Source organism: Acinetobacter sp. 1294243 (assembly GCF_000588015.1).
GTDB classification, from domain to species: Bacteria; Pseudomonadota; Gammaproteobacteria; order Pseudomonadales; family Moraxellaceae; genus Acinetobacter; species Acinetobacter pittii.
Genome location: NZ_JFXG01000004.1, coordinates 115,343 through 173,013 on the forward strand (window position 1 = coordinate 115,343; position 57,671 = coordinate 173,013).

Below are 57,671 nucleotides of genomic sequence, written 5' to 3' on the forward strand. Positions count from 1 at the left end.
ATTGTTTGTTAAGTGATAGTCCAGACTTATTATGTTCTGAGCAAGACTTGGTTGAGAAAAATCAAACAGAGGTGGTCAACCGAGGTCGAGCGCCAAACGCAACCATTACAGATTTATCTGGGTCATATCACATCGAAGATTGGGCACGTTTACATATTGCAAAAATGCAAGATTGTGCACAGCTACTCGATCAGACCTATGCAACGGACTTGTATGGTTCAGCTTTGGCGGTCATGCAAGCACGAATTGATGAAGTTGATGAAACTTTATCTGCCCATGTCATTGACGATACGTTAAAGCATGGTGGAACTTGGAGTTTTGGTAGCCACATGGCTCAGTTACATGCTGAAAGTTATGAACAGCATGAGCTTAGTGTGGAAACTTTGAAACATTTTGAACAGTTGGCTGCGCAATCTTTACAGCAGCAAGAAAAACTTGAGCAAGATACCAAGATCAGTTTTGATCAATATCTTGAACAATATCGATAATAAAACGAGGTTTTACATGCGATTAAGTTACCGTTTGGTGAGTGGACTACTTGTTTTAGCAAGTATAGTCGGCATGTCTTTTGCGTTGTATCTGGAACATGTAAAAGGTTTAGAGCCATGTCCGCTCTGTATTTTTCAACGTGTTGGCTTAATGGCGATGGGCCTTGTAGCACTCATAGCCTTTTTGCATAACCCAGTTTCCAATGCGGTTAAACGTTTTTATGCATTTTTAGCAGGCATCGCAATTTTATGGTCAGTAGGTGTGGCAGGACGTCATGTCTGGTTGCAACATTTACCACCAGATCAAGTACCAAGCTGTGGCCCGGGTTTAAATTATTTAATTGATGCTTTACCAATGAAAACGGTTTTACAAGAAGTATTGTCGGGTTCAGGTGAATGTGCAGCAATTGATTGGACCTTTTTAGGTCAATCTTTACCAGTTTGGTCATTGGTCTATTTCCTCTTACTATTACTGGTCTGTTTATGGCAGTTATTCCGTTTTTATCCAGTATTTAAGACAACCAAAAAAAGAGCTTAAAGCTCTTTAAAAAAAGCCCAACACTATGTTGGGCTTTTTATTGCTTGGGAATAGGTCAAAATATAAAAAAACGAATTAAAAAAAAGCATAATCATGTAGACAGATAGGTCTGTTTTTTTATAAAGTGCAGCCGTTTATATATCCTTATGATTATAAAAAAATGCTTTTTAATATCTTTAATGTTTTGGAAAAAATAGGGTTAAGTGCGCAGAAACGTGCCGTCCATGTGCAATTTTCTAATGAACTACTCAATAGCCAAGTTTTTTTACAGCGTATAGAAGGCCAACATCAGCTAAATGGGGGATTGGAAGCTGAGTTGATCTGCCTTTCAACGAGTGCCCAAATTGCATTAAAGCAGTTTATAGGTGTGCAAGTTGCCGTTGATCAGGTCACTGATTCTGGACAATTATTTCGAACTACTGGAATTGTGACAGAAGCGAGTTATGGCCAGAGTGACGGTGCTTTAACGCTTTATAAACTCACCTTAAAAGACGCGACAAACTTATGGCACAAACGCCGTAATAGCCGTGTTTTTATGAATAAAAGCATTATTGAAGTCACGGAAGTTTTATTTAAAGAATGGCAAGAAAAAAGTCAGCTATTTGCGACAAGTTTAAGTCTCGACCTCAGTGGGTTAAGTCAAAGTTATGATATTCGCCCATTTATCATGCAGCACAATGAGTCTGATTATGACTTTCTTACACGCTTGTGGCGAAGTGAAGGGATTAGTTGGTTAATTGATGAAGCAGAGCTTTTTGTTCCTCACTTTACTGCACCTATACAACCTCAAAAACTAAGACTCATTGATGATAATAGCCAGTACCAAGCTTTAGCACGTCGTAGTATTCGCTATCACAGAAGTAGTGCAACAGAATATCAAGATAGCATTACAGGTTTTGTTGCAGTACGGTCTTTACAGCCGACTGCTGTACATGTGCAGCGTTGGCAACCTGATGCTCTAGCACATGAAGAAGGTGTAGGTTCAGTTATCACTACACACCTACATTCAGAGCAATTTGATTCAGCGAGTTTGAGTCTTGAACAAGCATGGCATATGAGTCCAGCTTGGATGCAAGATTTGAAAGGGGAAGATCAGGCCACTGCTTCAAGTAGTAATCAGCTAGAGAAATTGAATCAGCAATTTACGGATATGTACGCGAGTCGGGCCAAATATTTTAAGGCTTATAGTAGCGTCCGTGATAGTCAAGTCGGCTATTGGTTTAATTTACAGGAGCATCCTGAAATTGATCAGCATGAAGGAGCAGATCAAGAGTTCTTAATCATTGCTAAAAATTTCTATAACCAAAATAACTTACCAAAAGATTTACATCAGCAAGTTAGCCAGTTGTTAACCAAAAGTCGTTGGAATAAACATGGTTATGATGATATTGAGCGCCAAGGTAATGAGCTGACCCTAATACGCCGTCAGATCAAGACGGCACCTGAATATAATCCAGAACAGCACCGACCAATTGCTTACGCACAAAGAGCGAAAGTTGTGGGGCCAGAGGGAGAGACTATTCATGTTGATGAATGGGGACGCATTAAGGTGCGTTTTCTATTCACCCGTAGTGATGATCATGGGCATGACGGTGGAGCAGGGAGCAATGACAATGATACCGACTCAGCTTGGGTCGATGTACTGACTCCTTGGGCAGGAGAGGGTTATGGAGCACGTTTCTTACCACGTATTGGTGAAGTGGTTGTCATTGACTTCTTTGATGGCAATATTGACCGTCCATTTGTGACTGGACGCATTCATGAAGCACAGCGCTCACCAACCAAGTTCGATGTGAAAGGGCAGCTTCCTGATATTAAAAAACTGAGCGGAATTCGCAGTCAGGAAATCAGTGGTAGTGGCTTTAACCAATTACGCTTTGATGACACAACGGGGCAAATTAGTACCCAATTACAAAGTAGCCATGCAGCGACACAGCTGAATTTGGGTAATTTAAGCCATCCGAAAGAACAAGCGACGAGCCAGGGTCGTGGTGAAGGCTTTGAGCTAAGAACAGATGCTTGGGGAGCTGTGCGTGCAGGTAAAGGCATGCTCATTAGTACCTATGCACAAGAGCAAGCTATTGCAGACCATTTAGAGGCGGCACAAGCACAATTCTTACTTTCACAAGGTTATGAAAGCATGAAAATGCTCAGTGAAGTTGCAGCAAAGCAACAGACTGATGCTTTGAACGTGATTAATCGCTTACCCAAATTCATCCAGTCACTTGAGCTAAAAACCACAGGACAGGCATTAAATAGTACGGTAAACCTATTTAAAGAAGGTATTAATAACGATCCTATTCACGCTTTAAAAGACTGTGGCGGCTTTATTCAAGACATTGGTGCACTAGGTGGAAATGCAAAAGGTGTCGTAGATGAATTTAATGCTTTCTTTACTGATGCCAAAGATGCGGTAGAAAATTTAAAAGCTTTCATCGAAAACGTTGAAGAACATGGTGCTGATATCGTTAAAGGTAAACTTGCCAGCATTAAAGATCGCATTCATAAAAATCCATTTGAAAGTATTCAAGAGGTCGGAAAAGTCTTAGCTAATGTCGAGACTAAAGACTTTGACATGATGAGTGTATGTGGAACATTTAGTAAAGGCAGTAAATTGGAAGTATCACCTTCTAAAGCATTAAGTTCTTTGCAAGGCTTTATGGAGGGCTATACCCAAGGTTTAGAAAGTAGTTCCGATACTAAACAGCAAGAACAAGGCAAAATTTTTAGACAAGCGCTTATGTTATTAGCATCGCCAAATGGCATTGCTTTGACGACACCTGAAAATATTATTTTGCAAGCTTCGCAAGATATTGCAGAAAGTGCTAGTGGCTCCATTAATTTAAGTGCACAGAAAAATATCATTGGGCATGCGCAAGACAAAATAAGCTTGTTTGCCGCGCAAAAGGGTTTCCGTGCTTATGCAGCAAAAGGAAAGCTCGAACTACAAGCACAAGACGATGCCATTGAAGCAATTGCTAAAAAGGTCATCAAGCTCATTTCTACTGAAGAAAAAATTGAGCTTACCAGTCCAAAAGAAATTGTATTAACGGCAGGGGGATCTCAGCTCAAAATTAATGCGGATGGCGGATTTTCAACAACAGGCGGCAAGTTTGAAAGTAAAGCTGGGCAGCATTTGTTTACGAGTGGAGCTAAGGTTTCTTATGAGGTTCCACAGCTTCCAAATACTGCTATGTATAGTAATAAGTTAGATGTTTATGATTTATTTTGGGAGAGCGATTTTAGTCAGTTTACTTATAAAGCTTTTATTCAAGAAACAAATTCATTTATCTCAGGAGCCTTAGATGAACATGGGCGAACTGGGAAAATTACAAAAGAAGACCCGTTTAATATAAAAGTTTTAGTTGGAAAAGAGCAAGAGCTGTGGGATGTAATTGTTGATGAATGGGATAATGAGGATTTTCTTTTAGGAGTAAAAAATAATGAAAAATAAATGTTTAGTAACCTTTATTTTATTAGACTTACTAGGGCATCCCATTAAAAATGCTAAATATCAAATAAAAAATGGTAATAATCTCATTGCTGAAGGATTAACAAATTCTAAAGGAGCGATTGTTGATATAAGTAGAGATAAAGGAGTTGTACTTGATGTTTATTTCCAAAATATTTTAAATCAGATGCAACTTATCAGCAGAGTTTGTCTTGAAAAAAGTCATGCTATCGTCAAGTTATATAGTCCATCAGTTTTAATAAAAACTCAGCTGAGAGAGAAAGGGAAGACTGGTCAATATAGTAGAAAAACATATAAAGTGAAAAAGGGTGATACTTTATTAAAAATTTCAAAAGATATGAATTGTAAAATTGAAGAGATTCAAAGAATAAATAAAATTAATGATGCAAATAAGATTTCGGAAGGACAAATACTAAAGCTACCTTTAAACAAAGGAAATAATGGAGAACCAAAGAAAATAAATAATAGTTCTAATATTAATAATGGAGTCGCTAAAAAGGATAATCATGATGATAAAGATGACCATTGGTTTGGTACATTAGCGAAAGCTCCGGATTGGATGCCAGATATTAGTGCAGATAAGATCTATAATCATATTAAAGATCAGATTCTTAATAGTACTGCACCAGAATTAAAAAATATGAATGCTGAAAGTCAAGATACTGGAAATCCAAAACAGAATATATCTAATTATAAACCCAGTATTATTTTCCCTTTTAAAGTAAAACCTATCAATGATATTGGTGGAGAACTATCAAATTATTATTGGGGAGCTAAACTCAATGATACTAATGCTTCAATGGCAATCTTTGGAAGAAATAGAAGTGGTAATAGAAAGCATGCGGGAAGAGATTTATATAGTAATTGTAAACCTGTCAGCAAAGCAGAAAGTGGCTTTGAAGTAGTTGCTATAGCACCAGGTAAAGTAATAGCTTCGCAAGGATTCTATCTACAAACTAATCAAGTAAGTATTAGGCATAAAACTGATGATGGTAGAGAGTTTGTAATTAGGTATGGTGAATTAGATCCAAAATCAATAACATTAAAAGTGGGGGATCCCGTTAAGCAAGGCCAAATATTAGGCAAAACAGGTGTAATGAAAAATAAGAATGGACCAGCTGCTATACCTATTGCTGGAAAAAGAGCACATAATGTTTCAATGCTACATTTTGAATATTTTACAGGCAATGGTTTTTCATTAGATGATGCGTCAAATCTTACAATAAAAGAACATGGACTTTATTCGAGACGTGATGATATAGCTGATCCTTTAGCAATATTGTTAGAAGGATATAGAAATAGTTTTGATTTACAGTTGCCTCAAACTACTTCTCAGAAATCAATTGGAAATAGAATACCTATAAGCAATTTAACAACAAGTGCAAATGCAAGATTATTTGTTCAAGAATGGGAAGGAAAATATTTAACTCCTGATGGGCAAGGAACATACTATTACGATGATTCTAAAGGATATTGTACAGTTGGATGGGGACATCTCGTAGGTCAATCATCATGTAAAGCTTTAGGTAAAAAAGCTTTAAAAGATTTTATCTCAATATCTCAGGCTAAAACTTACTTTGAAGAAGATGTTTTGAAACATGAAGCTTATGTCAAAAAAGCTATTAAAGTTCCTCTATATCAATATGAATTTGATGCTTTAGTATCGTTAGCATTCAATATCGGGAATATTGCTAGTAAAGCCCCAAATTTATGTAAGCTTATTAATGAAAGTAATTATAAAGATGGGCCTAAAGAAATGTTAGATATAAATAAAATAACTGTAAATGGGAAAAAAGTTCCAGATCTCGGTTTGACGAAAAGGCGTAATAGTGAATATCAATTGTTTATTAAAGGAACGTACGATGCAAGGCATTAATCTTAATTTTTTTAGTGTGCTATTAGTCTTTAGTTTGAGTGCCTGCTCAAATGCTGCAGATTATAAGCCACAACAGTTAGATGAGAAAACAGTATATAAAAATAGTGAGCATGATCTGAATAATACATATTCTGATATAAAAAGCTATATTAGTGATAATAAAAACGAAGTTAGGTATCTTATTGATACTCAACGTTCTTGGTTGAGAAATAGAAATTTAAAATGTAATTTTAATGGGAAAGAAGCAAATAATGAAAATTATAAATGTCTGAGTGATTTTAATAATTCTAAAATTAAAGATTTAAGAATATCATACCTAGACTTTGATAGTTTAGAAGGGAACTTAATAAAGCCATTTAATTATAAAGATGGTGTTATAAAAGAATTAGAAGTAGGCGGGTGTTATTGTAGTGAAAGTACAATTAAGATTTTAAAAAATAAGATTTATATATATCAAGCTTGTGATCAAAAATTAAATGAACCACGTATATATAATATTGTTGGTAAGAAAAAAGATGAATTTTCTGTAGAGTATCAAATTGATACTAATAATAATAAAGTCCCAGAGTTTAATTTGGTATTTGTAACTAATGGAAAAAATGTTTGGAATATTGTTCCTAAGGTTTTTAGAAAAGAAGACTTATTAAATTTAAATTTTAAAATTGGCTATACAACTGATACGAATTTAAAAAACAAGAAAATTGATTGTAATGATTATGAGGAATAATTCTAAATTATTAGAACTTTGATTGTATTTGATAATAGTAATATTATCTAAAAAATAATATTACTATTTTATTAAAATTCAAAATGGAACTTATCCTAAATGAAGGAAAACTTAAGTTTGTAATTTTTACTGTTTTATGATTGGTCCTGTAGGAGCTTCATATACTGACTTTGGTTTTATTCAAGATAAGGATGGATACGTTAATGTACGAGAAAGTTCAAGTTTAAATTCTAAAATTATGTTCAAATTAAATAATAATGAAATTATTTCTTGTGTGATGGATGAAGGAGCGAATAATTTTTGTTTAGTTAATGCAAGCAATGGTGTGTCTGGATTTGTTTATAAAAATAGAATAAATAATTTTACTGGTTACACTACTATGAAGTTATCTCAATATTCTATAGAAAAGGTTGTTTTTAGTGATAAAAAACTAATAGTAGAAGTATATGCAAAAAATGCTATTTTAGATCCTAAATTTTATAAAGGAGAGTATAAGTATTTTAATGGTAAGCTATTCTTTGGTACTGATGGTAGTCTACCTGACAATAATTTTTTACAACTTGATAAAATTATTGTTAGAGAAAGAGATAACAGAATAGAAATCAGTAGAACTGAGGTCGAGCAATATTTTTTCCCTAAAAATGGTATAGATGGTGATAAGAACGAGCTTGCTGATTTTAAAATATATTACTTAAATAATAATATTTTTATTTTAAATACTTTTAATAATGGTGGTGCAGCAGCTTATAATATCATTTTAAATATAAAAAATGGAAAAGTAGCTGCCAATAAAGCTTGGAAGGTTGAAATTTGACAAAATTCATATAGTAAAGTTATGAATGGTTATAAATATTAATTTCATTAATGATGCGAGAAAATAACAGTGATTTATAAAAAATTAGTTTTTGTATGTTTAGTAGGTTTTAGCTTATCTACTATTCAATATGTAATTGAAGGAGCTTATGCAAATTCTTTTGAAATAAAGAAAGTAAATAATAATCAATCCATTGAATCTACTGAAAAAATTAGAAAAATAAAGAAGAGTTTAGACAATAAAATTTATTTATTATTGGATTCTAATGAAGGTTGTATAGTTAGTGAAAAGCCTCTTAATAAAGATATCATAATTATCTATAAAGAGGACGAAAAATCTAAATATGATATTGTAAACCCAATATTGAAAAAAGATAGTAGTGATTGTGTTTCAGAATTAGCTTTTGTTACAGATGAGCCTAATTATTTTTATAATATTAATAAAAGAAGTAAGGAGTTAGTCCGTGGTTATGGTTTTGAATTAAATAAGGATCAGATTCTATATAAAAATAATAGAATTAGAGGAGTTGATTTGATAGGGGATGGAATTCCTAATATTATAATGGAATGTTTTTCAAATGAAGGGGCACATTTTAATATTTTGGGAGGGTATAATAATGAAGAAAAATTGTTACATCGTTATACTTATCTAGATATGAACTTGCAAGCCTCATGTACTGAAAATGAAAAAATATATAGTAAAGGTTTGTTGGATTTAAGAAATAAATATAGAAAAAATTAATTAAATGAATAAATTTTGTTTATTATTGCTGGCTTTTTCGGTTAACACATTTGCAAATACAGATAAGTGGAATGGTACTTATCATTATTATAGTTCAGAAGAAATACCAGGTGGAAATGTTGCGACAATAGAATTTATTTTAACACTAACACCCAAAAAGTGTGAGTATTCTATTGCTGGCTTTCAGGTTGATAAATCTTATATATGCAAAGTGAAAGAGAAAAATAACGAGCTATATTTCTTTAAAGTTCAAAGTGGTGAAAAGTTAGGAAAAGTGATCTTTAAGAAAGGAAAATACTATCTTTATTCTGATGAAGTTTTAGATAGTAAAGACAACTTATTTTTTAAAGATAAACAATAGTTATAGAGCTCTTTTTAAAATATTTTAGATTCTATAAAAAAGCCCAACATAAGTTGGGCTTTTTTTACGTCTCTACAATTCCTTCTAAATCTTCGAGCTTATAGTTCGGCATATCAATAATATGGGTTTGAATACCCTCTTGAACATAATCATTCACATGAGGATATAACCAGCGAGTAATCTGTTCGGCAACACTCGAGTGATACTGAATTTCAAAGTGATTTAAACCATAAAACACGGCTTTATGTGAGTCTGGAACTTTAAGCTGAAAACGTGGGTTAGGGTGTTCGCCTAGCGCGCTTTTTACACTCACTAAGTAGTCGCCAATTACGGTCAACGCTTTATTGCGCATCTTTTCAAATTCTAAGGCCCCTGCCACTAAAAAGGTGTTGATATGGGAAGGTAGCGGAGCAGGGGCGCGGTTATCATCCATCATACCAATACGAGCATCCATATGTTCCCAATCATCATCACGAACGCTGCCGTGGCGTAGGTCTAAAATACCATTACTCCGAATATTAACCAGTTGACCGAGTAAGCCGACAAAAGGGAAAGCCCCAAGTTTATCTTGTATGGTAAAGCCAAAGCGCTCTAAAACTGCCCCATGATGTGGAGAGCCAATACAGACTAGATTCTCGACCATATGGATCCATTGATACATATTTTGTTTGCCATAAAACAAGGCACTACGGGAAACCAGTCCGCCCATACTATGGCCAATGATATCAATGCTGGTAATTCTTGGATTACGTTGTACCAAGTCTTCTAATAAATTCGAAAAACTGCGTCCATTGGCTGAAATACGTCGACCTGTATTGTAATTTAAATACAGCATGGTGTTATGGTCACGCTGCGCTAACAGGCGCTCACCAATGCCGCCATAGTGTGCATTTGACCAAGTCAGATGGTTCATACACAAACCATGAGCTAAAATCACAATACGGCCTGCAAGTTCCCCTTGTTGTATTGCACCGTAGTGATCGTATAGCACCATGGGTAAGGCGAGGGGGCTATGCTGTTTAAGTAGATAATCCCCAAAAATCCCATTCAAAATGCCGACTAAAAAATGTAGGCTTGGGGTGAGTGGTTTTTCGTGAAGTGTAGGATATTTTTCAATAATGTGACGTAAGCTTGGCGCTAAAAAACAACTCCCATATTTTTGTAAAGCGCCATAAGAAAACTGATATGCCTTTTGCACAAATGGTCGTTTTTGAAAGTTTTTAGCATTTTGTGTACTCACACCAAAAGCATTTTTTAATACTTCAATATTAATAACTTGAATTAATTCATGTACACCATTTAAGCTGGTGCTGAACAGTTGAGCTAAACCTTCTAATACGTCTGCCTGACTAGGTGGCGTACGATCCCATTTACAATAAGTTTCATGTAGTGGTGTTAAGCTCGGCATATCTTTTCCCCATATACGTTATAACCGACGTTTTAAGCTGTACTTTTTATCAACGGCAGCTAACGTTTCCATCTTAGTAGTTTAAATAACACATGTTTTTAAAATACTGATGAATGGTTAGTTGAGTGGTTTTTCTTGTCTGACAATAGTGTTTTTATATACAAACTGAGAACAAAAATGTGAGTTTATTCTCAATTTAGAGGGAAAATATATGAATATTATCTACCTCCATGGCTTTAATAGTAGCTCTCTTTCAATTAAAGGGCTGAGCCTTAAGCAGTATTGTAGCGAATTGGGCATAAATGTGCATTTGCCAGATTTAAACAGATCTCCTGATCTAGTGGTTGAGCAAGTTTCAGCGCTTATTGAATCGTTACAAGACGTGGCTTTAGTTGGTAGTAGCCTTGGCGGATTTTTTGCGACATATTTTGTCGCGAAATATAATGTTCCAGCTGTACTGATTAACCCTGCTATGCAACCATGGAAACTGTTTGATGAGTTATTTCAAGTTGAAAGTATGCCCTATGTGGTGAATGATCAATGGTCAATTGACCATTTTCAGTTACGGCAGTTACAACAACTGGAACTGAAACAACCTGAAAATGCCGACAAAATACTCGTCTTATTGCAACAAGGCGACGAAATTTTGGATTATCGTCAAGCACAACGCTATTATAGTGCTGCAACGCCATCCTCATTGATTTTGACGGATGCTCATGGCAATCATGCTATGGAAGATTTTGAAGAAAAATTACCGTTAGTGATCGAATTCTTTGCGCACACCATCAAATAAGGAAAACGTACAACGTGACACAATATACGGCTCAATCGCTTGAAGTTCTTTCTGGTTTAGACCCTGTTCGTCGTCGTCCAGGGATGTATACCGATACGACTCGACCTAACCATTTAGCCCAAGAAGTTATTGATAATGCTGTTGATGAAGCATTAGCTGGTCATGCCGACAAAATATGTGTCACGGTTTATAAAGATGGTTCGTTGTCGGTTGAAGATAATGGCCGTGGTATGCCAGTCGATATTCATCCTGAATATGGACAAAGTGGTATCGAAATCATTCTGACCAAGCTCCATGCCGGTGGTAAATTCAGCACCGATAACTATCAGTTTTCAGGTGGTTTGCATGGTGTGGGGATTTCAGTTGTAAACGCTTTATCAACACGGGTTGAGGTCGAAGTTCAACGTCAGGGTAACCTATACCAGATGGCCTTTGAGCAAGGTGAACCAGTAGCACCTTTAGCTGTTCTTGAGGGTAAAGCACCAAAACGTGCGACAGGTACAACCGTACATTTTTGGCCAGAAGCTAAATATTTTGATAGTCCAAAATTTGCGTTAAAAGCACTCAAACACAATTTAAAAGCCAAAGCTGTTTTAGCGGCTGGGTTAAAAATTACTTATATCGATCAAATTAATGATGAAAAAATCGAATGGCAGTTTGAAAATGGCCTCGTCGATTATTTGATGGATGAATTGCAAGACCGCGAAATTTTGCCAAACCCTGCATTTGTGAGCAGCGGTCAGGCAGACCGAGCGGCATGTGAATTTGCGATTTGTTGGAATGTGGAAGGTGGTGAACAGGTTCAAGAAAGTTACGTCAACTTAATTCCGACTGCACAAGGCGGTACTCATGTGAACGGTTTGCGCTCTGGGGTTACCGAGGCATTGCGCGAGTTCTGTGAATTGCGTAATTTGCTACCACGAAACCTTAAACTTTCGGCAGAAGATGTTTGGGATGGCGTGAACTATATCTTGTCGCTCAAGTTCCAAGAACCACAGTTTTCAGGTCAAACCAAAGAGCGTCTTTCGAGTCGTGAAGCATCAAATATTGTTTTAAATATTGCTAAAGATGCTTTCGCGCTCTGGCTAAATCAACATGCTGAAATTGCCATGCAGCTGGCAGAAATGGCGATTTCTAAAGCAGGTCGTCGTTTAAAAGCAGCAAAGAAAGTCGAGCGTAAAAAAATTGTTTCCGGCCCTGCATTGCCGGGTAAGTTGGCAGACTGTGTTGGCCAAACACGTGAGGACAGTGAGTTATTTATTGTCGAGGGTGACTCAGCAGGTGGTAGTGCAAAGCAAGCGCGCGATAAAAACTTTCAGGCCATCATGCCGATTCGTGGAAAAATCTTAAATACGTGGGAAGTTTCTTCAGATGAAGTATTGGCTTCTCAAGAGGTCCACGACATTGCGATTGCGATTGGTGTAGATCCGGGCAGTGATGATTTATCTGAACTACGTTACGGTAAAATCTGTATTTTGGCCGATGCCGACTCGGACGGTTTACACATTGCGACTTTGCTTTGTGCTTTATTCGTTAAACACTTCCCAGCATTGGTTGAAGAAGGACATTTGTATGTGGCAATGCCACCATTGTTCCGTATCGACATTGGTAAAGATGTTCATTACGCGCTTGATGATGATGAACTTGAAACTATTTTGAAAAATATTAAAGGTAATCGTAATCCGCAAATTACCCGATTCAAGGGATTGGGTGAGATGAACGCGATTCAATTACGTGAAACCACGATGGATCCTAATACACGCCGCTTGGTTCAATTAGATCTTGATGATGTCCATCTAACAGCAGGTTTACTCGACAAGTTACTTGCGAAAAAACGTTCGGCAGATCGTAAGCAGTGGCTTGAGCAGAAGGGGAACTTAGCTGATATCACTGTCTAAAAAGGCGTAAAAAATCCCCGCTCAATTGGCGGGGATTTTTTTATGTAAATCTAAATTGTTGGAAATCACCACAACGATTTCTACCATTAAATTAAAATAGACAGATCTGTCTATTTTAATTTAGACAGTAATTTTTATAGCTTCTGGAAATTGAAAAATATCACAATTTGCGCCGTTACCAATTCGATCCACTACTGCAAAATCACTTGGTGCCTCGAAGGTAAGTAAAGGATGATGCCATGTGCCTGCCCGATAATTGATACTTTGCTTGCCATCCGAAACAAAAGCACATAGTTTTGAAATATCAGGAGTATTTTCGTCCAAAGCGGGTGCCACGATAATTAAAAACTTTTGTTGCTGTAGTGGAATAAATGCTTGAGAGCCTTTTGGATGGCGCTCTAACATTGAAATCTCTAAAGGCAGCACACTGGCTTTAATATTACGGAAAATACTAATTCCTGCCTTTGCTTCCCCTTCAATTTCAGTTTCAACGAGCGCATGGTAGCGCTCGGTGTGGGCATGATTAATATGAAAAAAGTCATGCCCGTCACAACAGATGACTTCTCCAAAGGGCTGAAAGTTTTCAATAGTTAAGGGCTGAATTTGAACATTCTTCATGATCATGACTTGGCAATTTTCCCCCATAAACGGACACGGCTAATACCACCATCTGGAATCATGTTAATACGAATATGCGAGATTTTTTCATGTTGTAAAATCTCATTCACATATTCATGAATATGATCCATTTGCATAGGTTGGGCTTCTAGTAAGTAAGACCAAAACATACTTTGAGGAATTAACTGTGCATCGGTTGCATTTTCGAGGTAAACCGCCTGAATAGATACTTGAGCAGGAAAGTTCCCTTTAAAATGAGCTGTATCAATTTCAAGCTTTTCAATTTTTCCGCTTTTACCCAACGCAAGAATACACCAGTCATAACCCGGTGCACGGCGGCGTTTGGTTTCCCATCCATCACCCATATTGACTCCGCGGCCTGGGTTAATCAAATTACGCGGGTGTCCAAAATGAGCATCACTATAGGCAACTATACGGCCCCCATTTTCGAGAGCCAATAAATCGAGAGTTTTTTCGCTATCAGTCACTTGAATATGAACATCACCATAGACACGTAAACGGGCAATACCACCATCTGGGAAAATATTAAGGCGTATATGAGTGAAAAGTGCATCATTATTGATCATAAAAATATGATGCTGGCTCGGGCCTAGTTCAGTATTTCCTAAAACATTCTCCCATTTTGCCCCTGTCAGGTCCCCATTTGGTGCATAACATGCTTCTAATGTTGCAGATGCAGGATAATTTCCTGTAAAAAAGCTGGTATCAATATCAAGAGCAGTGATTTTTCCGCTTACACCAAGCTTCACGATACACCAATCATAACCTGCGTGACGCTTACGGCGTGTCTCCCATCCATCCATCCATTTGCCGTTGTCATCAAATTTATCTTCAACAAAAATAGGTGCATCAAATTGCAGCATACGCTTTGCTTCTGCAAAGAAATCATCTGAACACTCAATGACTTGTGCACCAATTCGGGCATCTGCCAAATTGGTTTTAGTATTCAAAATCTCAGGAAGTTCAAAAGCTGGAGCGTGGAATGTTGCCATAATGGGGTATCCGTATTTCTTGTTAAAAACATGATTTTTCATTTAAAACTGCGCTAACACGGAGCGTGCCAAGTCGAGTTTTATACATAAATATATAAGCATGGTGCATGCCAGTTTTGTGGAAAAGCTAAATAAATTTTGAACGATGGCATGTTTTTAGCATAAGCACCCTATAGGTGAATATCTATAGGAGAGTGTTATGAATGTGGTGATTATTGGTGCAGGAATGGGAGGTCTAACCACAGGCATTGCATTAAAGAAATTTGGTCACCAAGTTCGCATTTTTGAGCAAACTGAAAAAATTCTTCCTGTCGGCGCGGCAATTTCGCTGTGGTCGAATGGTGTGAAATGTCTGAACTATCTGGGATTAACTGAAAAAATCGCCAAACTTGGTGGACAAATGGATGATTTGGCCTATGTGGATGGTCTAACTGGAGATGTGATGACACAATTCAGTTTACTGCCATTAATTGAAGAAGTGGGCCAACGACCTTATCCGGTTGCACGTGCTGATTTACAAAATATGTTGATGGATGAATTTGGTCGTAATCAGATTTATTTAGGCAAAAAAATGGTCAGCCTTGAAGACAAAGCTGATTATGTAGAAGTTCATTTTGCAGATGGTAGCTCAACGCAGGCCGATCTATTAATTGGGGCTGACGGTACTCATTCAATGACACGGACTTATGTGCTCGGTCAGCAAGTGCAGCGCCGTTATGCGGGATATGTGAACTGGAATGGCCTAGTTGAAATATCTGAAGATTTAGCGCCAGCCCAGCAATGGACGACTTATGTGGGCGAAGGCAAGCGAGCTTCTTTAATGCCAGTTGCAGATGGAAAGTTCTATTTCTTTTTAGATGTGCCTTTACCAGCAGGGTTAGATAATAATCGAGATGAATATAAAAAACTTTTAAAACAATATTTTGTTGATTGGTGCCAACCCGTACAGCAGCTTATTGAACGCTTAGACCCGCAAAAGACCAATCGGGTAGAAATACATGATATTGAACCGTTCACTCAATTTTATAAAGGTCGCGTGGTGATTTTGGGTGATGCTGCACACAGCACGACACCTGATATTGGGCAAGGCGGTTGCCAAGCCATGGAAGACGCGATTTATTTAGCGCGTTCTCTGCAAATTAATACTTTGGGGCTAGAAGATGCTTTACGTCGCTATCAAAACAAGCGCAATGAACGTGCCAATGAGTTGGTGCTTCGCGCACGCAAACGTTGTGATGTGACACATATGAAAGATGAAGCTGTTACACAAGCATGGTATGAAGAATTACGCCGTGAACAAGGTGGACATATTATGCAGGGAATTATTAGCAATATTGTGGGTAATCCACTTGATTAAAACAAAAACAGCAAGGAATTTTCCTTGCTGTTTATCTTCTAAATTTGGATTTTAGAAGTGGTATTTAACCAATGCACTAACGTTATTTTCGTCGGCACCTTTAATACCAAATTTGTTATTCCACACTGAGTGCTCGATACCTAGGTATAGGCGTGTATCAGGAGAAATGTGTTTACCCACATTCCATTTCCACTGAGTTGTCCAGTTTAGCTCACTCGCATGGTCGCCTTCAGCAGTTGACCAGTCAAGAAAACCATCTACCAAGAAATCTTCAGATGCGAGTTTAAATGGAATACCATAAACGAATGTCATTTGATAATCGTCGTCAGTGTTCTCATTGTTTGCACGGTAGAAGTTTAAATTTGCATATTGGAAATATGGGATATCTAAATCAACTGCAAAACCATAAAGGAAGTTGTCGAAGTTGTTGCCGTCTTCACTGTTACCTTCCCAAGTAGTACTAATGAGTACATCTTTGATTGGGCCATACGACAATTTTTTACCAGACACTTCGCCTAAACTTAGTCGTGGTGATAACTCAAAGTAAGTACTCTTGTGGTCATTTTCACCACGCATGCGGTCCATAAAGAAAAACACATCAGCGTATTTAACTTTTGCTGCATATTCCAAAGTAATCGTGGTTTCTTTGTCATCTACAACTTCATAGTTTTCACCATAAAGTCCAGTCACACTAAAATCTTGCCAGATTGGTTTCGCCTGAACCATGGCAGTTGCAGATAACAAGGCACAAGTCGCCGCAAGTTGCTTTAATTGCATTTAAATGATCTCCCCCCAAATAAAGCACGCTAAGGATACAGGGTCTTAAGCAAAAATGAAGCCAAATTTGATCAACGGTTAAAAAAAAGCCCACCGAAGTGGGGCGCTAAAAACTAAATCTTTAATGAGTATTTCTTGTGTTTATTGTTTGGCTTAAATGTGGGGTGCGCGAGCTACGAAATGAAGGTAAATGATTAAATAATAAATTCAACAAGATAGCAAAGATACAAGTTGAACTAATGCCCGAATGGAACAAAGTTTGTACCCAAACTGGGAAATGAGCATAAAACTCATGGTTAATAATTGGGATCATCCCAGCTGATAAAGCGGTCGCGACAATAATTAAATTTTTCTGATCGTTATAATCTATTTTTGCCAAAGTGCGAATTCCACTCGCTGCAACCGACCCAAACAAGACCAAACCTGCACCACCAAGTACGGGCATTGGAATCGCTGCAATCAAACGACCCATAATAGGTAGTAGACCTAAAATAATCAGAATGACACCACCTGCTGCGACTACAAATCGGCTTTTGATGCCCGTAATTGCAACTAACCCAACATTTTGGGCAAAAGCGCTTTGCATGAACGAACCAAAGATAGGCGCAAAAGCACTTGAGAACATATCTGCACGAACACCATTGGCGATACGTTTTGAATCGACTTCAGTTCCTACAATGTCTCCGACAGCAATAATATCGGCTGTGGTTTCCGTCATAATCACTAAGGTAACGATTAGCATCGATAAAATTGCACTTAGCTCGAAAGTCGGTAAACCAAATGCAAATAAGTGTGGAAATTGGAGCCATGCGCCTGAACTCACCTGACTAAAATCACCAAAACCCATGAAGTAGGCGAGGGTAGTCCCAGCCACAATAGCCAACAAAATTGATAAACGTCGAATGCTTGCTTGCGGCAGCATATTTAGAACAATCACAATGCCTAAGGTCAGTAGGGCCAAAGAGATATTTTCTACGCTACCCCAGTCAGGCGCTTTGTTGTTGCCGCCCATCATCCAGCGAATCGCAACGGGTAACAAAGATAGACCAATAATCGTGATAACGCATCCCGTCACAACAGGTGGGAAAAAACGAATAATTTTTGAAAAGTAAGGTGCAAGGCATAGCCCAATTAAAGAGGCTGCAATGACCGCGCCGTAGACAGCAGGTAAACCACCGCCTGTAGTGATAATGGCGACCATGGTGGCCACACCCGCAAAAGATACACCCTGTACCAGAGGTAATTTTGCGCCTAAATATTTGGTTCCGATTGTTTGGATCAGGGTTGCCAATCCACCTACAAATAGGGCCGCTGCAATTAACATTCCGATTTGTGCTGAGCTTAAGCCAGCTGCCGTTCCAATAATCAAGGGCGGGGCTACAATGCCACCATACATGGTCAGCACATGCTGTAAGCCGTAAGCAAAACTTTTGGAAATTCCTAAATATTCATGCTCTGGAGAAATCACATTTTTTTGCTGATGATTCATATTTTTCTCCTATTTATAATTGAGTTAGCTACCGCGATAAGTGGAGTAAGCAAACGGACTGATCAGTAATGGAATGTGGTAATGCTGATTGATGTCTTCTATAAAAAATTGGATACAAACACGCGGGAAAAAAGTTTTGACTTGCTGCGATGAAAAATAAGGAGCAATTTCAAATTCAAGCTGATAAGCACCTTCTGCAAAGTCTGTTATTCCAAAATCACTCACTCGACCATCTTGATTAGTGGTTGCTGTCGCTATCAGCTCATGGGTTGCTGCATGAAACAACTTCACTTCTACGTCTGCAGCTGGTTTACCTAAATTCGTATCTAAAATATGAGTGCTGATCATGCTTGTATTTCCTGAGATAGACGTAATAGAGCAATCGCTGCGAGTTGCTCATGTACAATTGTTTTTTCGATAGCCAAGTCGTTTTGTAGTCGTTCATGTAGCTTTTTTAAAATTTCATCGCTACTGAGGCCTGCCGCTTTAATTAAAAAAATAAAGCCAAATTTTTGTTCATAATCCATGTTGCCTTGTAGCAGAGCTTGTTGTGTTAGTTCATCTAAAGAAATGCCAGCTTGTTCTTTAGATGAAAAATCTTGCTCTTTTGCATTGAGTTGTTTTTTAGCTTGGCGTTCACCAATTTTTGGATGGGTTGCTAATGCTGCCAGTATCTCTTGCCATGACCACATTTGACTTAACTGTTCTGCATATTCCAAAAGAGATGCTTTTGTTGAATAGGGACGATTTGAGATGATTTTTTCGGCCCATGCTTGAATGTGGACACAGTTTTTTAACAAAGTCTTGAGTTGTTCTGGTGGGGCTTGATTAAACTCGGCTAAAAACACTGTTATTCCTAAACTCGTTGTCTTGATATAGAGTTTTAGCAATAACAGTGCCAATAGCGAGTTTTAATTCGTTTAAGGATTTTGAAAATTAAAAATCAATTATTTACTTATGTGATTTTTATACCAATGTTCAGCAATATCCTGACGACGACATATCCAGACCCGATCGTGCATTTGGATATAGTCGAGAAATTTCTGTAGTGCTTTAAAACGGCCCGGACGCCCTAAAATGCGGCAATGCATTCCAATCGACATCATTTTTGGTGCAGTTTCTCCCTCTGCATACAACACATCGAAACTATCTTTCAAATATTGAAAAAACTGTTCTGAGCTATTAAAGCCGCCTGGTGAACAGAACTTCATGTCGTTACATTCCAAAGTATAAGGAATAATCAGATGAGGGCGTGATGCACCCTCAGCATTGGTAAGCGTTGTCCAAAAAGGCAGGTCATCACCATAATAATCTGAGTCATATTGTATTTGTGGAAACTCAGCGAGTAACTGACGTGTATTGGGGCTGTCACGTCCGGTGTACCAACCTATCACTTTATTTTCAAAAAGGTTTTCTAAGACAGTTAAAGCCTGCTCCATATGCTGTTTTTCGACTTCAATTTCGGTATCTTGATAGTGAAGCCAGCGGTAGCCATGTGAAACCACATCGTAATCAGCTTGTTTGATCGCTTCTACAATATAAGGGTTGCGGGCAAGTGCCATTGCAACCCCAAAAATGGTCATTGGAAGTTTGCGCTTTTGGAATTCACTATGAATGCGCCAAAAACCAGCACGTGAACCATATTCGTACATAGAGTCCATCGACATATGTTTAGCTGGGTAACTTGCGGCACCAATAATCTCTGATAAAAACTGTTCTGAGCCATCATCGCCATGCTCTATATGTTTTTCGCCACCTTCTTCATAATTAAGAACAAATTGTACAGCAACCTTGGCATTATTAGGCCATTTAACTTGTGGAGGTTGCCCGTGATATCCGATTAAATCACGTGAATAAGGAGACTTCTGGATTTGCTCAATAAGCTCTGCTCCAGATAGATAAGATTTGGACACGATTGCTCTCCTTTTGTTCAATTTTTCATAAAAATTTAAAAAATCAGCTTGCATATTTTTATAGATGGACTGATATTGAAGGTATGAAGATCTTCAAAATAAATTAAAAGCAGTACGTTTAAGTCAGGAGATAACAAACCATTACACCATCAAAATGTACAATTGAAGTCAGTTCATGCATGCTTAAAACATGCCAACATAAAAAAGTTTTGCATAGAAAAGATCCACAGTAAGAAAGAGAGGATGGTATTTATGAATATTGAAATCCGCACAGATAAAAACATCCATAACAGCGAACGTTTAATTACTTATGTACGTGCAGAACTTACTCAAGAATTCCAACGTCATAGCGAACGTATTACGCATTTTTCGGTTCATTTTAGTGATGAAAATGGGGACAAAGGTGGTGACAAAGATATCCACTGTATGATTGAAGCGCGTCCTTCAGGTTTGAAACCAGTTGCAGTACATCATAAAGCAGGAAATATTGACGCCTCGATTCATGGCGCGATTGAAAAATTAAAACGTAGCCTTGAACATACTTTTGAGAAAAAAGAACACCCGAGAGGTGGTCAACCAGAATTCATTGATGATGAAGTTTAATTTAAAATGCTAAAAAGCCCTTCGGGGCTTTTTTTATATTTAATGAAAATAAAACTATTCACAACATTAGGTTTGCAATGCGATGCAATCAACCTCTAAAATCTTCAGAAGAGATTAGGCATAATAGCCCTAATATATTTTTGAGAGATGGTCATGTTAACCACCCAGCAGCAAGCTTTAATTAAAGCCATAGAAGAATTAGAACTCGCGCAAGTGCAAAAATTACTTGCTGAAGGACTTGATCCGAACTTTATTGATCCGGAACAAGGACCACCTGTATCAATCATTTGTGATGGAATTTTTAAATGGTGGGAAGATGTATCAGAAGCTTATGAAGCGGGTACACCACTATCAAAAGAAGAAAAACAACAATCATTACAGGTTTACCTCGATATACTCGAAGCGTTGATTCAAGCCAAAGCGAATGTACACCTTTGGGATGCAGAAGAGTTTTATGGTCCTTTATGGGATGCAGCAAGCTCGGCATGTGCGCCAGCCGTTCAACGTTTATTAAATGAAAAAGTTGATCCAAATACACGTGATGAAGAAGGACTCACTATTTTATCTTCAATCAGTCAGTTGTTCTTTGATTGTGACTTTGATGAAATAGATTGGTCAGAAGCGCTTCAAGAAGAGCGTGAAACATTAGAGTTATTGCGCCAACATGGGGCAAAAATGTCAAAAGAACTAACTACTTGATTGGATAATAGAATGAGAACATTTCAAATTTTAACTTTTGCTTTGACCACTGTTGCCGCAGGAAGTACTTTTGCTGCAGAGTTCTCTTTTGACCGTCCAGGTGCTGGCTTTGGAACAGGGATTACTCCAGTTGGTAAATTGGCTTGGGAACAAGGTTTGCCAAGTGCAACTTATACAGAGTCAACGGTTGATGGCGTCAAAGAAAAAACCGTAACTGTAAATGAAGATATGTTATTCCGTACCGGTTTAGCCGACGGCTTGGAATTACAATTAGGTTGGCAAGGTCCAGCATGGACTCAAACTAAACGTGCTGGTAAAAAACATGACACGTCAGGCTTTGGTGATGTCAGCATCGGTTTGAAAAAAGCAATTGATCTAAACGATGAAAACTTATCAATGGCTGTGTTAGCTGAAGCGATCATTGCCACTGGAAATGATGAATTTACTGCACATGACGATATTTATAGCTTAAGTTCAGCAGTCGCTTATAAATATAATGACTTAGTCGGCACATCAATTACCATGCGCTACGAAGTACAAAATAGTAACTGGGCAGTAACTGCAATCCCGACGATTGATTATAAAATCGCAGGTAAGTTGTCAGGTTATTCTGAGTTCATTTACCGTAAAGCTGAAAGCCAAGACTACGAATATGGTTTAGGGACAGGTTTAGTCTACGCCGTAAATGATCGTACCCAGCTCGATGCAAGTATCGGGGTTGATTTAGAGGGTCAAGACAAGAGCTACAACGGTGGCTTAGGCGTGGCATTCTTGTTCTAATCGAAGCAATTTAAATTTATGTTAATGAAAAAGCTTATTCATCAGGGAATTCTTTATTTTCTAGCAGTTGCTGTTTGTGTGTTTAGCCAGTTGGTTTCTGCGCAAGATAAGCTACTCTCACCCGAACAAGCTTTTTCATTTTCGGTTGAATCTTCTGAGCCGCATACTGCGAGTTTGTCTTGGCAGATTCAGCCAAATTACTATCTTTATCAGCATAAATTTTCTGTACAACAAGGTACTCAACCTTTAACTTTAAAGTTACCTAAAGCGGTTGCCCAATATGATGAAAATTATGGGCAAAGTCAGGTTTACTACCATCAAGTTAATTTCCAAATTAAGACTAAGCCTTCAGAGCACTATAGTGTGACTTGGCAGGGCTGTGCCAAAGACCGTATTTGTTATCCACCCCAGACCATTGAGTTTCAAACCGATGCAGATGGCTTGGTGGGTGTACAAAACCAAGCAGGAACAGCGCCAAAACGATTACTAGATTTAGCGAATACACAATCCGACACTTCCTCGAGTTCAGAATCTTTAGAAAAAGAGCAGAGTACAGAGACAGCAGCTGATACAACTACACCTCAAATTGCACAAGATCAGATCTGGTCAGCTAAATTAATTGAACACTCGCTTTGGTATGGAGTTTTATTATTTTTAGGTTTAGGCATGTTGCTCGCATTTACACCATGTTCTTTACCGATGCTTCCTATTTTAACTTCACTGATCATTCGCGAACATAAAGGTTTAAAGGCTTGGACCATTGCGCTTACTTTTGTATGTAGCATGGCATTAGTTTATGCAGGCTTGGGTTTAATTGCTTCTTCGGCAGGCTTAAATTTCCAACGCTGGTTACAACAGCCAGCAACTTTAATTGCTTTTAGTTTGCTGTTTATTGTTTTTGCTCTGAACTTATTTGGTTTGTTTGAGCTTCGTTTACCTCAGACATGGTTAAACCGACTTGACCGTATTCAGTCAATGCAACAAGGCGGTACTTTGGTCGGTGCTGGGGTTATGGGTGTCGTTTCTGCGCTTTTGGTGGGTCCTTGTATGACCGCACCTCTCGCTGGAACTTTATTATTTATTTCTCAAACGCAAAATCAGTGGCAAGGTGCTTTGCTTTTATTCTGCCTAGGCTTTGGAATGGGAATTCCATTGTTACTCGCAAGTATTTTAGGGGCAAAATTCTTGCCTAAAGCGGGCGACTGGATGCATCAGATTAAAGTAATTTTTGCTTTTCTGATGTTGGGATTAAGTCTTTATTTTATTCGTCCTTTGCTGCCAGATTTGGGCATGCAAGTGCTTAGCCTCGTATTAGGCCTTGCTTTTATAGGCTATGCTGTTTATCAGTTTTTCTGGAAAAAAGGGCAACTACAATGGCTCTACGCGATTTTATTATTAATCGTTACACCTTTTGTAGCCTATAACCAATATCAACATATTCAAAATCGAACCTTGCAAAGTTCTAATCATATGGCCGAGTGGCATATTGCGACTAGTGCAGCAGACTTTGAGAAAATTTTAGCGGCAGCACCTGTTGATCGAGCTATTGTGGTTGATGTCTATGCAGACTGGTGTGTTGCCTGCCAACCGATTGAACACCGTATTTTAAAAGCACCCGAGGTTCAATCTGCTCTTGCGCCATATTATTTAATTAAGCTTGATTTGAGCCATTATGACCAGTCGCATGAAGCACTACTCAAACAATGGAATATTTTAGGACCACCGACCTATTTATTCTTAAGCCCAGAGCAAAAAGAGATTCGTGCTTTACGATTAACGGGTGCTTTTAGTCAGCAAGAACTTTTGCAACAACTCGCGAGTTTGGCAAAGCTCAAAGAATCATAAGGTATTGATAGTTTCGGTCTGATGAAATGTGCGTACCTGATTACGGCCTGAAGCTTTTACCGCATAGAGAGCTTGGTCAGCCTGTCGAATAACAAGATAAGGGTCCTTTGCAAAAGCTGAACTGCTTATTCCAAAACTTGCACTAATATGAATAGGATTATTTTGGGCACTACAGACAGGTAATTCTTGTAAAGCACAGCGACAACGCTCAGCAATTTTTTCAGCTTGAATAATATCGGTGTGGGGGAGTAATAAAATAAATTCTTCTCCACCAAATCGACCAATAATGTCCTCACTGCGCAAATTATCAGAAAGGCACTGCGCAATTTCAATTAAGACCTGATCCCCTTGGTGATGTCCGTATATATCATTAATTTTTTTAAAATGATCGATATCAAGAAGTACCACTGCATAATCAAATTGTTGTTGGTGTAGCGACTCTAAATGTGTGTTTAAACTACGTCTATTTAATACATTGGTTAAAGGGTCGATTTGGCTTAGACGTTGAATATAAGTTTCTCGCTGACGCCATTGGGTGAGTAATATTTCAAATAAAATAAAACAGGCCAATAAAATAGGCATAATAAAAAAAGCCATACTTCCTAACCAAAACGGATTAGTTTGGGCTCGTTGCATAGCAATAAGATTAAATAATGGCGCATAAGGCAAAACACCTTTCATGCTTAGATACGTACATATTGTTAAAATAATCGTCGCAGGTATAAGGGCGCTATAAACAATTTTTCGCTCGAATAACACCAAACCCACACCGATGGTACCTACATAACCGACCATAGTGGCTGGACTGATACTGCCAATTAAATATCCATCGTGGCATAGCATGAGTGCAAAGAACTGTACACTAATCAAAGGAATAACTTTTTGAGCCCATTCATCATTTTTGTAGCGATAACAGGGGATTATCAAAGCGCCTAATAAAAATAAAGTAAATAAATTGAGCAAGATTTGTGATTCAACTAAAGGCAGATTTGCCCATTGCCAAACGCTTGGCGTAATTAAAATATAGCCTTTCCATAAAATCCAACTGAAGTTCATTGCACAGGCAAGTGTGAGCATCAGTGCACTTTTTTGTAATGGAGTCCAGTTGATAATGTGATTATTGTGGATGAAATCGATTATCACCTGTTTTGTTCTATGTATTGGATGAGTGATTAAACGATTTTTCATAGTAAGTAAGGGCTCCTAAATATAGATGCCTCTTTGTTAGACCATCCTAAAATTGGATTGTTTAAATAATTTATATTTTAAACATAACATGATTTTCAATTTATACATGATGTCTTTTATAAAGAAAATGATGTGAAAAGTTTTGGGACTATTCACATCATTTATCAGTAAATTAAGTTTTATCAAGCTCATGAGCAAATTCAGCAATATCTGCCAATGCTTGTTTAGCTTCATCAAACCAAGCATTAAACATCTGGAAGTTATGCCACATGCCCGTATAAAGTTTGAATTGAACGTTAACACCAGCATCTTCAGCTTTTTCTCTAAAACGCTTGGCATCGTCTAATAATATTTCTTTAGAACCCACTTGAACCAAAGTTGGTGGAAGACCATGTAAATCGTCGAAAATAGGGGAAACACGTGGGTCATCGGCTGCGATATGATTGCCTATATAGTACTGAGTACCTGTTTGTAAGGATTCAATAGATAATAAGGCATCATGCTTTTTGTTAAACCGAAGAGACTCACTCGTGAGTGTTAAATCCAAAAATGGAGACAATAAAATTAGGCCACTCGGCATGAGTTCGGGTTGTTCTTTTAAACGCAAGCAAAGTGCTAGCGCTAAATTTGCCCCGCATGAGTCACCCGATAAAATAATATCTTTCGGTTGGATGCCTTGGACCACTAAAGACTGATAGATGTCGTATAGAGCTTCGGTTGCCTCAGGGTAGGGATGCTCTGGTGCAAGAGGATAATCCACATGAATAATCTGCATTTGAGTACGGGCAGCTAAATCCGTCATAAAAGCATGATGTGTTTTGACACTACCAAGGAAAAAAGCACCGCCGTGAATGTGAAAAATTAGTTGAGTCGCAGAATCTTGCGGCTTGATTTCTTCACCTTTAACGCCTGCTAGTCGAATCGGGCGCACGGATACATTTTTTTGTCGTGGGAAAGCACGACACATCTGATCCAGCACAGGGCGTAAGGCAGTAGCCGGCAAATTTAGCTGGCTTGGCTTGCGAATTGTTGTTTTAAGAAAAGTTTTTGTAAAATAATATTTCCAAACATTTGATATATTCATATAGCATCCATTTTTATGCTAGTTTCTTGTTTTCTTGTAAATTTTATTTTGCAAGATTACAAGGTTACACGAAACAGTCACATTCAAAAATTGCAATATCTTTGCGACTTCTGAATACTGAAAATCTTGAAAGACCCAAGGATATTACAAAAATGAAAAAGATTGCTTTAGCTTTAGGACTCATTGGTATGGCTGCATTTGCCAATGCGGCTGATTCACTCAATGGAACGGTATGGAAAACGATTGATGATCAGACCAACAAGCCAAAAGCCGTAGTGAAATTTACGGAACAGAAGGACGGAACCTTAACTGCAACCATTCAGAGCATTTTGACACCAGGTGAAGAAAACACTTGTACAAAATGTGAAGGTCCTTACAAAAACAAACCGCTTAAAGGTGTCACCATTGTACATAATTTAAAAAATGTAGGTGGTAACAGTTATGAAAACGGTACGATTTTAGACCCAAAATCAGGTAAAACTTACAAACTGAAAGGTGAGTTAACCGATGGCGGCAAAAAGCTTAAATTACGTGGTTATATTGGCGTTTCTGCACTTGGTCGTAACCAAACGTGGATTCGCGCGAACTAAAAGTTTTAATAAAAAAACGAGCCAAATGGCTCGTTTTTTTAGGCTTGAATATTTTGATAGGCGGTTTCATCAAAACCCACAATAAAACCCTGTGAAGTTTTTAAAACAGGTCTTTTAATCAAACTTGGTTGAGCAATGAGTGCTTCAATCAGGTGATCTTCACTGCTTAGAGCACGATTTTGTTCTTCTTCTGAAAGCTTGCGCCAAGTCGTTCCTTTTTTGTTGAGAACGGTATCTTTTCCAATTTCTTTTAACCAGATTTTTAAAGTATCTGCATCAATGCCTTGTTTTTTATAATCATGAAAATCATAGTTAAGCCCTTTAGCCTGTAAGGCATCAAATGCTTTTTTCATTGAGTTACAGTTTTTAATTCCATAAATTTTTAACATTTTATCGGACCATGTCAAAAAGAGAGAGCACACAGCCTAACCCAAAATGCTTTTAAGCACTACTTTATACCGATACTTTTAAAACAAATGAAAATTAATGATTAATCGAAAGAGAAATGTCATGTTATTGTCATAAGATAAGGTAATAATGAGCTTAATAAGAAGAAGTTAAAACTAAAAGAACTTAGCGCAAAATAAGAGACAGAAAAGAGAAAACCCGCATTTAATCATCCTGATCATGCGGGTCTCATTTCAACGTCCAATGTCACATCCTTGCAAATAAACTTATCATAAGTTTATTTTATCTTCCTACGGCGTCCTATCCTTTTGCGTCATCCTGACTGCTTCCCTGTGCCGTGGGGCTATAATGCCGTTAAAGCTGTGTAAGAAAAATACTCAAAAACGACATATGCTGTAAGCGAAAACGACAATGTAAGTGAACGAGTGTTCACTTATTCTTGAATTTTATAGTCGATAATAACGGGTGCATGGTCGCTAAACCATTGATCTTTATAAACCCATGCGTTAATTGTACGTGCTTTCCAGTCTGGTGAGCATGCATGGTAGTCAATACGCCACCCTACATTTTTTGCACGAGCTTGACCGCGATTTGACCACCATGAATAAAGTTCTGCTTCTTCGCGAACTACACGGAAGGTATCCACATAGCCAAGTTCATCGTAAATATGGTCAAGCCATGCGCGCTCATGTGGTAAACAACCAGATGATTTCTGGTTACCTGACCAGTTTTTGATATCAATACGTTTATGAACAATGTTGTAGTCACCACAAATGATGACTGACTTGTTTTCATCACGCCATTGTTTCAAGATTTTTGCGTATTCACCTAAAAATAAATCTTTACGTGCTTGCGCTTCTTCACCACTTGAGCCCGAAGGTAAGTATAATGATGCAATATGTACCGGATGTGACAAACCTAAATCGAATTCCGCGGAAATAAAGCGGCCTTGACTGTCAGCCAGTTCAAACCCTAAACCATCTTTAACTGAGACGAAGGGTAGGCGGCTATATATTGCAGTCCCCGCGTAACCTGCACGCTCTGCTGGAAAGAGATGGGTATGCCATCCTTCGGGTCTAAATTTTTCAGTCCATTGTTCATGGGTAATGCGGCTTTCCTGCATGCATACGACATCGGCATCTGATTGTTCTAACCATTCAAGTAAGCCTTTCGTTACTGAAGAACGTAAGCCATTTACGTTAATGGAAACGACTCGAAGAATTTTTACATCACTTGGATACTGATCCTTTGGTATCATGCGAAAATTTAACCTCAATTGTGAATTTGGAGCACCTCATGACAACGCCTGTGTCATTTCACCCGCAAGCATTTATCGAACTCGCATTATCACGCGGTGTGCTTAAATTTGGTGAGTTTACTTTAAAATCTGGACGCGTGAGTCCTTATTTTTTTAATGCAGGCCTACTCAACGATGGTGAAGCTTTATCTCTTTTAGCGCAAGGCTATGCTGATAAATTAACACAATGTGAAAATGTTGATGTGATTTTTGGACCAGCTTACAAAGGTATTCCTTTTGTAGCAGCGACTGCTGTTGCTTTGTCTCAAGTCCATAACAAAAGTGTGCCATGGGGCTTTAACCGTAAAGAAGCAAAAGATCATGGTGAAGGCGGTGTATTAGTTGGTGCTGCGGTTGAAGGTAAAAAAGTCTGGATTATTGACGACGTAATTACCGCAGGTACAGCGATTCGCGAAGTGGTAACAATTTTGAAAAATGCTGGTGCAACTATTGCGGGTGTGTTGGTTGCGCTAGATCGTCAAGAACGTGGTCAAGGTGAACTTTCCGCAATTCAGGAAGTTCAAAAAGAATTAGAAATTCCTGTACACGCACTCATTACCATGAAAGATTTAATGGATTATTTGGAAGCGAAAGGTGAAAAAGAAGCGCTAGCAAATATGCAAGCGTATCGTGAAAAATATGGTATCTAAGTCTATATTGAATTGAAAAAAGGAAGCGATGGCTTCCTTTTTCATTTATTAGAGGATTAAATTTTATATATTCTATCTCAATACTAATATAACTGAATTATTTAAATATCTTTATAAAGCATTCAATTTTAGCGTTAATCTTGTAAAATCTAAACATGATAAAAAAAGAGCAGCTATCACATTGGCAAGGTCAGATGGCTATTGGTTTGGGTTACGGTTATTTTTGTGGACAAGCAGGAGATAACAGACCACATCGACATCTTGCGCATCAGATCACTTTTCCCCTCGATCCACTACAATCTATGCAGATTATTGGATACGAGCAGTTACATACGGGTATGGGTTTTTTCATTCCAGCAAATACTGTTCATCAGTTACAGAAAGGCAAGTATTGCTCGATTTATTTGGATGGAACTTATTATTTAGGGCAGGCTATACATCAATTTTTTGCCTCAACTTCTCAGATACAAATACTGCCAACAACGCTTCTGGAGCAATTGCGGCTTTATTTTTTGCATACTAATAATATTACCAAAGCCTTTGCTCAATTACAGTGCTATTTTGATTGTATGGTAGCTAGTGAACGTGCTCAATTAATGAATGGCTATATCTATCAACATCTATTATATAATTATGTTCCTTCACGTCAGGAGCTGGCGGCGTTACATCACTTATCTGAAAGTCGTCTAGCACATTGGTTCAATTCCCATTTTGGTATTTCATTACGTAGTTATCGCAAGTGGTTACGCTTGATTATTGCACTTAAAAATCTACATGAAGAAAATAATTTAACTGCAGCAGCGTATCAGAGTGGCTTTACCGATCAAGCGCATTTTTCTAGAACCTGTATGCAAATGTTTGGCATACAACCTTCGGCTGTCAAAAACATTCAAAACAAGATGATTTTGTTGCCTGAGTCTTAAGTAAATTCACTTTTTTAAATAAAATATAGCCGTTTTATTCAATTTAAACATCAAACAATCCTGCATGGTAGTGATCAATCTAAATAGAGGACATCATCATGCTAAAGTATAGTCATTTTTTAATACGTTATTTGAGTTATCCGATTTTATCTGTTACCACCTTAGCAATAGTATTATTGATGGCTTATCAAAAAATACCCTATTGGCCATCCGCACTAGTATGCATTGTATCCATTAGCGCTATGGTTGCAATGTTAGAGCGCTTTTTGCCATATCAGCAAAAATGGTTACATGATCAAGACGATACATTCACTGACATTTTTCATGCGATTTTTAATGTAGCACTTATTCTAATAACCGCAACAATTTTACAATTTATCCTTAAATTCGAGTTTTTTTCTAAATTATGGCCTATTCAATGGCCAATATGGGTACAATTTTTACTGGTGGGGATAATTATCGATTTTGGTTTATGGTATATGCATAAACTGAGTCATCGTCGGCGCTGGTTGTGGAAATTACATGCCATTCATCATCAACCTAAACGCTTATATTGGTTAAATGGTGAAAAACGTCATCCATTAAGTGCGATTGCACTAGCAACACCTAGTTTATTGGTGTTAACGATATTAGGGGCACCAACCTTGCTGATAGGTTGTTGGCTAACCTTTACTGCGGTACATTTAAGTTTTCAACACGCCAACTTAGACTATCGGGCAGGGCCATTAAAACATGTATTTGCTGTTGCTGAAGTACATCGTTGGCACCATAAACAGGGCTTTGGCAGTAAAAATTTTGCCGAGGTTTTTGTGATTTGGGATCATATTTTTGGCACTTTTCACTACGAAGAAAAAGCAGTTTCCGCAGATAGTTTGGGCATTCGTACCCCTATATCGAATCGATATTTCAAGCAGTTGTTGTGGCCATTTAAAAAATAGCTGTAATCATAATTCTTGGACTATGAAATGGTCTAATTAAATCATCAATAACTTTAGAATTATCAGGTATTGATGATTTAAATTTTCATGGATAGAAGTTGAAGTAACTAAACGACAAACTGAAGGGTTGGTGAGAAATCACAGCAAATGCCAATTGGTATATGACTTTTAATTTTAAAAAGTACCGTGCTGAGCTATCTAGAGTTTAGCCTTATTTAATAGTTCATTTAACATAATGGCGAATCTGCGAAATCTTTCTCATCACACTTTCTACACTCTAGCATCATGCCTAATTTCTCTTTGCATCCTTGTTCAGTCATCCCAAAGGTGAAAAAGAAGCGTTTGCAAACATGCAAGCTTATCGCGAAAAATACGGTATCTAAAAAGAAAAAGGCATACCTCTAAATAGGGGTATGCCTTTTTAATATTTACTTAAAACTGATAATTCAAACGCAATAACACATTACGTGGTGTGCCTGGCATACTGTCTGAACGCCAATACTCTTTATTGGTTAGATTATTCACCGCAAGTGTGACATTCCATGGGTCTGCACTATAGCCAATCGCTGCATCGACACGGTTAAAGCCTTCCATTTTTACTTGATTATTAAGATTTGGATAATAAGACCCGACATAGGTCACGCCCACCTCGGTATACCACTGCTCGGTTGGTAAATAACGAACAAATAAATTACCTGTATTCTTAGATGTGTTGGCTAAATAGTTACCTTCTTGTTCAGGCTTTTGTTTATCTTCTTTCACTTTTGCATCTGTGTAGCCATAACCACCACGGACAAAGACATTATCAAGTACGCGGCCAATAAAGCTAAATTCAAGACCACGAGATTGATGCTGACCCGCAGTTGCCCATACTTCTGGTTGCTCATTAGGATTTGGTTTATAGCGGATATTATTTTTACGAATATCAAAGATAGAAAATTGAGTATTTAAACGATTATCTAACCATTCGCTTTTTACCCCAACTTCATATTGCTCGTTATATTGAGGCTCTTTATCCATTTTTGTAACATCGGTGCTTCCAGTAACTTGGTTAACACCCATTTGTCCGCCAAATGGTGCAAAGCTTTTAGAGTACGACGCGTAAAAGCTATGTTCCGGAAGCGGTTGCCACACTAAACCAACATTTGGGCTAAAGCTGCCATCTTTTACATTACGGTGTTCTTTAGTCAGCTTGTTGGTGGTTGAAAAGTCAAAGTAATCGTAGCGCACACCCAGCATGAGTTTAAGTTGGTCATTTAGACCAATTAAATCTTGAATAAATACGCCGTAAGTTGTGCCTTCATTATAGTTGTGCTGTTTCATCACTAGTGGGCCACTGCCACGACTATACTCTCGTTCCCCTGTGATCGGATTGACGTAGCCGTAAATAGATCCATCTTTGGTAGCGTTCGCTAGACGTGGCTCTCGTTGCTCATAAGTCCAGTCTGTACCCACCATAATTTGGTGTTCAAGCGAGCCTGTTTTGAACTTGCCCTTAATATCAAAGGTATTGGTGGTGGTCTTATTGATGGTTTGTTGCCAGTAGTAAATTTGGTCGACGTAACCTTTTTTAGTACAAGACTCATTCTTTGAGTTTTTACCATCTAAACCACAATAAGTTCCAAAATAAAAGTGGTCAAAGTTTTGTTCTGCTTGTCGGTAACTTGCTGCCCAGTGAAAGTTCCAATCAGGCGCATATTGATAATTCACATCGGTGCGGACCACTTGCAAAATATCATCAACATCATCGCCGTCTTGAGCAAATCCCATTTTGATCGAAGTTTCCGCAGGCAGAATGTCACGTGATGGTCCGCGATCAGGTACACGACCTAATTTGTCATAGGTATATTGTGTGGTCCAAGTGAGTGTTCCATCGTCATTTTTATAAGTGAAACTTGGTGAAAACATTTCAATCTTATTTTCAATACTAGAGCGGAAGCTGCCTGACTCGCCATATTCTCCAGTTAAACGTACTGCTAAATTGTCATTAAGTACTTGGTTGATGTCAGCCGTTGTTCCGTAGTTATCATATGAACCAGCATACGCACCAACTGAACTTTTAGAGTTAAAATTGGCGAACTTACTCACCATATTCACAACACCGCCGCCAGCACTACGGCCATATAAAACAGAGGCGGGGCCTTTTAAAATTTCAATACGTTCGATATTTGCTGTACTACGACGTACTTGTCCGCTTTCACGTATGCCATCACGGTAAATATCACCTGTATCGGCACCAAAGCCACGAATCGTGATCCCATCACCGCGCATATCATAACTGGTTGATACCCCTGGGGTGCCTTGCAGCATAACGCTTAAATCATTTGATCCATAAATTTTATATTTCTGAACATCAATCGTATCAACGGTTTGAGGAATATCTTTTTTATCTAAACCATTACGTGTGACATTGGCTTTGTCATAGTCGATATAACTTTTAATCGGATCGAGCTCACTCATGGCCTCAATTTTTATGGTGGGCATGGTGGCCGCTACTTTTGATGAGTCAGTCACATCTTCTGCATAGGCACCTTGAATATTCAAGATCATTAAACTGAGTAAGCTCAGCGGGAAAAGACGCTTCATTTGGGGAGATGGTATAGAAATTCTTAACATAAAAATAAAATCAATTAACAAAAATAAAAGTATAAATGATAATTATAATCATTTAATTGTTTAGAATAAAAGAACTATTATCTTAAAAAATGACATATTTATTTTTTAATAACTGATTTTTAATAAGTTAATTAGCAAATTAAACGAATTGTATGAGTTGACTCATTAGTTTTTCTTGTTAATTGGGTTTTAAAGGGGGCTTTTCATCGATTAAAAGCACCCTTCTGGAATTACGCGTTATTTTTGAGAACATCTAAAATATCCATTTCTGGATCATAATTTTCATCAATTGTTTTGCAAATTGCTTGTCCCACAATGACATGCGTGCCATTAAAGGTCATAGTGGGTGCTTCATATAACTCCCAACCATGATTCAGAGCTTTAGTCACTCGTGCACAAAAAGCAGAGTCATCGGGGCCAGTTAAATAGCGATAAAGTTTCATGTTTACCCTTTAAAAATAATATTTTATGATCATAGTTTAACTGAATTTACCTTAATTCAAGATAAAGAAATAACCGATAAGGTTTTACTGAAATTAAGAAAAACCAGTGAAAAATCTCAGTTATACTCATGCTAATTTAAATTTTAAGAAGAGCTTGAGCATGCGTGTACTTGTCGTCATGGATCCGATTGAAACCGTAAACCTTAAAAAGGATTCAACCATGGCAATGTTGTGGGCGGCGAGCCGTCGTGGACATGAATTAGGTTATGCATTACAACAAGATTTATATATCGATCAAGGCAAAGCTTATGGCCTCATTTCACCGTTAAAGGTGTTCGAAGATTATAACCATTACTATGAGTTAGGCGAAAAGAAAAAAGAATCTATCGCGGCTTACGATGTCGTGCTCATGCGTAAAGACCCGCCGTTTGATATGAATTTTGTCTACACGACTTACGTGCTTGAGCAAGCTGAGCGCGAAGGTTCATGGATTATTAATAAGCCTCAATCACTGCGTGATTGCAATGAAAAACTCTTTGCAACCCAGTTTCCAGAGCTACAAGTGCCTACACTTGTAACATCTCAACAAAGTTTAATTCGTGAATTTATTAAAGAACATGGTGATGTGATTGTTAAGCCACTTGATGGTATGGGCGGTATGGGAATTTTCCGTTTATATCAAGACGGTGTAAATATTGGTTCTACCTTAGAAATGCTTACAGAGCTAGGTACTCGTCCAATTATGGCTCAGCGTTATATTCCTGAAATTGTAGAAGGGGATAAGCGTATTTTAATGGTGAATGGTGAACCTGTTCCTTACTGTCTAGCTCGTATTCCACAAAATGGTGAAGTACGCGGTAACTTGGCGGCAGGTGGTTTAGGCCAAGCGCGTCCGCTTACTGAAAATGATAAATTGATCGCAGCTAAAATTGGTCCTTTCTTGCGCGAAAAAGGTTTAGTTTTTGTAGGCTTAGATGTGATTGGTAATTATGTCACTGAAATTAATGTCACTAGCCCGACCTGTATTCGTGAAATTGATGCTCAATTTGGTACATCAATTGCCGATGATCTATTTGATGTATTAGAAGCTGGTCGTATAGCTTAATTATTTATTTCAGGTGATTTTCAGCGGTATTTATTGGAAATCACCTGAAAATATATGAATTAATAAAATAACAATACTAAATACACCACAGCTTTGTAGGCATATTTTCAAAAAAGCACATCTTTCTGTTATAAACGAGTGAAATTAGCTTTTCGTTAATGAAGCTTTAGGATTAAAATAAACGGCTACAAAAATAGATGACAATTTCCATTGTTTTTTGAGTTGAAGAATTAGACCGTGACCGATTCACAGCAAAGCAAACCTAAACATGTCATGATGATGGCTGCCGGTACAGGTGGACATGTTTTTCCAGCCCTCGCCGTAGCCAAAAAACTTCAACAACAAGGTTGTCAGGTTTCATGGTTAGCCACGCCAACAGGTATGGAAAATCGGTTGTTAAAAGATCAAAATATTCCAATATATCAAATTGATATCCAAGGTGTTCGTGGCAATGGATTAGTCCGTAAAGTTGCTGCACCTTTTAAAATTTTAAAAGCCACTTTTAGTGCAATGCGCTATATGAAACAACTTAAAGTTGATGCGGTTGCAGGCTTTGGTGGTTATGTAGCTGGTCCAGGTGGTTTAGCCGCACGTTTGTTAGGCATTCCTGTACTGATTCACGAGCAAAATGCAGTTGCAGGTTTTACCAATGCACAGTTATCTCGTGTTGCTAAAGTCGTATGTGAAGCATTTCCAAATACCTTTCCTGCTGGTGGTAAAGTTGTAACCACAGGAAACCCTGTGCGTCGTGAAATCACAGATATTTTAAGCCCAAAGTGGCGCTATGATGAGCGTGAGCAAGCGGGCAAGCCTTTAAACATTTTAATTGTGGGCGGGTCTTTAGGTGCCAAAGCACTCAATGAACGCTTACCTCCAGCATTAAAACAATTACAAGTTCCGCTCAATATTTTTCACCAGTGTGGTCAGCAACAAGTTGAGGCAACTCAAGCACTTTATGCAGATGCACCAGCTAATTTAACTGTACGCGTTTTGCCATTTATTGAAGATATGGCAAAAGCTTATAGTGAGGCAGATTTAATTATTTGCCGGGCTGGAGCGCTCACAGTAACAGAAGTTGCAACAGCAGGCGTGGCTGCAGTTTTTGTACCACTTCCTATAGCAGTTGATGACCATCAAACTGCAAATGCCAAATTTCTGGCGGATGTCGGTGCTGCGAAAATTTGCCAGCAATCGACCATGACACCAGATGTTTTAAATGAATTGTTCACTTCGCTGATGAACCGCCAATTACTTACTGAAATGGCAGTGAAAGCGCGTCAACATGCCCAACCAAATGCGACTCAGCATGTGGTTGATCTTATCCAAAAAATGTAATCGGATTTACTATGTCTCCATCAACAGCTGCGAACCAAGCAAAAAAACTGATTAAAGTGCCTGAAATGCGCCGTATTAAACACATTCATTTTGTGGGGATCGGTGGCGCTGGGATGTGTGGCATTGCAGAGGTTTTGGGTAACCAAGGCTATAAAATTTCCGGTTCGGACATTAAGGCGTCTAAAACTACAGAACAATTAGAAAAAAATGGCATCAAAGTTTATATTGGCCATCAACCGGAAAATATTAAAAATGCCAATGTGCTTGTAGTTTCTACAGCAATTGATCCAGAAAATCCGGAAATTAAAGCTGCAATTGAACAGCGTGTTCCAATTGTGCGTCGTGCAGAGATGCTAGGTGAGCTTATGCGTTACCGTCACGGTATTGCTGTGGCTGGTACACATGGTAAAACTACAACCACAAGTCTTTTGACGACGATGTTGGCGGAAGAAAACCTTGATCCAACTTATGTTATTGGTGGCTTACTTAACAGTACAGGCGTAAATGCGGCGTTAGGTGAAAGCCGTTTCATCGTGGCTGAAGCTGATGAATCAGATGCATCTTTCCTTTATTTGCAACCAATGGCAGCGATTGTAACCAATATCGATGCTGACCATATGGATACCTATGAAGGTAGCTTTGATAAATTAAAAGATACTTTTGTACAGTTCCTTCATAACTTACCATTTTATGGCTTGGCTGTAGTTTGTGGTGATGATGCAAACATTCGTGAAATTCTGCCGCGTGTAGGCCGTCCGGTCATTACTTATGGTTTTAATGAAGATAATGACATTCGTGCAGTTGATATTGAACAAGATGGTATGCAATCTCACTTCACTGTGTTGCGTAAAGGCCGTGAACCATTGCGTTTAACAATTAATCAACCAGGTTTACATAATATTTTAAATGCCTTGGCAGCAATTGGTGTTGCAACAGATGAAGGTGTTTCTGATGATGCAATTAGCCGTGCATTAGAAGGGTTTAGTGGTGTTGGCCGTCGCTTCCAGGTGCAAGGTGAATTTGAACTTGCTGATGGCAACGTTAAGTTAGTTGATGACTATGGGCACCATCCGAAAGAAGTAGAAGCAACTATTAAAGCTGCTCGCCAAAGCCATCCGGACCGTCGTTTGGTTATGTTGTTCCAGCCACACCGTTACTCTCGTACTCGCGATTGTTTTGATGACTTCATTGAAGTGCTCTCTCAAGTCGATCAATTATTATTGTTGGAAGTTTACCCTGCCGGTGAAAAACCTATTGTGGGTGCAGATAGCCGCACTTTAGCGCGTAGTATTCGTTTACGCGGACAAGTAGAACCGATTTTGGTCGATCCGGTTGAAGGTAATTTGCAAAACATCATGCAAAATGTGTTACAACCAAATGACTTGTTATTAACACAAGGTGCGGGTAACGTGGGAGCAATTTCAGTAGAACTTGCACAACACCATTTGTATGTGAAATAAACAAAAAGTATTGAATAATCGGGTTAAGGATTTAAACGTGTCAAATGCTACAAAATTCGGCAAAGTTGCCGTGTTGTTTGGTGGGAAATCGGCTGAGCGTGCTGTGTCTTTGGATAGTGGTCAGGCAGTTTTGGACGCTTTGTTACGTTCAGGTGTTCAGGCTGAAGCATTTGATCCACAAGACCGCAGTGTGACTGAACTTGTAAATTATGATCGTGCATTTATTGTATTGCATGGTCGCGGCGGTGAAGATGGCCAGATTCAAGGTGTGCTTGAATGGTTAAATCTGCCTTATACAGGAACAGGCGTGCAAGGTTCTGCGATTGGCATGGATAAAGTTAAAACCAAGCAAATCTGGCAGGGTAGCAATTTACCTACAGCGCCATATCGCATTATTACTAAAGAAACAGATTTAGATGCGGTGATTGCTGAGTTAGGTTTGCCTGTCATTATCAAACCTGTACATGAAGGCTCGAGTGTCGGCATGAGTAAGGTGGAGAAAGCAGAAGACTTTGCTGCTGCAATTGAAAAGGCGACTCAGCACGATGCTGTGGTGATGGCAGAAAAATGGATCACTGGTCGTGAATTCACAATTTCATTCCTCAATGGACAGCCTTTGCCGGTTATTCGTTTGCAACCACCAGCAGATGTTGCTTTCTACGACTATGAAGCGAAGTATCAACGTAATGATGTAGAGTATGGTATCCCTTGTGGTCTGAGTGAGACTGAAGAGAAAAACCTACAAGCATTGTGTTTACGTGCTTTTCAGGCAGTGGGTGCAGAAGGCTGGGGTCGTATTGATGCGATGCAGGATGAGCAAGGCAATTTCTGGCTTTTAGAAGTAAACACTGTTCCAGGTATGACAAGTCACTCTTTAGTTCCTAAAGCTGCTAAAGCTGTGGGTTATAGCTTTGATGAATTGTGTGTTGCGATTCTTGAGCAAACATTGGAAGGTACGGCTTAAATATGGCACAACTTCCGGCTTCCATGCGCCGTAAACGTGCGGCCATCACCTCTATTCATGATAAACCGCCTACGCGTAAGCAGAAGCTTGCGAATGCTGGTGGATGGGTGCTGTTGGTTATTGCTTTTGTAGTGCTGGCAGTCGGAATTTATGGGTTATATAAAGTTATTACAGATGCAACAGTTGCAAAACTAGAAGTTGTAGGTTCAGCATCTTCTGTTGAAACCCAACAAGTGATGCAACATGTTGCTCCAATTATAAAAGCGAATTATTTCACATCTGATTTAGAACAGATTCGTGACAAAACATTAGAAATTTCATGGGTAGACCGAGTTGTTGTATCTCGTGCTTGGCCCAATGGTATTCGTGTTCGTGTCATGCCTCGACATGCTATCGCCCGTTGGGGGACAGGTCGCTTGTTAAGCGATGGAGGCGATGTATTTAGTGAGGCGGAGCCGACAATTCATCCTGAACTTCCGTTGCTTCATGGGCCGGTAAGTCAGTCAAAAATGATGATGCGACGCTATAATGAAATTAATCAATTATTCCATCCTGTTAATTTACGCTTAAAAGAGTTATATCTGACTGAGCGAATGACTTGGTTTATGCAATTTGATTCTGGTTTGCGTATTATTGTTGACCAAGATCAAACAATGAATAAGTTGCAACGTTTAAGTCATCTGGCACAATCTGACTTAAAACCGGTGTGGTCGAAAATCTCAGCCATTGATTTGCGATATCGTAATGGATTATCTATTCAATGGAAGAACGCAACACCACCTAAAATTGTGAATGGTCAGTTTGTTGTAACGAGTGATGACACAAGCATTGCAGGTGGAACAAAAGCAAAGCCATAATACGTGGCTTTAAAATAGGCAATTTGCCTGGTATTAAACAACAAAGAAATGGTATGAGTGATGAGTGAAGCTGTTCCCTCAGTTGTTGCGATTGACATTGGGACGCATAAAGTTTCAGTTTTGATTGGAAAAATTCATGCGCCGGATAACATCCAAGTTATCGGTATGGCAACTGCTCGCAATCGAGGCATGAATAAAGGAAAAATTGTAAGCCTCGATAAAGTCATTGCTGCGATTAAAAATGCTGTTGCTGAAGCGGAAAATATGGCCGAATGTCGCATTCATAGCGCATGGGTATCTATTCCGAGTACCGAGTTGCAAAGTTTTTATGCCTCTGGTCGCACACCAGTATCTAATCCAGCACATGTGATTACAACAAATGAAGTCGTGCGCGCGTTAGAATTGGCAAAAGCAAGTCATGTGACTTCTGATTACTATTTAGCAAGTGCAGTGCCATTAGGCTTTGAGTTGGGTGATTCTGCTGAATGGGTGCAGAATCCAATTAATATGACTGCCCATAGTATGACTGGACATTATCAGTTAATGATGATGCCTATAGCGACTATGCAAAACCTTGATCGTGCCATGAAAGGTGCAAATATCGGGGTTGAAAAAATGGTGGTGTCTTGTCTGGCAACCGCTGAGGCAAGCTTGCTTAAAGATGAAAAAGAGTATGGTGTTTGTCTGGTTGATATTGGCGCAGGCATTACCAATCTTGCTGTTTATCTAGATGGTCGTTTAGCTCTAGCACGTACATTGCAGCGCGGTGGTGAGCACGTTACACGTGATATTGCTGCTGTATTGCAAACCACGACAGAAGAAGCTGAACGAATTAAAATTCTGCATGGTTGTGTCGATTTAAGTGCTGTTAAGCCAGATCACATGATTCAGGTAGAAGGAATTGATGGCCCTCAAACGATTAGCCGAATTGAGTTGTCAGAAATTATTATTGCCCGTTATGAAGAGATCTTTAGCCAGATTCGCGATGAACTCGAACAAAGTGGTGCAATTCATGGTTTATACCATGGGGTAGTATTGACAGGGGATGCTTGTCAAATAGAAGGTATGGTGAGTTTAGCTCGTCGTATGTTGGGTGTATCTGCACATTTGGGTAATCCGCCGTTACAGGTTTATGCTGATGATCAACATCAAGCAGCCTTACGTCGTTCTATGTATGCAACAGCAGCTGGTTTGCTCATGTTTAGCCAAAGTGAGTTGCAAGATGCTGTTGAAGAGCCTGAAGAGGCAAATGACCGTTCGGTATGGGAACGAATGGTAAATGGCTGGAATGCGTTTAATAGCAAATTAAAAGCCATTTTTTAGGATGTATGTATTTATTGGTAGAATTGTTAGGAAGTTGTAAGAGAAAACCGCTGTACTTGACAAGGTTGGTATTGCACAGCATTCTTAAAATTAGTTATTTTTGAAAATCAAGGCAGTATACGGGCTGAAGTGACTGCCATAATGTATTAGGAACCCTAAAGGTCATGGCCTCATTTGAATTTATAGAAGATGAACTAAACGATGGCAACGGTCAAGCCCGTTTCACTGTATTTGGTGTAGGTGGTGGTGGCGGTAATGCCGTTCAACATATGGTGCAGTCTGATATTCAAGGTGTTAAATTCGTTTGTGCCAATACAGACAAACAAGCACTGGACTGTATGAATGCACCTTTCAAAATTCAGTTAGGCGAGCAAAGTACACGTGGTCTAGGTGCTGGTGCTAACCCTGAAGTAGGGCAAGTTGCAGCAGAAGAAAGCCGTGAAATCATCCGTCACCACCTTGAAGGTACGGATATGGTTTTCGTTACCGCTGGTATGGGTGGTGGTACGGGTACTGGTGCAGCGCCTGTTGTGGCTGAAGTTGCCAAAGAAATGGGCATTTTGACCGTTGGCGTAGTTACAACTCCATTTAACTTTGAAGGCCGTCGTCGTTTAAAGTCTGCTGAACGTGGTATTGAAGCACTTGAAGCACATGTTGACTCATTGATTATTATCCCTAACCAACGCTTATTAAGCGTATATGGCGATATTTCAATGAAAGATGCTTATAAAAAAGCTGATGATGTATTGTTAAACGCTGTACGTAGTATCTTTGACTTGGTTGTTAACCGTGGTCACATTAACCTTGACTTCGCCGATTTGAAAACTGCAATGAGTACTCGCGGTTACGCAATGATGGGTGCTGGTTTAGGTCGTGGTGAAGATCGTGCGCGTCAAGCTGCTGAACAAGCGATCCGTAGTCCATTACTTGATAACGTAAATATTATTAATGCCAAAGGCGTGTTAATTAATATTACGGGTGGTGATGATATTACGCTACGTGAGACTGAAATCATTACTGACGTTGTGAACCAGATTGTTGACCTTGATGAAGGTGAAATCTTCTACGGTACAGTATTTGATCCAGATGCACGTGATGAATTACGTGTAACAGTGATTGCAACTGGTTTAACTCGTAATGCAGCAGACGCTGAACCAAGAAAACGTAATACGGTAAGCCATGCATCGTCTCAATCAGCTCAATCTGTTGATGAAGATGACGTTCCTGCAATTAATAAGCGTCAAAACGCCGATAATGAAGTCAGTAGCACAGCAAGTTCTACTCCGCGTTCTTCTCCAATGAGTATTCAAGATTACTTGAAAAATCAGCAACGTAAGTAAATTATCGTTAGATAGAATGAAGGGCAGTGTTTAAACACTGCCTTTTTTTATTTTTGATCAATGACTAAATATGCTAACGTATAGCGGTTTTAAAAAAGAAGTTACAAAGCATGGTGAAACAGCGTACTCTCAATCGTGTGGTAAAAGCGAGTGGAATAGGTCTTCATAGCGGTCAAAAAGTGATGATCAATTTCATTCCACATACCGTGGATGGAGGTATTGTATTTCGCCGTATCGATTTGGATCCGCCAGTCGATATCCCTGCTAATGCATTGCTCATTCAAGAAGCTTTTATGTGCTCCAACTTGGTAACTGGAGATATAAAAGTAGGAACAATTGAGCATGTAATGAGTGCGATTGCAGGTTTAGGAATTGATAACCTGATTGTTGAGGTATCTGCTTCTGAAGTTCCAATTATGGATGGTAGTGCCGGTCCATTTATTTACCTCTTAATGCAAGGTGGATTGCGTGAACTGGATGCGCCGAAAAAATTCATAAGAATATTAAAACCAGTTGAAGCACTCATCGATGATAAGAAAGCAATTTTTAGCCCTCACAATGGTTTTCAATTAAATTTCACGATTGATTTTGACCATCCGGCATTTGCTAAAGAATATCAATCTGCGACTATCGATTTTTCGACCGAAACTTTTGTTTATGAAGTCAGTGAGGCACGTACTTTTGGTTTCATGAAAGATCTGGATTACCTGAAGGCAAATAATTTAGCACTAGGCGCAAGTTTAGATAATGCAATTGGTGTAGATGATACAGGGGTCGTCAACGAAGAAGGTTTACGTTTCGCTGATGAATTTGTTAGACATAAGATTTTAGATGCAGTAGGTGATTTGTATTTGCTTGGTCATCAAATTATTGCCAAGTTTGATGGCTATAAATCAGGACATGCTTTAAATAATCAGTTGTTACGCAATGTTCAAAGTGATCCGAGTAATTATGAAATTGTAACATTTGATGACGAGAGTCAATGTCCAATTCCATATGTGAGCGTGACATAAGTCCTTGTCTTTACTTGGCTATGTTATAATGTAACATTAAAAAGTGTGATTATAATCACATAATAATAATGATTCTAATTAAGAAATAGAAAGCTCGTCATTTTTTATTGCTTGCCAAACGTAGTAAAGCTTGGCTAAGCTTAGGGTCGCTCACGAAGTCGGCTGCACTACGTAACATTTCTTGTGTTTCCGGGGGAATGGGTTTAGATGGCTCAGATGAGGGTACATTTGGAATATTTTTATTTCTCAATCGGACCTGAATTCGTTGTAAGTCTTTTAACCCTTCAAGCTGAGATAATTTAGATACATATTGGTTCTGTAAATAGCTGAGTTGACTAATCATCGCTTGATTTTCACCAGTAATGATTAAAGAGCCATTTTGATAACACACGACCTGCCATTGTTCCGGTTGGGGCAATAAGGGTTGGATAATTTTCGTAAGTCTTTGCCATTGCGCGACTTGCGTTGTTAGAAACGTAAGGTTTCCTGTTTTTATGTGTTTTCCGGTTTGTTGAAAAACGTTATCGGGTTTAGACATGGTCATTCTCGGATGGATTCTTGTCTTAATCTTAAGCGTTCATTTCAATCGATATCAAGGAAGAGATCATAAGGAACTTGAGTAAGAACAGTTTCAAGAGGTTTTTATGCACACGCGTCGTATTTTATTAGCGTTTTCACTTGCCGCTTCGGCAGCATCGGTTGCTTTTGCAGATTATCAAACAATTAACCAATCTACTGACTCAGATCGATTGGAACAGCTATCAAAAACATTATCTCAAGGTTCATATACTCATCCTGACGATTTAGATCTTCCGGCGAGTGCGAAAGTTTCAGTGACCTTACGCCAAAAAACAGTTGAACTCAACAATGAGTCGCTTGCAAAGAAGTACGGTAATGCGACCGCAAAGAATTCTTTTAATGCCTCTTCTTCAAATTCTTACTCTTGGTTAGTTTCTCACCCTCTTCCTGATACTGTACGAGTTTCTTCAAACTTTGGTGGCCGCACTATGGGTGGCCGTGCAGAACATCATGGCGGATTAGATATGGCTGCTCCGAGTGGCACGCCAATCTATGCTACAGGCCCAGGTATTGTAACTAAATCTGGCTGGGGCACTGGCTATGGTCAATATGTTGAAATTAACCACGGCAATGGTTATTTAACGCGTTATGCTCATGCTTCACGTCTAATGGTACGTGTAGGCGACCAAGTCTCTGCCGGTGAACATATTGCTAATGTAGGGTGTACAGGTCGCTGTACTGGTCCACATTTGCATTATGAAGTAGTAAAAGACGGTCAACGTAAGAACCCAACTACTTACTTAGCGATGCTTCCATAAAAGCATAGTTAAAAAGGTAAGGTTATTAAATTTATGAATCTAAAACTAAGCTAAACCTTTTTTAACGCAAAGATTGTATAAAAAAACGCCATTATTGGCGTTTTTTTGTTATTTTGTTTACTGCTCGGTCAATGACTATTCATTCAGAAAATAATAGGGCCCCCTCACATTCACCCGAGGCAATAACTTGAAAGGGGTAAAACGTGGTAAAAATACAAAGTAGATTAGAGAACAAGGAACAGGTGAATTATGGCGTTTTACGGTGACTCCGACGCACAAGAAACCCAAGAATGGCAAGATGCATTCGATTCAGTTTTACAACATATGGGAACTGAACGAGCGGCATTCTTGTTGGAAAAACTTTACCAACAAGCAATTGCTAAGCATGTTCCAATTCAACGTCTCAATACACCTTACTTAAATACAATTTCTGTTGAAGAACAACCTGCAATGCCAGGCGACCAAGATATGGAACGCCGTATTCGTGCATTGATTCGTTGGAATGCCTTAGCAATGGTACTTCGCGCGAATAAAACAGGTGATGATTTAGGTGGACACTTGGCGAGCTTCGCATCAAGTGCAACATTATATGACGTAGGTTTTAACCATTTCTTCCGCGCAAACAGCAATAGCTTTGGCGGAGATATGATTTATTACCAAGGGCACTGTGCTCCTGGTATTTATGCACGTTCATTCCTTGAAGGACGTTTAACTGAAGAACAGTTAAGTAATTTCCGCCGTGAAGTTGGCGGTAACGGTTTACCAAGCTATCCGCATCCATATTTAATGCCTGACTATTGGCAATTCCCAACTGTATCAATGGGTCTTGGTCCAATCATGTCGATTTATCAAGCACATATTCAAAAATATTTGATGAACCGTGGCTTGATCAAAGAAGAAGATCGTAAAGTTTGGGCTTATCTTGGCGATGGTGAGATGGATGAGCCAGAAAGTACTGGTGCTATTTCACTTGCTGGTCGTGAAAAGCTTGATAACCTTATCTGGGTTGTTAACTGTAACTTACAGCGTCTAGATGGTCCTGTACGTGGTAACGGTAAAATCATTCAAGAGTTAGAATCTTTATTCCGTGGTGCAGGCTGGCGCGTAATTAAAGTGGTATGGGGCCGTCATTGGGACCCACTTCTTGCAAAAGACACCTCAGGCGCTTTGAAAGCGGTAATGGAAGAGACAGTTGATGGTGAATACCAACGCTATCAAGTGAAAGGTGGTGCATACACGCGTGAAAAATTCTTTGGTAAGTACCCAGAAGCTGCGGAACTTGTAAAAGATTTAAGCGATGAAGATATCGATAATCTTAACCGTGGTGGTCATGACCCTTACAAAGTGTTTGCTGCCTATGCAGAAGCAATGAAAGCTAAAGGTCAACCAACAGTTATTCTTGCGAAAACTGTTAAAGGTTACGGTTTGTCTGAAGAAATTGAAGCGGTGAACAAAACTCACCAAATCAAAAAAATGCAGATCGATTCATTAAAATATGTACGTGATCGTTTTAACCTGCCATTTACAGACGATAAGTTAGAAGAGCTTCCATTCTATCGCCCAAGTGAAAACTCTCCAGAAATGAAGTACATGAAGGCGCGTCGTGAAGCGTTAGGTGGTTACCTACCTGCACGTCGTAAAGAGAGTGAAATTTTAGCGATTCCTGAATTATCTGTATTTGATGCTGTATTAAATGGTTCAGGTGGTAAAGAACAATCTACCACTATGGTGATGGTTCGTTTAATTGCTTCTTTACTCAAAGAAAAAGCGATTAAAGACCGCGTAGTACCAATCGTTCCAGATGAAGCACGTACTTTTGGTCTAGAAGGTATGTTCCGTCAGCTTGGTATTTATGCTGCTCACGGTCAAAAATATACTCCAGAAGACCAAGAACAGTTAATGCATTACCGTGAAGCAAGTGATGGTCACATGCTTCAAGAAGGGATTAACGAAGCTGGTGCGATGAGTGCATGGGCTGCGTTGGCAACAAGTTATTCAACGAATAACTTGCCAATGATTCCAATGTATATGTACTACTCAATGTTTGGTTTCCAACGTATTGGTGACATTGCATGGGCAGCAGGTGATGCGCAAGCTCAAGGTTTCTTGTTGGGTGCAACTGCTGGTCGTACAACGTTGAACGGTGAAGGTCTACAGCACCAAGATGGTCATTCACATATCTTGGCGAACACTATTCCAAACTGTGTATCTTATGATCCATGTTTTGGTTATGAGTTAGCTGTAATCGTGCATGACGGTTTAAAACGTATGTATGTGAACCAAGAGCGTGTGTTCTACTACTTAACTGTAATGAATGAAAACTACGAGCATCCTGCAATGCCTGAAGGCGCTGAGGAAGGCATTAAACGTGGTATGTACTTGTTCGAAAAAGATGAAAAAGCAACTGTCCAATTACTTGGTTCAGGTGTAATTCTTCGTGAAGTAATCAAAGCTGCGAAAATCTTACGTGATGAATACCAAATCCATTCAAACGTTTGGAGCGTAACAAGCTTCAATGAGTTGTCACGTGATGGTATGGCATGTGAAGAATACAACCGTTTACACCCACTTTCTGAAGAAGTGAAAGAGTCTTGGGTATCTAAACAGTTACGTGGCACAGAAGGTATCGTTGTTTCAGCAACAGACCATATGCGTGCTTACAGCGAACAAATCCGTGCGTATCTTCCAGATGGTCGCCCATTTGTTGCATTAGGTACAGATGGATACGGTCGTTCAGATACACGTGCTAATTTACGTAGTTTCTTTGGTGTTGATGCTGCACATATCGTTGTTGCTACTTTGAAAAAATTAGCTGACGAAGGTGAAGTGGACGCACGTTTAGTTAAAGACGCAATTTCTAACTTTGAGTTAGATACTGACCGTCCAGTGGCATGGGCTCCTCAAGCGCATCCAGAAGTTCAGGCAGTTGCTGAATATAATGAAACGCAAACAGGTGAGGGGAACTAAGCATGCAAATTAAGACCCCTGATATTGGTGTAGATAAAGCAGTTGTTGCTGAAATTTTAGTAAAAGTTGGCGACAGCATTGCAGAAAATGACAGCCTTGTTTTGCTTGAGTCAGATAAAGCCTCTGTTGAAGTGCCTAGCACTTCAGCAGGTGTGGTAAAAAGCATCTTAATCAAAGAAGGTGATAGCGTAGCTGAAGGTACGGTATTGCTTGAACTTGAAGCTGAGGGTGCTGCACCAGCAGCTCAAGCAGAAGAAGCTCCAAAAGCTGCACCAGCAGCTGAACAAACAGCAGCACCGGCAGCGGCTCAACAGCCTTCAACTGCTGCTCAACCAGCAACGGCAACCACTAGCCAAGTGGTTGAAGTTCAAGTTCCCGATATTGGTGTTGAAAAAGCACTAGTTGGTGAAATTTTAGTAAAAGTTGGCGAACAGATTGATGTTGAACAAAGCATCGTTGTGGTTGAGTCTGACAAAGCAACTGTAGAAGTACCAAGCAGTGTTGCAGGTACTGTAGAAAGCATTCAAGTTAAAGAAGGCGATACAGTTAAAGAAGGTGTTGTGCTCATTAAAGTAAAAACAACATCTGCATCAAGTGCGCAAGCAGAAGCTCCTGCTTCTACAACAGCAGCTCCGGCGGCAGCACCTGCACCAACTCAGCAAGAAACTGTAGCATCGACTGCTACTCAATCTGGACCAGTTGACATTAACGTTCCTGATTTGGGTGTAGATAAAGCAGTTGTTGCTGAAATCTTGGTTCAGGTTGGTGACAAAGTTGATGTAGACCAAAGCCTTGTTGTTGTTGAGTCAGATAAAGCAACTGTGGAAGTTCCAAGTACTGTTGCTGGTGTTGTGAAAGCAATTCACTTGCAAGCAGGCCAACAAGTTTCACAAGGTGTATTGCTGGCAACAATTGAAGCTGAAGGCCAAGCACCTGCTGCTGCACCAGCGGCGAAAGCAGAATCAGCTCCAGCTCCACAGGCAGCAGCACCTAAAGCGGCAACGCCTGCTCCGACTCAAGCAGTATCTGCTCCTGTTTCTTCTGGTAATGATAAATTAACCAAAGAACAAGAAGCCGAAAACGCTAAAGTTTATGCAGGACCAGCTGTGCGTAAGCTTGCTCGTGAACTTGGTGTAGTTTTATCTCAAGTTAAAACTTCTGGTGAACATGGCCGTGTTGTTAAAGAAGATATCTTTGCGTATGTGAAGACTCGTTTAACTGCCCCGCAATCGGCACCAGTTGCTTCGGCGGCACCAGCGGTTTCGGGTTTGCCAAAGCTTCCTGACTTCACTGCGTTTGGTGGCGTAGAAGAAAAAGTACTGACACGTTTGCAGCAAGTATCAATTCCGCAATTGTCGTTGAACAACTTTATTCCGCAAGTCACTCAATTTGATTTAGCTGACATTACTGAGTTGGAAGATTGGCGTAATGAGTTAAAAGGTAACTTCAAAAAAGAAGGTATCAGCCTGACGATTATGGCATTCATTATCAAAGCGGTTGCGTACTTGTTAAAAGAAGAGCGTGAGTTTGCAGGTCATCTATCTGATGACGGTAAATCAGTGCTCTTGCGCAATGAAATCCATATGGGAATTGCGGTAGCAACACCTGATGGTTTAACTGTGCCAGTACTTCGTAACCCAGACCAAAAATCAATTAAGCAAATTGCAGTTGAATTGGGTGTGTTGGGTCAAAAAGCACGTGATAAGAAATTAACACCAAAAGACTTACAAGGTGCGAATTTCACCATTTCAAGTTTGGGCGCAATTGGTGGTACAGCATTTACACCACTAGTGAACTGGCCGCAAGTTGCAATTTTGGGTATTTCACCTGCAACGATGCAGCCTGTTTGGAATGGTAAGGACTTTGATCCACGCTTGATGTTGCCATTGTCATTATCTTATGACCACCGTGTAATTAATGGTGCAGATGCGGCTCGCTTTACTAATAAGCTTACGAAACTTCTTAAAGATATTCGTACTTTATTAATCTAATATTTTTAAATGAATCATTAAAACCTCGCTTCGGCGGGGGTTTATTTTGATATTTAATTTAATTGGTTTTAAGTTAATCTAAAGACGAAAAATGAAGTGTCGAGAGAGGAGAAATTTCTCGTTAGTCGGTAAAGGAGAAAGAATAAATGGTAGGATTTTTAAAAATCATGGTGCCGATTCTATTAATTGTATTTTTATTAATGGGATTGTGGGTGAGTGTTTTACACTTTCCTTGGGAATGGATGACCTACGTTACAATGGGCTTGGAAGTATTTGTAGCAATGCTTATTTTGCCATTTGAATTTCAGTCTCAGCACGTAACTGGCATTAATCATTTTGGATTTATTAACTTAAGTATTTGTTTAGCTTTACTATTGGGTCTAGGACGATTATTGGTTTGGGCGTGGATAAAATTTTTTGCCTGAATGTTTGAAAAATAGAACTACTCGAATATAATAAACGCATACTTCATTGGGGAGTAGCCGCTATTCATTTCTAAATGAATAGGTGATGATCAACATAATTGTTCAACAGAACATGGTCATCATAGCTTAAACGTCTCATCGTTTCCGAGTTGGCAAGACCTTTGATTTACCACTCTGCAGATATTTGGCTAGCAGGAGGGGTAGGTCATAGGCATTTATGCTAGCCAGAGAAACGACATGCAAGAATTTCTGATTTCTACTTCAATTGTTGCCCTCGCTGAAATGGGCGATAAAACCCAATTATTGGCCCTTTTACTGTCTGCACGTTTCCGTAAGCCAATCCCTATTCTTATTGCGATTCTTTTAGCTACTCTAATTAATCATGGTATTTCTGCTGTACTTGGACAGTGGATTACAACCGTGCTGAGCCCCGAAATTTTAGTCTGGGTCCTTGCCGCTGGCTTCATTGGTATGGCGTTCTGGATGCTTATTCCAGATAAGCTCGATGATGAAACAGATAGTATTAATAAATGGCAAAAATTTGGTGTTTTTGGTGCAACCTTTATCTTGTTTTTCTTAGCAGAAATTGGTGATAAGACTCAAATTGCAACAGTGGCTTTAGCGGCACGTTATGACAGCATTTTCTGGGTTATGCTTGGTACAACAATAGGTATGATGATTGCCAATGCACCCGCTGTATTTATTGGTAATAAACTGGCTGAACGTTTACCCATCTCGCTCATTCATAAAATTGGTGCCGCTATTTTCTTAATTGTAGGTATCTCTACTTTAATACAGTATTACTTCTTCTAAGGCATTTAAAGCTGCTATAAAAAACGCACTCGAATAGAGTGCGTTTTTTTATAGGTAATTTTAATAGTTAAATTTCATAGTAAAGTTAATTTGACGTGGATTACCTAAAGTCACCAAATTTTCATTTAAGGCACCTGCATAATAATCTTTATCGAATAGATTACGGATCGCAAGTTGAGCACCCCAATGTCCTGCATCATAGCCAGCTTCTGTATCAAATACGGTATAGCCTGGAATATGGACATCTAACTTATCCATAGTTTTATAGGTTTCACCTCGGAATCCACCGCCGACATACCAACCAAGTTTTGAGGCAGGGTCAAATTTATAACGAGCCGACAGGCTGTAAGCATGCTCAGGAATATTGTCGAGTGCTTTTCCTACATTGCTCGCGTTTGCATCTTTACTAATTTCAGCATCAATTGTGTAGGTATAGGCAGCTGTTAATTTTAAACCTTCTAAAATTTCTGCGCTTAGCTCAGTTTCAATACCGCGAGTTAACTGTTCGCCACGTTGTACTTTATAGCCACTATTCGCAGTATCAGTGACTAAAACATTTTGACGTTTTAAATCGTACCAAGCGATAGCACCTTGAACTCGTTGATCTGGGCTTTGTAATTTCATTCCGACTTCAACCTGTTTCCCTTCTTCAGGTTTGAACGGATTATTATTTACATCAGTACCGCTATTTGGGGTAAATGAAGTGGCATAGCTGACATAAGGAGCCACAATGTCATTAAGGGTATACATGACAGAGGCACTGCCCGTAAATGCATTGTCTGATTGTTTACTTGTACTGCCAGTCACCAAACTTGTGGTTTGAGTTTGTGCCCAGTCTTGACGACCAGATAAGCTTAAAAGTAATTGGTCATTAAGCTGAATGCGGTCACGTAAATAAAGCCCTAAATATTTGAGACGATTGATATCACGAACATTTTGAGTCAATTTTACATTTTGACCGTAAACGGGGTTATAGATATTTAAATCGCCAATATCGTATTTATCATTGGTGTAGTCACTTTTTTCCTGAAAAGCATCTACCCCAATATTAAGGTCGTGTTGCATGCCATATAAATCAAACTGTTTATTGAAACGGTTATCGATGGCAAAGCTTAAATTATCAATAATTTGGTGGCGGCTATTATTTTTACGGCTAATGGTTGTGTAGTCGATTTCACCTTGTTTGTTTTTTGCCCAAAAGTTGTTACCCGTGCGAGCAAAGACAGCGGTACCATCCATTTCAGTTTTTTGTACGGCAAAGTTCTGATTAAAGTTCCAACCGTTATCAAAAGCGTATTTAAAGGTATAACCTGTACGGTAAACATCGGCCTCATATTTACCAAAATTAGGATCGCCAATATATAAACTTCGGTCTATAGCGCCGTTAGGGTTATCTTTTAATGTACCAATGACAGGTAACCCTTGTTGACGGATGTATTCGCGATGCTGATAGCTTGCGATGACAGATAGATCAGTGTTATCCCCTAATTCAAAGTTATAAGAGGGAGAGATGTAGTAATTTTTAAAATACACATAATCTGTTGGGTCATCTTGGTCAGAGATACGACCATTTAAACGGAAAGCACCTTTTTCACTATTATTAGGACTATAGTTTAAATCGAACGTTCCTTCTTTAAGGTTGTAGCTGCCATAAGTCATAGTGGCCCGAGCAAAGCTTTCAGCTTGAGGGCGTTTAGTCACTAAGTTGACCATACCTCCTGGAGCAACCAAACCAAAATTAATAGAGGCAGGCCCTTTTAAAACTTGTACCTGATCCATGCCTGATAACTCAGTAGCAACATACGTATTTTGGCCTACTCTTAAACCATCTACATAAACTGAATCAGAAGAAGTTTGTCCTCGAATAATGAAATCATCCCAACCACGACGACCAAGTTTCCCAGCTCCAACACCTGCAACGCCTTCAAGGGCATCTGCTAAAGTTTTTGCTTGTTTTTGGTCAAGTTGCTCGCGGGTTACTACCGAAACCGACTGAGCAGTTTTAAATAAGGGTGCATCTGATTTTAAGGCAGAGTTTGCTTTCGTTGCGACATAAGGTGAAGTGCTTTCTTTTTGCGCTTTAACAGAAATCGTGGGGAGAACACTGGTCGAATTTTGTTGTTCTGTTATTTCTTCAGCGTGACTTGCTGTCATCGAAGTAAAAATAGCAACTGCTAACAATGTTTTTGATGTTGAAAAACGGAAGGGTTGATTCATGGGAGGCCTAAGCAGCACAAAAAGTAAATTTGATAATGAGAATTATTTTAATTTATTGTGGGGTAATTTTAAATAACATTATGATTCATTTATAAAATAAGAAAAGCAAAATCAATTTTAAAATATTATTAGAAAAATAAAGTAGTTTATTGCAAGAGTTACTGAATCCCTTTATTTTAGTATGGATATAAAAATATCTAATATTTAAAGTTTTTTTGGGGAATTGTATGGGGTTTGAAAAAACAACATCGCAGATATTATTTGATAATGGCGTACATAAATGTATTAGTTTTACCAGCTTGGTTAAAGGGGAAGGCATCCAAGCCAATCAATTTTTAATTATTGACCATGAACGTGCTGCTGTAATTGATCCGGGTGGCGATTTGACCTACGTTCCATTAACGATGGAATTAAATAAATATACACGTTTGAAAAATCTAGACTATGTGATGGCCTCGCATCAAGATCCGGACATTATTACTTCAATGCCACGCTGGCTGGTTTATACCGATGCTAAAGTCGTTGCATCAAAATTATGGGCACGTTTTTTACCACACCTAAATTCCTCATTTATGAGTGAGCGAATGAAAGGGAATTGGGAAGACCGTCTTATTGAGCTGCCAGATCGTGGTCAAGTGATTCAATTAGGTGAATCAAAGCTTGTGGTAGTTCCCGCTCACTTCTTACATTCGGTGGGTAATTTTCAGTTTTATGATCCAGTTGCTAAGATTCTGTTTTCTGGCGATATGGGTGCCTCGATTGTTGAAGATGCTAATCAGCCTTTAAAAGATTTCGATACGCACGTCATGAAAATGAAGGCTTTTCACCAACGCTATATGTGTTCTAATAAAGTTATCCGTTTGTGGGTAAACATGGTGCGCCAGATGGATATTGAAATGATTGTGCCTCAGCATGGTAGTCCATTTATGGGTAAAGAAATGGTCAATCAGTTTTTAGACTGGATTGAGACCTTGCCATGCGGCGTAGATTTAATGAATGAGCAAATTTTTAGTTGTCCTACCTAAATATTATGTCTAATGATCAACCCAGATAAAATTCTGGGTTGCAAAAACCTCGATTAAAAAATAACGTTAAAACTATAATAAGTGGGAATTATTTGGAGAAGCTCTATATCTATTGCTGAAAAAGGCAAAGATAATATGAAAATTGCATTGAAATTTGTTTATAATAGCTCACGGAATTTACCAGTGAGATTGTTATGCTGACCATCGTTCAAGAAGCGCTAACCTTCGATGATGTCTTATTACTTCCTGCCTACTCTACTGTTCTCCCAAAAGATGTCTCTTTAAAGACACGTTTAACTCGCGGCATTCATTTAAATATTCCATTAGTTTCAGCTGCAATGGATACAGTGACTGAGTCACGTATGGCGATTGCTATGTCACAAAATGGTGGTATCGGGATTTTGCACAAAAACATGGATATTGCTGCTCAAGCTGCAGAAGTACGCCGTGTGAAAAAATTCGAAGCGGGTATGGTGAAAGATCCAATCACTGTAACGCCTGAAACTACAGTACGTGAACTGATTGCAATTACCAGCGCTAATAACATTAGCGGTGTACCTGTTGTTAAAGACGGCAAGGTTGTTGGTATTGTGACAGGCCGTGATACGCGTTTTGAAACCAATTTAGAACAACCTGTTAGCAACATCATGACAGGCCAAGATCGTTTAGTAACTGTACGTGAAGGCGAGTCTAAAGAAAATATTCAAGCATTATTGCAAAAACACCGTATTGAAAAAGTCTTGGTCGTTGGTGAGAGCAACGAACTTAAAGGCTTAATTACAGTAACGGACTTCCGCAAAGCTGAGAGCTATCCAAACAGTTGTAAAGATGATCTTGGTCGTTTACGTGTGGGTGCTGCGGTAGGTACAGGTGCTGATACACCAAGTCGTGTGGAAGCATTGGTTGAAGCCGGTGTTGACGTAATTGTTGTTGATACAGCACATGGTCACTCTGCTGGTGTAATTGAACGTGTACGTTGGGTGAAACAAAACTTCCCTCAAGTACAAGTGATTGGTGGCAACATCGCAACTGGTGATGCTGCATTAGCATTATTAGATGCAGGTGCAGATGCTGTAAAAGTAGGTATTGGCCCTGGTTCTATCTGTACAACACGTATTGTGGCAGGTATTGGTATGCCACAAATTTCTGCGATTGACAGCGTTGCTAGCGCACTAAAAGATCAAATTCCTTTAATTGCAGATGGTGGTATCCGCTTCTCTGGTGATATGGCAAAAGCGATCGGTGCGGGTGCAAGTACGATCATGGTTGGTTCATTACTTGCAGGTACTGAAGAAGCGCCGGGCGAAGTTGAGTTTTTCCAAGGTCGTTACTACAAAGCATATCGTGGTATGGGTTCATTAGGTGCAATGGCGGGAGCAACTGGTTCTGCTGACCGTTATTTCCAAGATTCAAAAGCAGGTGCTGAGAAGTTAGTACCAGAAGGAATCGAAGGCCGTGTTCCTTATAAAGGCCCAATGGGTAACATCGTTCATCAAATGATGGGTGGTTTACGTTCTTCGATGGGTTATACAGGTTCAGCTGTGATTGAAGATCTTCGCCAAAATGCGAAATTTGTGAAAATTACTTCAGCAGGCATGTCTGAGTCACATGTTCATGATGTAACGATTACTAAAGAAGCTCCGAACTATCGTGTTGGTTAGATTTTCGTAACCAAAACAATGAAGAAAGCCGTCATTACACTGACGGCTTTTTGTTTTTGGTGTAAAGTGAATCTGACGAAAAGAGATATGGCGGAATTGCCATATATGCAGTAAGCCACGGCTGAAGTGGCGTAAAAATGAGATAAGCTATGAGTTATTTTGGAACGGATGGTATTCGTGGAAAATTTGGGCAAATGCCTATTACTCCAGAGTTTGCTTTAAAACTCGGTTTTGCTGCAGGGAAGGTATTAAAACGAACGAGTCCAAAAAATAAGCCACTTGTTGTATTAGGAAAAGACACTCGTTTATCTGGTTATATTTTAGAGTCTGCTTTGCAGGCGGGGTTAAACGCTGCTGGCGTATATGTTCATTTGCTTGGCCCATTACCAACCCCAGCAATTGCGCACCTTACTCGTGCTTTACATGCGCATGCAGGTATCGTGATTTCTGCATCACATAACCCATATTTTGATAATGGTATTAAATTTTTCTCAAGCGAAGGTAAAAAACTACCAGATGCGCTACAAGAAGAAATTAACCTCGAATTAGAAAAAGATTTATATATTGATGACACAGCAAACTTAGGTAAAAGTGTTCGTGTAAAAGATGCAAATGGTCGTTACATTGAATTCTGTAAATCTACTTTTCCTTACCATTTTGATTTAAGTAATTTAACAATTGTGGTGGATTGTGCTCATGGTGCAGCGTATAGCGTTGGTCCTTCGGTTTTCCGTGAGTTAGGTGCAAAAGTTGTTGCTTTATATAATGAGCCGGATGGTTTAAATATTAATGAAGGTTGTGGTTCAACACATCCTGAGAACCTACAAAAAGCTGTAGTTGAGCACGAAGCAGATTTAGGGATTGCCTTTGATGGTGATGCTGACCGTGTCGTGATGGTCGATAAGTTTGGTAACTTGATTGATGGCGATCATATTTTATATATCTTGGCGACTCAGGCTCAGAAAAAACCAGCAGGCGTTGTTGGTACTGTCATGAGTAACATGGCACTCGAAATTGCACTTGAAAAAGCGAATGTTGGTTTTGTTCGTGCTAAGGTTGGCGACCGATATGTATTACAAGCTTTAGAAGAAAATGGTTGGGTTACTGGTGGGGAACCATCTGGTCATATTCTAACTTTAGACAAGAGTACGACAGGTGATGCGATTATTGCAGCACTTCAAGTTTTAACCGTGATGGTCGAGCAAAATAAAGCTCTTCATGAGTTGGTTCAAGACTTTAAATTATTCCCGCAAATTCTTGTGAATGTACGTTTAGAACAAATGCTTGATCCGTATTCTATTCCTACATTGGTTGCCGAGTTTGATAAAGCAGAAGCACAGCTCAAAGGACATGGACGAATCTTAATTCGTAAGTCAGGAACAGAGCCTGTAATTCGTGTTATGGTCGAAGGTGATGATGAGCAAGAAGTGAATGCTTTAGCTCAGCATTTAGCAGATTCAGTTCGTTCACAAGCACAAGTCGCATAAGGTG

At 39.0% G+C, this 57,671-nt stretch carries 50 protein-coding genes, 1 pseudogene and 1 riboswitch (1 of these 52 cut by a window edge); of the genes and pseudogenes, 35 read left to right on the forward strand and 16 right to left on the reverse strand.

Annotated features, from left to right (window positions below):
* From gshA to J655_RS11305, 8 genes and pseudogenes are all read left to right on the forward strand, one after another.
* Window positions 1-488 carry the final stretch of a glutamate--cysteine ligase gene (gshA, locus tag J655_RS11275; protein ID WP_019767358.1) on the forward strand. Its footprint begins 1,090 nt before the window's first position, so only the last 488 of its 1,578 coding nucleotides appear in the window; its start codon lies beyond the left edge, outside the window; its stop codon occupies window positions 486-488.
* A gap of 16 nt (window positions 489-504) precedes the next feature.
* On the forward strand, window positions 505-1,026 hold the full coding sequence (locus J655_RS11280; RefSeq protein ID WP_002121896.1) for a disulfide bond formation protein B: 522 nt from the start codon (window positions 505-507) through the stop codon (window positions 1,024-1,026).
* A 160-nt stretch (window positions 1,027-1,186) separates the two neighbouring features.
* Complete coding sequence (locus J655_RS11285) at window positions 1,187-4,480, forward strand: type VI secretion system Vgr family protein (protein WP_032052380.1); 3,294 nt, start codon at window positions 1,187-1,189, stop codon at window positions 4,478-4,480.
* Entirely contained in the window at window positions 4,470-6,374 is a 1,905-nt protein-coding gene (locus J655_RS11290) for a glycoside hydrolase family protein (RefSeq protein WP_031946243.1), read from the forward strand. The genes J655_RS11285 and J655_RS11290 overlap by 11 nt, the downstream gene beginning before the upstream one ends.
* The gene (locus tag J655_RS11295; RefSeq protein WP_019767361.1) at window positions 6,361-7,101 is read left to right on the forward strand and encodes a lysozyme inhibitor LprI family protein; all 741 of its coding nucleotides are present in this window, start codon (window positions 6,361-6,363) and stop codon (window positions 7,099-7,101) included. The genes J655_RS11290 and J655_RS11295 overlap by 14 nt, the downstream gene beginning before the upstream one ends.
* A gap of 83 nt (window positions 7,102-7,184) precedes the next feature.
* Window positions 7,185-7,915: pseudogene (locus J655_RS11300) on the forward strand (SH3 domain-containing protein).
* A 69-nt stretch (window positions 7,916-7,984) separates the two neighbouring features.
* A complete protein-coding gene (locus tag J655_RS24515) occupies window positions 7,985-8,656 on the forward strand; it encodes a hypothetical protein (RefSeq protein WP_081311957.1) in 672 nt (223 codons plus the stop codon).
* 4 nt (window positions 8,657-8,660) lie between these two features.
* A complete protein-coding gene (locus J655_RS11305) occupies window positions 8,661-9,017 on the forward strand; it encodes a DUF5991 domain-containing protein (RefSeq protein WP_019767364.1) in 357 nt (118 codons plus the stop codon).
* A 64-nt stretch (window positions 9,018-9,081) separates the two neighbouring features.
* Here J655_RS11305 and J655_RS11310 read toward each other — a convergent pair whose 3' ends face one another.
* Window positions 9,082-10,425 (reverse strand): hypothetical protein, encoded by a 1,344-nt coding sequence (locus J655_RS11310; RefSeq protein ID WP_032052381.1) that lies wholly within the window; start codon window positions 10,423-10,425, stop codon window positions 9,082-9,084.
* 211 nt (window positions 10,426-10,636) lie between these two features.
* Here J655_RS11310 and J655_RS11315 point away from each other — a divergent pair, with 211 nt between their 5' ends.
* Both J655_RS11315 and parE read left to right on the forward strand, forming a co-directional pair.
* Window positions 10,637-11,218 carry a YqiA/YcfP family alpha/beta fold hydrolase gene (locus J655_RS11315; protein WP_019767366.1) on the forward strand — a complete coding sequence of 194 codons (582 nt, stop codon included), beginning with the start codon at window positions 10,637-10,639 and terminating at the stop codon, window positions 11,216-11,218.
* A 14-nt stretch (window positions 11,219-11,232) separates the two neighbouring features.
* Window positions 11,233-13,116 carry a DNA topoisomerase IV subunit B gene (gene parE, locus J655_RS11320; RefSeq protein WP_005804402.1) on the forward strand — a complete coding sequence of 628 codons (1,884 nt, stop codon included), beginning with the start codon at window positions 11,233-11,235 and terminating at the stop codon, window positions 13,114-13,116.
* 120 nt (window positions 13,117-13,236) lie between these two features.
* Here parE and J655_RS11325 read toward each other — a convergent pair whose 3' ends face one another.
* Window positions 13,237-13,740, reverse strand: coding sequence for an ureidoglycolate lyase (locus J655_RS11325; protein WP_019767367.1), 504 nt, complete (start codon window positions 13,738-13,740; stop codon window positions 13,237-13,239).
* The gene (gene alc / locus J655_RS11330) at window positions 13,737-14,747 is read right to left on the reverse strand and encodes an allantoicase (RefSeq protein WP_019767368.1); all 1,011 of its coding nucleotides are present in this window, start codon (window positions 14,745-14,747) and stop codon (window positions 13,737-13,739) included. Before alc ends, J655_RS11325 begins: the two co-directional genes overlap by 4 nt.
* Window positions 14,748-14,946: 199 nt before the next feature.
* Here alc and hpxO point away from each other — a divergent pair, with 199 nt between their 5' ends.
* A complete protein-coding gene (gene hpxO / locus J655_RS11335; RefSeq protein WP_032006669.1) occupies window positions 14,947-16,104 on the forward strand; it encodes an FAD-dependent urate hydroxylase HpxO in 1,158 nt (385 codons plus the stop codon).
* Window positions 16,105-16,155: 51 nt separating this feature from the next.
* Here hpxO and J655_RS11340 read toward each other — a convergent pair whose 3' ends face one another.
* The 5 genes from J655_RS11340 to puuE all read right to left on the reverse strand — a co-directional run bounded on the left by J655_RS11340 (window position 16,156) and on the right by puuE (window position 20,283).
* Complete coding sequence (locus J655_RS11340; RefSeq protein WP_014207944.1) at window positions 16,156-16,881, reverse strand: outer membrane protein OmpK; 726 nt, start codon at window positions 16,879-16,881, stop codon at window positions 16,156-16,158.
* A 121-nt stretch (window positions 16,882-17,002) separates the two neighbouring features.
* Window positions 17,003-18,370: a nucleobase:cation symporter-2 family protein gene (locus J655_RS11345; RefSeq protein WP_019767370.1), complete on the reverse strand. Its 1,368-nt coding sequence runs from the start codon at window positions 18,368-18,370 to the stop codon at window positions 17,003-17,005.
* A gap of 24 nt (window positions 18,371-18,394) precedes the next feature.
* Window positions 18,395-18,718 (reverse strand): hydroxyisourate hydrolase, encoded by a 324-nt coding sequence (uraH, locus tag J655_RS11350; RefSeq protein ID WP_005066767.1) that lies wholly within the window; start codon window positions 18,716-18,718, stop codon window positions 18,395-18,397.
* The gene (gene uraD / locus J655_RS11355) at window positions 18,715-19,218 is read right to left on the reverse strand and encodes a 2-oxo-4-hydroxy-4-carboxy-5-ureidoimidazoline decarboxylase (protein ID WP_014207943.1); all 504 of its coding nucleotides are present in this window, start codon (window positions 19,216-19,218) and stop codon (window positions 18,715-18,717) included. The genes uraH and uraD overlap by 4 nt, the downstream gene beginning before the upstream one ends.
* A gap of 99 nt (window positions 19,219-19,317) precedes the next feature.
* On the reverse strand, window positions 19,318-20,283 hold the full coding sequence (gene puuE / locus J655_RS11360) for an allantoinase PuuE (RefSeq protein ID WP_019767371.1): 966 nt from the start codon (window positions 20,281-20,283) through the stop codon (window positions 19,318-19,320).
* A 252-nt stretch (window positions 20,284-20,535) separates the two neighbouring features.
* Here puuE and J655_RS11365 point away from each other — a divergent pair, with 252 nt between their 5' ends.
* The 4 genes from J655_RS11365 to dsbD all read left to right on the forward strand — a co-directional run bounded on the left by J655_RS11365 (window position 20,536) and on the right by dsbD (window position 24,210).
* A complete protein-coding gene (locus tag J655_RS11365; RefSeq protein ID WP_001019316.1) occupies window positions 20,536-20,886 on the forward strand; it encodes an HPF/RaiA family ribosome-associated protein in 351 nt (116 codons plus the stop codon).
* Window positions 20,887-21,039: 153 nt separating this feature from the next.
* Window positions 21,040-21,585 carry an ankyrin repeat domain-containing protein gene (locus tag J655_RS11370; protein WP_005066773.1) on the forward strand — a complete coding sequence of 182 codons (546 nt, stop codon included), beginning with the start codon at window positions 21,040-21,042 and terminating at the stop codon, window positions 21,583-21,585.
* Between the two features lie 12 nt (window positions 21,586-21,597).
* Entirely contained in the window at window positions 21,598-22,365 is a 768-nt protein-coding gene (locus J655_RS11375; protein WP_014207941.1) for a transporter, read from the forward strand.
* Between the two features lie 18 nt (window positions 22,366-22,383).
* On the forward strand, window positions 22,384-24,210 hold the full coding sequence (dsbD, locus tag J655_RS11380) for a protein-disulfide reductase DsbD (RefSeq protein WP_032052382.1): 1,827 nt from the start codon (window positions 22,384-22,386) through the stop codon (window positions 24,208-24,210).
* Here the strand turns inward: dsbD and J655_RS11385 are convergent.
* Together J655_RS11385 and J655_RS11390 are read right to left on the reverse strand one after the other, a co-directional pair.
* Window positions 24,205-25,398, reverse strand: coding sequence for a GGDEF domain-containing protein (locus J655_RS11385; protein ID WP_032052383.1), 1,194 nt, complete (start codon window positions 25,396-25,398; stop codon window positions 24,205-24,207). The genes dsbD and J655_RS11385 overlap by 6 nt on opposite strands.
* Before the next feature lie 172 nt (window positions 25,399-25,570).
* Window positions 25,571-26,482 carry an alpha/beta hydrolase gene (locus J655_RS11390; protein ID WP_032052384.1) on the reverse strand — a complete coding sequence of 304 codons (912 nt, stop codon included), beginning with the start codon at window positions 26,480-26,482 and terminating at the stop codon, window positions 25,571-25,573.
* A gap of 152 nt (window positions 26,483-26,634) precedes the next feature.
* Between J655_RS11390 and J655_RS11395 the strand changes: the two genes are divergently transcribed.
* Complete coding sequence (locus tag J655_RS11395) at window positions 26,635-27,072, forward strand: DUF2147 domain-containing protein (RefSeq protein ID WP_032052385.1); 438 nt, start codon at window positions 26,635-26,637, stop codon at window positions 27,070-27,072.
* 38 nt (window positions 27,073-27,110) lie between these two features.
* On the opposite strand, the gene J655_RS11400 is transcribed toward J655_RS11395, so the two are convergent.
* Window positions 27,111-27,461, reverse strand: a complete 351-nt coding sequence (locus J655_RS11400) for an arsenate reductase (RefSeq protein ID WP_002121996.1) — start codon at window positions 27,459-27,461, stop codon at window positions 27,111-27,113.
* A 452-nt stretch (window positions 27,462-27,913) separates the two neighbouring features.
* On the reverse strand, window positions 27,914-28,738 hold the full coding sequence (locus tag J655_RS11405; RefSeq protein ID WP_017481819.1) for an exodeoxyribonuclease III: 825 nt from the start codon (window positions 28,736-28,738) through the stop codon (window positions 27,914-27,916).
* Between the two features lie 38 nt (window positions 28,739-28,776).
* On the opposite strand from J655_RS11405, the gene pyrE reads away from it, so the two are divergent.
* The 3 genes from pyrE to J655_RS11420 all read left to right on the forward strand — a co-directional run bounded on the left by pyrE (window position 28,777) and on the right by J655_RS11420 (window position 31,288).
* On the forward strand, window positions 28,777-29,427 hold the full coding sequence (pyrE, locus tag J655_RS11410) for an orotate phosphoribosyltransferase (RefSeq protein WP_000211305.1): 651 nt from the start codon (window positions 28,777-28,779) through the stop codon (window positions 29,425-29,427).
* A 155-nt stretch (window positions 29,428-29,582) separates the two neighbouring features.
* Window positions 29,583-30,350, forward strand: a complete 768-nt coding sequence (locus J655_RS11415; RefSeq protein WP_017481818.1) for a helix-turn-helix domain-containing protein — start codon at window positions 29,583-29,585, stop codon at window positions 30,348-30,350.
* A gap of 98 nt (window positions 30,351-30,448) precedes the next feature.
* Window positions 30,449-31,288, forward strand: coding sequence for a sterol desaturase family protein (locus J655_RS11420; protein ID WP_017481817.1), 840 nt, complete (start codon window positions 30,449-30,451; stop codon window positions 31,286-31,288).
* A 432-nt stretch (window positions 31,289-31,720) separates the two neighbouring features.
* Here J655_RS11420 and J655_RS11425 read toward each other — a convergent pair whose 3' ends face one another.
* Window positions 31,721-33,904, reverse strand: coding sequence for a TonB-dependent receptor (locus J655_RS11425; protein ID WP_032006598.1), 2,184 nt, complete (start codon window positions 33,902-33,904; stop codon window positions 31,721-31,723).
* Window positions 33,905-34,134: 230 nt separating this feature from the next.
* On the reverse strand, window positions 34,135-34,347 hold the full coding sequence (locus tag J655_RS11430; RefSeq protein WP_002122004.1) for a DUF1737 domain-containing protein: 213 nt from the start codon (window positions 34,345-34,347) through the stop codon (window positions 34,135-34,137).
* Window positions 34,348-34,507: 160 nt separating this feature from the next.
* Between J655_RS11430 and gshB the strand changes: the two genes are divergently transcribed.
* From gshB to lpxC, 8 genes are all read left to right on the forward strand, one after another.
* A complete protein-coding gene (gshB, locus tag J655_RS11435) occupies window positions 34,508-35,452 on the forward strand; it encodes a glutathione synthase (protein ID WP_032052386.1) in 945 nt (314 codons plus the stop codon).
* A 237-nt stretch (window positions 35,453-35,689) separates the two neighbouring features.
* On the forward strand, window positions 35,690-36,787 hold the full coding sequence (murG, locus tag J655_RS11440; RefSeq protein WP_019767378.1) for an undecaprenyldiphospho-muramoylpentapeptide beta-N-acetylglucosaminyltransferase: 1,098 nt from the start codon (window positions 35,690-35,692) through the stop codon (window positions 36,785-36,787).
* Window positions 36,788-36,798: 11 nt separating this feature from the next.
* Window positions 36,799-38,247, forward strand: a complete 1,449-nt coding sequence (murC, locus tag J655_RS11445; protein WP_019767379.1) for a UDP-N-acetylmuramate--L-alanine ligase — start codon at window positions 36,799-36,801, stop codon at window positions 38,245-38,247.
* Between the two features lie 37 nt (window positions 38,248-38,284).
* Window positions 38,285-39,211 (forward strand): D-alanine--D-alanine ligase, encoded by a 927-nt coding sequence (locus J655_RS11450; protein ID WP_019767380.1) that lies wholly within the window; start codon window positions 38,285-38,287, stop codon window positions 39,209-39,211.
* A 2-nt stretch (window positions 39,212-39,213) separates the two neighbouring features.
* Window positions 39,214-40,068 carry a cell division protein FtsQ/DivIB gene (locus tag J655_RS11455; protein ID WP_014207933.1) on the forward strand — a complete coding sequence of 285 codons (855 nt, stop codon included), beginning with the start codon at window positions 39,214-39,216 and terminating at the stop codon, window positions 40,066-40,068.
* Between the two features lie 60 nt (window positions 40,069-40,128).
* Window positions 40,129-41,391 (forward strand): cell division protein FtsA, encoded by a 1,263-nt coding sequence (gene ftsA, locus J655_RS11460; protein ID WP_002122057.1) that lies wholly within the window; start codon window positions 40,129-40,131, stop codon window positions 41,389-41,391.
* Window positions 41,392-41,555: 164 nt separating this feature from the next.
* Window positions 41,556-42,731 carry a cell division protein FtsZ gene (ftsZ, locus tag J655_RS11465; protein WP_002121912.1) on the forward strand — a complete coding sequence of 392 codons (1,176 nt, stop codon included), beginning with the start codon at window positions 41,556-41,558 and terminating at the stop codon, window positions 42,729-42,731.
* A gap of 110 nt (window positions 42,732-42,841) precedes the next feature.
* Window positions 42,842-43,744, forward strand: a complete 903-nt coding sequence (gene lpxC / locus J655_RS11470) for a UDP-3-O-acyl-N-acetylglucosamine deacetylase (protein WP_002121967.1) — start codon at window positions 42,842-42,844, stop codon at window positions 43,742-43,744.
* Window positions 43,745-43,841: 97 nt separating this feature from the next.
* Here the strand turns inward: lpxC and J655_RS11475 are convergent, their stop codons facing one another.
* A complete protein-coding gene (locus J655_RS11475; protein WP_017387570.1) occupies window positions 43,842-44,288 on the reverse strand; it encodes a DciA family protein in 447 nt (148 codons plus the stop codon).
* 100 nt (window positions 44,289-44,388) lie between these two features.
* On the opposite strand from J655_RS11475, the gene J655_RS11480 reads away from it, so the two are divergent.
* The 5 genes from J655_RS11480 (at window position 44,389) to J655_RS11500 (ending at window position 51,277) form a co-directional block, all read left to right on the forward strand.
* On the forward strand, window positions 44,389-45,081 hold the full coding sequence (locus J655_RS11480; protein ID WP_016142757.1) for a M23 family metallopeptidase: 693 nt from the start codon (window positions 44,389-44,391) through the stop codon (window positions 45,079-45,081).
* 249 nt (window positions 45,082-45,330) lie between these two features.
* Window positions 45,331-48,048, forward strand: a complete 2,718-nt coding sequence (aceE, locus tag J655_RS11485) for a pyruvate dehydrogenase (acetyl-transferring), homodimeric type (protein ID WP_014207931.1) — start codon at window positions 45,331-45,333, stop codon at window positions 48,046-48,048.
* A gap of 2 nt (window positions 48,049-48,050) precedes the next feature.
* The gene (locus tag J655_RS11490) at window positions 48,051-50,039 is read left to right on the forward strand and encodes a 2-oxo acid dehydrogenase subunit E2 (protein ID WP_032052387.1); all 1,989 of its coding nucleotides are present in this window, start codon (window positions 48,051-48,053) and stop codon (window positions 50,037-50,039) included.
* Between the two features lie 146 nt (window positions 50,040-50,185).
* A complete protein-coding gene (locus tag J655_RS11495; protein WP_005066815.1) occupies window positions 50,186-50,464 on the forward strand; it encodes a hypothetical protein in 279 nt (92 codons plus the stop codon).
* Window positions 50,465-50,500: 36 nt separating this feature from the next.
* Window positions 50,501-50,686: riboswitch (yybP-ykoY riboswitch) on the forward strand.
* A gap of 15 nt (window positions 50,687-50,701) precedes the next feature.
* Window positions 50,702-51,277: a TMEM165/GDT1 family protein gene (locus tag J655_RS11500; RefSeq protein ID WP_005066819.1), complete on the forward strand. Its 576-nt coding sequence runs from the start codon at window positions 50,702-50,704 to the stop codon at window positions 51,275-51,277.
* A gap of 60 nt (window positions 51,278-51,337) precedes the next feature.
* Here J655_RS11500 and J655_RS11505 read toward each other — a convergent pair whose 3' ends face one another.
* Window positions 51,338-53,494, reverse strand: a complete 2,157-nt coding sequence (locus J655_RS11505; RefSeq protein WP_019767382.1) for a TonB-dependent siderophore receptor — start codon at window positions 53,492-53,494, stop codon at window positions 51,338-51,340.
* A gap of 227 nt (window positions 53,495-53,721) precedes the next feature.
* Here J655_RS11505 and J655_RS11510 point away from each other — a divergent pair, with 227 nt between their 5' ends.
* From J655_RS11510 to glmM, 3 genes are all read left to right on the forward strand, one after another.
* Window positions 53,722-54,519 (forward strand): MBL fold metallo-hydrolase, encoded by a 798-nt coding sequence (locus tag J655_RS11510; protein ID WP_002121869.1) that lies wholly within the window; start codon window positions 53,722-53,724, stop codon window positions 54,517-54,519.
* Window positions 54,520-54,713: 194 nt separating this feature from the next.
* Complete coding sequence (guaB, locus tag J655_RS11515; RefSeq protein ID WP_002121951.1) at window positions 54,714-56,180, forward strand: IMP dehydrogenase; 1,467 nt, start codon at window positions 54,714-54,716, stop codon at window positions 56,178-56,180.
* A 149-nt stretch (window positions 56,181-56,329) separates the two neighbouring features.
* Window positions 56,330-57,667 (forward strand): phosphoglucosamine mutase, encoded by a 1,338-nt coding sequence (gene glmM / locus J655_RS11520; protein ID WP_002121981.1) that lies wholly within the window; start codon window positions 56,330-56,332, stop codon window positions 57,665-57,667.
* The last annotated feature ends 4 nt before the right edge of the window (window positions 57,668-57,671 follow it).

Excerpts from the sequence above, each read along its gene's own strand:
- J655_RS11495 (WP_005066815.1), top strand. The coding sequence starts at position 50,186 with ATGGTAGGATTTTTAAAAATCATGGTGCCGATTCTATTAATTGTATTT.
- J655_RS11500 (WP_005066819.1), top strand. The coding sequence starts at position 50,702 with ATGCAAGAATTTCTGATTTCTACTTCAATTGTTGCCCTCGCTGAAATG.
- alc (WP_019767368.1), bottom strand. The coding sequence starts at position 14,747 with ATGGCAACATTCCACGCTCCAGCTTTTGAACTTCCTGAGATTTTGAAT.
- J655_RS11455 (WP_014207933.1), top strand. The coding sequence starts at position 39,214 with ATGGCACAACTTCCGGCTTCCATGCGCCGTAAACGTGCGGCCATCACC.
- J655_RS11430 (WP_002122004.1), bottom strand. The coding sequence starts at position 34,347 with ATGAAACTTTATCGCTATTTAACTGGCCCCGATGACTCTGCTTTTTGT.
- J655_RS11405 (WP_017481819.1), bottom strand. The coding sequence starts at position 28,738 with ATGATACCAAAGGATCAGTATCCAAGTGATGTAAAAATTCTTCGAGTC.
- J655_RS11375 (WP_014207941.1), top strand. The coding sequence starts at position 21,598 with ATGAGAACATTTCAAATTTTAACTTTTGCTTTGACCACTGTTGCCGCA.
- ftsA (WP_002122057.1), top strand. The coding sequence starts at position 40,129 with ATGAGTGAAGCTGTTCCCTCAGTTGTTGCGATTGACATTGGGACGCAT.
- dsbD (WP_032052382.1), top strand. The coding sequence starts at position 22,384 with ATGTTAATGAAAAAGCTTATTCATCAGGGAATTCTTTATTTTCTAGCA.
- J655_RS11280 (WP_002121896.1), top strand. The coding sequence starts at position 505 with ATGCGATTAAGTTACCGTTTGGTGAGTGGACTACTTGTTTTAGCAAGT.
- J655_RS11290 (WP_031946243.1), top strand. The coding sequence starts at position 4,470 with ATGAAAAATAAATGTTTAGTAACCTTTATTTTATTAGACTTACTAGGG.
- lpxC (WP_002121967.1), top strand. The coding sequence starts at position 42,842 with ATGGTGAAACAGCGTACTCTCAATCGTGTGGTAAAAGCGAGTGGAATA.
- aceE (WP_014207931.1), top strand. The coding sequence starts at position 45,331 with ATGGCGTTTTACGGTGACTCCGACGCACAAGAAACCCAAGAATGGCAA.
- J655_RS11385 (WP_032052383.1), bottom strand. The coding sequence starts at position 25,398 with ATGAAAAATCGTTTAATCACTCATCCAATACATAGAACAAAACAGGTG.
- J655_RS11490 (WP_032052387.1), top strand. The coding sequence starts at position 48,051 with ATGCAAATTAAGACCCCTGATATTGGTGTAGATAAAGCAGTTGTTGCT.
- J655_RS11285 (WP_032052380.1), top strand. The coding sequence starts at position 1,187 with ATGCTTTTTAATATCTTTAATGTTTTGGAAAAAATAGGGTTAAGTGCG.
- J655_RS11400 (WP_002121996.1), bottom strand. The coding sequence starts at position 27,461 with ATGTTAAAAATTTATGGAATTAAAAACTGTAACTCAATGAAAAAAGCA.
- J655_RS11395 (WP_032052385.1), top strand. The coding sequence starts at position 26,635 with ATGAAAAAGATTGCTTTAGCTTTAGGACTCATTGGTATGGCTGCATTT.
- J655_RS11315 (WP_019767366.1), top strand. The coding sequence starts at position 10,637 with ATGAATATTATCTACCTCCATGGCTTTAATAGTAGCTCTCTTTCAATT.
- uraH (WP_005066767.1), bottom strand. The coding sequence starts at position 18,718 with ATGATCAGCACTCATATTTTAGATACGAATTTAGGTAAACCAGCTGCA.
- murC (WP_019767379.1), top strand. The coding sequence starts at position 36,799 with ATGTCTCCATCAACAGCTGCGAACCAAGCAAAAAAACTGATTAAAGTG.
- J655_RS11345 (WP_019767370.1), bottom strand. The coding sequence starts at position 18,370 with ATGAATCATCAGCAAAAAAATGTGATTTCTCCAGAGCATGAATATTTA.
- J655_RS11390 (WP_032052384.1), bottom strand. The coding sequence starts at position 26,482 with ATGAATATATCAAATGTTTGGAAATATTATTTTACAAAAACTTTTCTT.
- pyrE (WP_000211305.1), top strand. The coding sequence starts at position 28,777 with ATGACAACGCCTGTGTCATTTCACCCGCAAGCATTTATCGAACTCGCA.
- glmM (WP_002121981.1), top strand. The coding sequence starts at position 56,330 with ATGAGTTATTTTGGAACGGATGGTATTCGTGGAAAATTTGGGCAAATG.
- J655_RS11415 (WP_017481818.1), top strand. The coding sequence starts at position 29,583 with ATGATAAAAAAAGAGCAGCTATCACATTGGCAAGGTCAGATGGCTATT.
- J655_RS11480 (WP_016142757.1), top strand. The coding sequence starts at position 44,389 with ATGCACACGCGTCGTATTTTATTAGCGTTTTCACTTGCCGCTTCGGCA.
- J655_RS11310 (WP_032052381.1), bottom strand. The coding sequence starts at position 10,425 with ATGCCGAGCTTAACACCACTACATGAAACTTATTGTAAATGGGATCGT.
- J655_RS11420 (WP_017481817.1), top strand. The coding sequence starts at position 30,449 with ATGCTAAAGTATAGTCATTTTTTAATACGTTATTTGAGTTATCCGATT.
- J655_RS11325 (WP_019767367.1), bottom strand. The coding sequence starts at position 13,740 with ATGATCATGAAGAATGTTCAAATTCAGCCCTTAACTATTGAAAACTTT.
- J655_RS11295 (WP_019767361.1), top strand. The coding sequence starts at position 6,361 with ATGCAAGGCATTAATCTTAATTTTTTTAGTGTGCTATTAGTCTTTAGT.
- guaB (WP_002121951.1), top strand. The coding sequence starts at position 54,714 with ATGCTGACCATCGTTCAAGAAGCGCTAACCTTCGATGATGTCTTATTA.
- gshB (WP_032052386.1), top strand. The coding sequence starts at position 34,508 with ATGCGTGTACTTGTCGTCATGGATCCGATTGAAACCGTAAACCTTAAA.
- J655_RS11510 (WP_002121869.1), top strand. The coding sequence starts at position 53,722 with ATGGGGTTTGAAAAAACAACATCGCAGATATTATTTGATAATGGCGTA.
- J655_RS11365 (WP_001019316.1), top strand. The coding sequence starts at position 20,536 with ATGAATATTGAAATCCGCACAGATAAAAACATCCATAACAGCGAACGT.
- J655_RS11340 (WP_014207944.1), bottom strand. The coding sequence starts at position 16,881 with ATGCAATTAAAGCAACTTGCGGCGACTTGTGCCTTGTTATCTGCAACT.
- J655_RS11305 (WP_019767364.1), top strand. The coding sequence starts at position 8,661 with ATGAATAAATTTTGTTTATTATTGCTGGCTTTTTCGGTTAACACATTT.
- J655_RS11370 (WP_005066773.1), top strand. The coding sequence starts at position 21,040 with ATGTTAACCACCCAGCAGCAAGCTTTAATTAAAGCCATAGAAGAATTA.
- J655_RS11425 (WP_032006598.1), bottom strand. The coding sequence starts at position 33,904 with ATGTTAAGAATTTCTATACCATCTCCCCAAATGAAGCGTCTTTTCCCG.
- hpxO (WP_032006669.1), top strand. The coding sequence starts at position 14,947 with ATGAATGTGGTGATTATTGGTGCAGGAATGGGAGGTCTAACCACAGGC.
- ftsZ (WP_002121912.1), top strand. The coding sequence starts at position 41,556 with ATGGCCTCATTTGAATTTATAGAAGATGAACTAAACGATGGCAACGGT.
- J655_RS11475 (WP_017387570.1), bottom strand. The coding sequence starts at position 44,288 with ATGACCATGTCTAAACCCGATAACGTTTTTCAACAAACCGGAAAACAC.
- J655_RS11505 (WP_019767382.1), bottom strand. The coding sequence starts at position 53,494 with ATGAATCAACCCTTCCGTTTTTCAACATCAAAAACATTGTTAGCAGTT.